The following is a 57,671-nucleotide window of genomic DNA, read 5'->3' on the forward strand; positions in this document are numbered from 1 at the left end:
GTTGGTTGCACGGCAACCACCACCAGTTTGGGTCATCATAACGCTGGTATTATCAAGGTCATATTCGCCGCTTTGAAGAGCTTCAATCAATTGACCGATAGAAATGATAGCAGGGTAGCAGGCATCATTATGGACGAATTTCAATCCGACATCAACGGCTTTTCTGTCCATTGCAGGTAAATTGACAACGTTGTAGCCAGCGTGTTTGAAGGCTTCTTCGATAAGACCATTTTGGTGAATTGGAGAAAGCATTGGCATAAGAAGCGTGTGTGTCTTTTTCATTTCTTTAGTAAAGACAGGTTCTTTGCGTTCTTCTTCCTCATCGAATTGGCTATCAAATTGTGGTGCTTGGTTGAAAATGTGGTCAAGATTAGCTTTTTTGAATTTTTTATCACGTTCTTCAACGGCGGCTTTGAGGGAACGGAGACGAATTCGGATAGCACCGAGGTTGCTACCTTCGTCAATTTTGAGCACGGTATATAGTTTGTTGTGACCACGCATGATTTCTTCGACTTGGTCAGTTGTTACCGCGTCAAGTCCGCAACCAAAGCTGTTTAGTTGAACAAGCTCAAGGTTTGGATTCTTAGAAACCACCTTGGCAGCCGCATAAAGGCGAGAATGGTAAACCCATTGGTTCACAACACGAAGTCCTGAAACTTCTTCAAGACCAGCTACCATATCTTCTGTCAAAACATGGAAGCCTTCTTGCGTGATGATATTAGCAATACCATGGTTGATTTCAGGGTCGAGGTGATATGGACGACCTGAAAGGACAATAGCCTTTTCACTTTTGAGAGCAAGAGTAGATAAGAGCTCATCAGATTTATCTTGCAAATCTTGTTTGAAATCAGCTAGCGCTTGATAACCATGTTCAACAGCATTTTGAATATCTTCAGCTGTAATATCTTTGTATTCGCTGAAAGCTTTAATCAATGATTTTACAACAGATTCGTGGTCAGCCAAGTTAACAAATGGATGGAAATACTTCACCTCACCATTACGGATAGGGTCCATATTTTTTTCAATAACTTCTGGGTAACTTTGAACGATTGGGCAGTTGTAGTGATTAGGCGCTTTGCTATTTTCGATTTGTTCGTAAATAACACTTGGGTAGAGAATAGCGTCAACTTTTCGGTCAATCAAACTTTGAATGTGTCCATGTACCATTTTGGCAGGATAACAAACGGTATCACTAGGAATAGTTTCAATCCCTTTTTCAAATAATTTTTTATCAGATTTTGGAGAAAGTTGAACACGGAAACCAAGGTCTGTTAAGATAGTGTGCCAAAGTGGGTAATTTTCATACATGTTAAGCACACGAGGAACACCGATAATGCCATGTACAGCATCTCGTCTAGCAAGTGCTTTGAATTTAAAGAGTTTTTTATATTTATAATCAACAAGATTTTCTTTTTGATTGCTGCGGTCAAATTTGATTTTAGTGACTTTTTCAGCTCCGCGTTCACAACGGTTACCAGTGACAAATTTTGAGCCATCGTTGAAAATCGTAACCGTCAATGCGCAGTTATTTTCACAAAGTCCGCAACGTGTGAATTCTTTTTGGGTTGTGAAATGATCTAGTTCGTCAAGCCCCATTAAGCTTGATTTGGCACGATTATGTTCAAGTAATGTTTCGGTCATGCTTCCCTCCTTTTACTAGACTGTTGCCATTTCAACGGCAGGTGCTTGAGCGGTTTCGTCTTCGTATTTTTCTTGGGCAATAATGGCGCAGCCGTAAGCTCCCATCAGACCAGCAATACTTGGACGAACAACTTCGCGTTCACTGACCAATTCAAAGGCACGGAGCACCGCTTCATTGTAGAAAGTACCGCCTTGAACAACAATTTTTTCACCTAAATCTTCAGGACGTTTGAGTTTAATAACCTTATAAAGCGCATTTTTGATAACAGAATAAGAAAGCCCTGCAGAAATATCAGCAACAGTAGCGCCTTCTTTTTGTACTTGTTTGACTTTTGAGTTCATGAACACTGTACATTTTGAACCGAGGTCAACAGGGTGTTCAGCTAGTAAAGCAACTTGTGCAAAGTCTTTAACGTCGTATTTAAGTGATTTGGCAAAGGTTTCGATGAAAGAACCACAACCAGATGAACAAGCTTCGTTCAATTGAATACTTGAGAGGGCGCCGTCTTGAACGCTCAGGGCTTTCATATCTTGCCCACCAATATCGAGAATGAAATCAACACCAGGGTTGAAGTAATTAGCAGCTTTGAAGTGAGCAACGGTTTCGACTTCACCATAGTCAACGTGCAGGGCTGCTCTAATCAAATTTTCACCATAACCTGTTACGCAAGAGCGTGCGATAAAGGCTGTGTCTGGTAATTGGCGATAAACTTCTTTAAGAATTTCGATAACATTTTCAAGTGGTTGTCCTTGGTTGTTGCCATAGTGTTGGAATAAAATAGCACCATCGGGGTCAGCCAAGACAACTTTTGAGGTTGTTGAACCTGCATCAATTCCTAGAAATACTGGACCAGAAGCTTTAGCAATATCTTTATAGTCAACGCTTGCTTCATTATGGCGAGCACGCCAAGCGTCTAATTCAGCTTGATCTTTGAAAAGAACATCTAGTGTATTTTTAGGAACTAGCGATTTTGAAGTATTATTTTCAAGGTTATGAATGATTTCTGATAGTGCTAATTGCGCTTGTTCTTCATCTAAGGCAGCTCCCATGGCAACGAAAAGTTGCGGATTTTCAGGGAAAATAACATTTTCTGGTTTAATATTGAGTGTTTCAATGAAACGTTGACGAAGTTCACTCATGAAGAATAGTGGTCCGCCAAGAAAGGCAATATTTCCAGAAATTTTACGCCCTGAAGCCAAACCAGCAATGGTTTGATTAATAACGGCTTGGAAAATAGAAGCTGCAATGTCCTCTTTGCGAGCCCCTTCATTAATCAATGGTTGGACGTCTGTCTTGGCAAATACCCCACAACGGCTAGCGATTGGGTAAATTGTTTCGTAACCTTTGGCTAATTCATTAACGCCGTTGGCATCTGTTTTCAAAAGTTCTGCCATTTGGTCAATGAAAGCACCTGTACCACCAGCACATGTTCCGTTCATGCGTTGTTCAAGGGTATCTCCAAAGAATGTCATCTTAGCATCTTCACCACCAAGTTCGATAACAACATCGGTTTGTGGAATGAATTTTTCAACGGTAGTGGTAGCAGCAATAACTTCCTGAACAAACGGAATTTTTGCCACATCTGCCAACCCCATTCCCCCTGAACCAGTGATAGCAATACTGACGGTTTGGTCGCCGATTTCTGAAATAGCTTCCTTTAAAACTTTAATTGTTGCCGTTTTAACATCTGAAAAGTGACGTTCATAACGTGTGAATAATAATTGATACTTATCGTCGAAGATGACAACTTTAACAGTTGTCGATCCGACATCTATACCTGCTTTATACATATATAAATACCAAAAGTGTTAGAAGGCGGTGGGAGTGAGATGAAAAACGAAATTCTTAGAAATTTTTCACTCTTATCCACGCAAATAGGTCTTTAACACTATTTTTTCCTTTCTTTGGTTTACCTGACACAGTGTTACCCTGTTAACAATCTGTTGCTTATTCAACAAACTGTTTGCTATAATAGTATTATAGAATGCTCTTTGTCAAATTCAATCGCTAATTTTTAAAGTTGTGTTGTTTAAACAACATATATTCGACAAAGTGTTGCTTATCTCGGAGGAATGAACCGATGAAATTTACGGATATTCGTTATTTAAGAACTGAAAAATTAATTTTTGATGCTTTTGCCAAACTGCTCAGCGAAAAACCTTACGAAAAAATTACAGTGCAAGATATTGCTGACGAAGCAATGATTAATCGTGCCACTTTTTATGCGCACTATGCGGATAAGGATGAACTCCAAAGTGGGATTCAACAGCAAGTTTTGGACCAAATGTCTGACATGATTGACGGTGCTCAAATCACAAATGGTGACCGTGTCAAAGTGAAACGAGCTGAAAAATTATTGACTGATTTTTACCATGGTTTGGAGAAAAATTCAGCCATTGCTAAAATTGTTCTGCGCAGCATTTCGCAAGAAGTCATGCAAGAAGAATTCAGTAGCCTTCTCCATGAAAAATATGATCACCTGCTTGCCAAACTGAACGTTACAGAATCTGGTGAGCAAGTTCCAACAGAGTTTATCGTCGCTTACTTAACCAGTATTTTTACAGGCACTTTGCTATGGTGGATAAAATCGGATTTTTCTATGCCGGCTAAAGAGCTAGCACGCTTGGTCCTAACCCTCATCAGCAATGGACACCTAACCGTTATGGGCGTTATTATTGATCGAGAAGATTGATCAAGACATTCAAAATAGTCATTCCAAAGCTGAGAAATCAGCTTTTTTAGTTTAATTTTGCTATAATGAGGCAAATAGAAAGAGGGAATCTATGAGTGATGAAGAGCTAATTTATGATGGTATTAATAATCAATTATATCCAATGGTGGAAGGAGTCTTCCTTTCTGAGCTAGATGTTCGTTTGCGTGGGATTATCAAGCAAGAACATCCTGAACTATCGGATAATGATTTTATCAGTCATAGAAATTTAACGCATTATAGGATGCTATTTTTGGATACAATGATTGATAAAGCCAATCGTAAGAATGAGTTTGTCCGAGAATCGGTTTATGATGTCGCTAATGGAAAGAATTACACGGCATTGGACGTGCAAGACCAGTTGGATAAGAAAACCACCTTTGGTCAACGAATTGCTGATGATGTGGCACGTTTTGGTGGTTCATGGACATTTATCATTTCATTTATTGTTTTTATGGTAATTTGGATGGCAATAAATGTCATTAAGCCTTTTGGAATTGCCTTTGATGAATATCCGTTTATTTTGCTAAATTTGGCATTATCGACAATTGCTGCAATCCAAGCTCCTTTGATTCTGATGAGTCAAAATCGTGCATCAGATTATGATCGTTTGCAAGCAAAAAATGATTACAATGTCAACAAAGTTTCAGAAGAAGGCATTCGGCTATTGCATACAAAACTTGACCACTTGGTGCAACAAGACCAATCAGATTTGTTAGAAATTCAAAAATTACAAACAGAGATGTTGGCATCAATTACTGACCAAGTTGTTGAATTGCAAAAGCAAAATAAAGACTTACTTGAGGAAATGAATGCATTAAAACAAACACAGAATTAAGGCAATTTTTTAGGAGAGGGTAGGTATGAAGAAAAGTATGATGATTACTTTACTGACTATATTAGCGTTGGTTCTCTTGTTCTGTGTGGTTTATGTTGTAAAAGTTGGAAGTGTGAAGAAGCAATTTACTTATTCAACAGAGGTCGTTAGCAATCCTTTAATGGTTTAATGGGATATGCGCCTGTGGCGACTGAAGAAACGGTGACAGATGATGTTACGCTTTTGTATGTTGATATTACTTGGAGAGAATTAGAATCGCAAGAAGGCGTTTATAATTGGGATGACATTGAATCTGAAAATCAATTTGATAGATGGCGTAGTGAGGGAAAACATCTTGTTTTATGTTTTATCTTAGATTATCCGAGTAACGAAAAGCATAAAGATATTCCAGACTGGCTTTACAATCGTCTAGATGATGCAGAGGATTGATACGATTCGGATTATGGGAAAGGTTTTTTACCTAACTATGAAAGTGAAGTATTGATTGCTGCTTATGAAAAGGCTGTTCAAGCAATGGGAGAACGTTGGGGTGATGATGAGTTTATCAGTTTTATCGAATTAGGAGGACTAGGGCACTGGGGCGAATGGCATGTTGATAGCACGGCAGGTATCCGTCAGCTGCCAGATAAATCAATTCGTGAACGGTATGTCACACCTTGGTTATCAGCTTTTCTAAATGCCAATCTACTTATGCGTCGACCGTTTACAGTAGCTAGTGAAAATGGTTTAGGGCTGTATAATGAGATGGCTGGAAATCAGAAAGCTACTCAAGACTGGCTAGAATGTATTGCCTCAGGCGGCGTTTATTCGGAGACAGGGACAAGCCTCATTGCTTATGCAGTTGTAATAAGAGCATACGCAGTGGTTTGGAGAAACTCTGTTGACTTTAGTCAACTTAGAGTTTCCCATGCATAATTGATTAGGTACTTTTTGACACTTGCTTTGCAAACTAGATTTCCAACCTCAAACAATTCTCAATTGTTTGAGCAATCAATCACAACTGATTGGCTTCTAATGCGCTGATAAATCAGCTTTTACAACCCTACTTGACATCAAGCTTCACTTGACTTTATTTACCACCTCGAAAGATTCCCCAAATCTTTCGAGCTATGCGGGAGTGAGTTATAAAGGTTTGGGGAACCTTTATAATCGGGAAATAAAACTTACGAAGTAAGTGTCAAAAACAGTCTAGGAATAGACCGTTTTAGGTCAGCAATAGGAAATTAAGACTTGCTGAGAAATCAAGTTTCTACGAAACTACTGATTCGCTTTTTAATTTTTAGGCTATGAATAAAGTCTCCACTGGGGACTTTATTTGTCTCATTCCCTAAATTTTGTGTGAAAAGTTTTTTCTAATCAATCTTTAAGCTGAATTTTGTTATAATAAAACTAGCAGATAAAAGGGGGACAATTATGTCTGACAAAAGTATTAACTTAGTTATTGTAACTGGGATGAGTGGAGCTGGTAAAACGGTGGCAATTCAATCATTTGAAGATTTGGGTTATTTCACGATTGATAATATGCCACCAGCTTTGGTACCAAAATTTATTGAGCTAATTGAACAATCTAGCGACAATAATCGTGTGGCACTCGTAGTCGACATGCGTAGTCGCCTCTTTTTTAATGAAATCAATTCTGTTCTTGATAAAATCGATGCCAATCCAAAAGTTGATTTTAAAATTTTATTCTTGGATGCGACAGATGGTGAATTGGTTGCTCGTTATAAAGAAACGCGTCGTAGTCATCCATTGGCAGCTGACGGACGTATTTTAGATGGTATCAAACTTGAGCGTGAATTGTTAGCACCGCTGAAAAATTTGAGCCAAAATGTGGTTGATACAACAGAACTCACACCACGTCAACTCCGTAAAACCATTTCAGAGCAATTTTCAAGTGAGGAAAATCAAGCATCCTTCCGTATCGAAGTAATGAGTTTTGGCTTTAAGTATGGCTTACCGCTAGATGCTGATTTGGTATTTGATGTGCGTTTCTTGCCAAATCCCTACTACAAACCAGAACTCCGTGACCAAACAGGACTCGAACAAGAAGTCTATGATTACGTCATGAATCATGAAGAATCTGAAGATTTCTATCAACATTTGACAGGCTTGATTAAACCAATTTTGCCAGGGTATCAAAAAGAAGGAAAATCTGTTTTGACGATTGCCATTGGTTGTACAGGTGGTCAACACCGTAGTGTCGCCTTTGCGCACCGTTTGGCAGAAGAATTGAAAGAAAATTGGGTTGTCAATGAAACCCACCGTGATAAAAATCGTCGCAAGGAGACTGTGAATCGTTCATGAGAAAACCTAAAATTACTGTTATCGGTGGAGGAACGGGAATTCCCGTTATTTTAAATAGCTTACGGCATGAAGAAGTTGACATCACAGCGATTGTGACGGTGGCTGATGATGGTGGTAGCTCTGGAACTTTGCGCTCCGTAACGCAGCTAACACCTCCAGGCGACCTTCGTAACGTCCTTGTGGCGATGAGTGATATGCCAAAATTCTACGAAAAAGTTTTTCAATATCGTTTCGCTGAAACTGATGGTGCTTTGGCAGGACATCCGCTTGGCAATTTGATTATTTCAGGTATTGCAGAAATGCAAGGTTCAACCTACAATGCCATGCAATTGTTAACAAAATTTTTCCATGTCACAGGAAAGATTTACCCAGCCAGTGAAAATCCATTGACTTTACATGCTGTTTTCAAAGACGGTCACGAAGTTATTGGTGAAAGTCATATTGCTGATTATAAAGGTATTATTGACCACGTTTATGTCACAAATACTTATAACAATGAAGAACCGACTGCTAGTCGAAAAGTTGTTGATGCGATTATGAATAGTGATATGATTGTTCTGGGACCTGGTTCGCTTTTTACCTCAATTCTGCCCAATCTTGTCATTCCAGAAATCAAGAAAGCCTTGCTTGAAACCCCCGCAGAAGTGGCTTACGTTTGTAACATCATGACCCAATATGGTGAGACTGAGCATTTTACTGACGCTGACCATGTTGAAGTGCTCAACCGCCACCTTGGTAAAGATGTGATTGACACCGTTTTGGTTAATATCCAAGAAGTGCCGCAAGATTACATGAATTCTAACGAATTTGATGAGTATTTGGTTCAAGTAGAACATGATTTTGCAGGACTTCGCAAGCAGGTGAAACGTGTGATTTCATCAGATTTCTTGCGTTTGGAAAATGGTGGAGCTTTTCACAATGGAGACTTTGTCGTTGAGGAATTAATGAATTTGGTGAGGATTAGGAAGCGATGAGTTTTACAGTAAAAGTGAAAGAAGAGCTGCTCAATTTATCGCGGTTTGATAAGAGCGAATTATCAGCAATCATTAAAATGTCTGGTAGCCTTGGCTTGACAGGAGACGGACTTACTTTGTCTATCATAACGGAAAATGCTAAAATCGCTCGTCATATTTATGAATTGATTGAAAATCTTTACCATGTTCAGCCAGAAATTAAATACCACCAAAAGACAAATCTGCGTAAAAATCGTGTTTACAATGTTTTTGTGGTAGAAAATGTCAGAGAAATCTTGAATGACTTGCAGTTAGCGGATTCTTTCTTTGGCATTGAAATGGGAATTAACCCAACTATTTTAGAAGATGATGATAAGGGACGCGCTTATTTGCGCGGCGCTTTTTTGGCGACTGGAACCATTCGTGATCCAGAATCTGGAAAATATCAGCTGGAAATTTTTTCGGTTTACCAAGACCACGCCGAAGATTTAACGAATTTGATGCGAAAATTTATTCTTGATGCCAAGGTCATTGAACATAAAAATGGTGCGGTAACTTATTTGCAAAAAGCAGAAGACATTATGGATTTTCTTTTGGTTATTGGTGCTATGGAATGTAAAGATGTTTTTGAAGAAATTAAGATTATGCGTGAGACGCGCAACGACGTCAATCGTGCTAATAATGCGGATACGGCAAACATTGCCAAAACAGTGACAGCTAGCATGAAAACAATCAATAATATCATTAAAATCATGGATACGGTTGGACTTGAAACTTTGCCAATTGAACTTCAACAAGTGGCTAAAATCCGTGTTGAAAATCCAGATTATTCCATTCAACAAATTGCTGATCATTTGGAAAGCACATTGACCAAGAGTGGTGTTAACCACAGATTACGTAAGATTAATAAAATAGCAGATGAATTATAGAAAGTAAAAGGAGAAGCGTATTATGGCATGTACAACAATATTAGTAGGTAAAAAAGCGTCTTATGATGGTTCAACCATTATTGCACGTACGGAAGATTCACAAAGTGGCGATTTTACGCCAAAACAATTTATCGTGGTGAAACCAGAAGACCAACCACGTCATTACAAATCAGTCTTGTCTTCATTTGAAATGGATTTACCAGATAATCCAATGCGCTACACGTCAGTGCCAGATGCCTTGCGTAAAGACGGTATCTGGGGCGAAGCTGGTATCAACGAAGCCAATGTTGCCATGAGCGAAACTGAAACCATTACGACTAATGCGCGTGTTCTAGGAGCTGACCCTTTAGTTGAATCTGGTATTGGTGAGGAAGATATGTTGACATTGGTACTTCCTTACGTTCGTACAGCACGTGAAGGGGTAGAACGTCTCGGTGCTATCCTTGAACAATATGGCACTTACGAATCAAACGGTGTTGCCTTTTCTGATGTTAATGAAATTTGGTGGTTGGAAACCATTGGTGGTCACCATTGGATTGCTCGTCGTGTCCCAGATGATTGTTACGTCACAAATCCTAATCAGCTCGGTATTGATCACTTTGAGTTCAACAACCCAAATGAGTACATGTATTCAAAAGATTTGCGTGATTTCATCGAAAGCAATAACTTGGATTTGACTTACTCAAATGAATGCTTTAACCCACGCTATGCTTTTGGTAGCCAACGTGATAAAGACCGTCACTACAATACACCACGTGCTTGGGCAATGCAACGTTTCTTAAACCCAGAAATTGAACAAGACCCACGTAGTTTCTTTATTCCATGGGCACAAAAACCTTACCGTAAAATTACGATCGAAGATGTTAAATACGTTTTGAGCAATCATTACCAAGACACAGAATTTGACCCGTACGGACCAGAAGGAAATGCAGTCACACAACGTGCCTTCCGCACAATTGGTATCAACCGCACTAGTCAAACAGCCATTCTTCAATTGCGCCCAGATCAACCGCACGATACCACAGGAATTCAATGGTTGGCATACGGTTCAATGCCATTTGGAACAATGGTGCCATTCTTTACTCAAATTTCAACGACACCAGCCTATTTTGACAATACTGGCGAAAATGTCTCAACAGACTCATTCTATTGGGTAAATCGTCTTATTGCAGCAATTGCTGACCCACATTTCCACCAACATGAAGGTGATATTGAAGATTATATCGAAAAAACAATGGCAGCAGGACATGCACGAATCAAACGTGTCGATGCCCTTTTAGCAAACGGAGAAAAGATTGACTTTGATGCCGAAAACCAAGCCATGAGTGACTTTGTCCAAGAAGAAACTCAAAAACTGTTAAACAAAATCCTCTTTGACGCAAGTAATCTCATGACAAACCGCTTCTCAGTCAGTGATTAATAGTATCATTCCCTCTTGAATCTTAAGCAAGAGGGATTTTTTGTTCAAAAGTATAGATTTAATAAAGATAGCGTGATAGAATGTGAAATGAAAAAACTGAAAAATTTCATTTTTCTTTCAATCGTGAAGATAAAATAAGATTCAGTAAAGGAGATTGACGATGAAGCATTTGGGAAAATTATTTAAAAAATACCGTGTATCACGAGGATTAACGTTGTGAGATGTCGCTAAAGCAGGAGTCTCAACATCACAATTATCACGTTTTGAGCAAGGAAAGACAGATTTAACGATAACAAGACTTGCTTTAGTTTTAGAGGAAATGAATGTGCCAATTGCTGAGTTTATGCACGTTGCGGGAGATTCTCAGCGTAATCATTGAGAGAGATTATTAGAAAGAATTCATTACTATCGTTCAGTGCAAGATGTTGCTGGTTTAGAATATTTGTTAGCAGCAGAGCGAGGTGACAATACAGCAAATGAGCTGTTTCAACACTTGAACACGATTTTAATCAGGATTTATCTTCATGATTTGTCAAAAGAAGAAGACGACTTAGCAGATGAGCTTGCTTACTTGAGTGAGTATCTGTTCAGTGTAGAAAATTGGGGTTGCTACGAATTATTGCTTTTCAAAAACGCCCTCGTTGCCTTTAATCACAGAACTTTTATACGCTTGTCAGAAGAATTAAACCAACGAACAGCAGTTTATCAGGACCTACCAGCAAATCGCCAATTGAGATTAGATATCTTGTTAAATAGCTACTTGATGTGTGTTGAACGGGATGAATTATCTGATGCCTTTATTTTGAAAAACAATTAACAGCGGCTTCATTGACTGAAACAGAACTCTATGAAAGACTAGTCTTTCATTATGGCAAATATTTTTATCAGTTTAAAAAATCGCAGAGCGAACAAGCCATTCTTGAAATGCAAAATCCCATTAAAGTGTTGACATTAGCATCTAGCGACCAACTTGCCCAAAAATACCAAAAGCATCTTGAGAGATTAATAGGGAAAGGTAAGGAGTAAAGCATGCCAGTAAATCGGTATCGAGCTTTGCTATTGATGAATGTTTTTAATGCGAGTTTGCCTTATTATTTCGTTAGTCTTTTGCTTTTAAGGCAACTTGGATTTTCTTATACGGTTATTGGGACATTATCCGTAGTAACAGAACTGTTTGGAACAGCTTTTGATTTGCCGCTAAGTATTTGTGCTCAAAAATTTGGTTATCAGCGATTATTAATATTATCGCACCTCTTTTTATTAGTTGCTTTAGGGGCGTTAATGAATGGAAAACTAGTTTTTGCTTTTCTAGCAGCCGTATTCATGGGCTTATCTGAATCATTATCTTCAGGAACATTAGTTTCCTTTAATTTTGATGTTTTAGCTAATGAACAAGAGTATGCTAAATTCCTTAAAAATTCAAATACGATAAAGTGTGTTTTTATTGCTTTGGTAACAATTATTTCGCCATTCTTACTAAAACAAAGTGTCTTATATCCATTAATATTATCCATTAGCTTTGTGATGATTAGCTTGATTTGTCTGTTGAAGCTGCCAAATAAAATCGTAAAATCAGATTCAAAGGAAGCTTCAGCATTATTGTCAGGAATTCGCTTAGCACCATGGCAGTTAATGATATTAGGGGTTAGTTTTACAACTCTTATTATGGTAAATAATTCTTATGCTAGCCTTTTATTGACAGACAAGGAAATTTCTTTAGATGTTTTAGGCATTATCCTGTTTTTGTTTAATTTAGGAATGGCATTAAGAAGCTATTTAAAAATTGAGTGGAAATATACTTTGGTTATCCCAATATTAGTCGTATTAATTTCCATGCAAACAGAAGTTCATCTGATAATCTTACTATTTTTATTGATTAGAATTTTAAATGCTAACTATAATAACCAATTGATGTTAAAAATGAATCAAACGATTAAGGAAAATCGTGCCGTAGCTTGGTCTTTGTATAATTTTGCCATGTCAATAAGTTTTATGTTAGCAGATTTTTTAGCAAGGCTTATTGCAGATCGATTTGGCTTATTAATGGTATATCGAGTTTTTGGACTATCTGCCACGTTTTATCTTATCTATTATTACTGGAAAGAGTGTAAGTAATCCTCGAACTCTCACCTCACATAAACATCCTATGAAACCATTGATTTCATAGGGTTTCTTTGTTTTTGCATGAAAAAAAATAATTTTTGTGAGAAAAAACCTTGCAAAAAACTTAAATTATGATATACTTAACCAGTAAACTATTAACTAGTTAAGAAAAGGAGTTGTCATGAAGAAGAAATTTCTTTTATTGATAAATTTAGTTGCATTTTTATTTGCTTGGCAAATCAGCCATATCAAGCAAGTTTCGGCAGATGACAAGATTGATGTTGTCACAACTTTCTATCCTGTTTATGAATTTACCAAAGCTGTTACGGGAGATACCGCAGATGTAACCATGTTGATCAAAGCAGGAACTGAACCACACGATTTTGAACCATCTACCAAAAATATTGCAATGATTTCAGACGCTGATGTTTTTGTCTATATGGACGATAGTATGGAAACATGGGTTGACAGTGTTGAAAAATCCATTGATTCAGACAGTTTAACAGTTGTTAAATCAACAGGAGATATGCTATTAATGGCAGGAACAGCTGATGAAGACGAAGAAGATAGTGATGACAATCATACTCACGAATATAACCCACATGTTTGGCTCTCACCAAAACGCGCTATCACATTAGTTGAAAATATCCGTGACGCTTTTGTTGCAAAATATCCTGATAAAGCTGATACTTTCAATAGCAACGCAGCTGCTTACATTAAAAAATTAAATGATTTAGATGCTGAATACACAGAAGCATTGTCAAATGCCAAACAAACAAGTTTTGTCACACAGCACGCTGCTTTTGGTTATTTAGCACTTGATTACGGTTTGACACAAATTCCAATCACTGGTGTGTCAGCTGAATCAGAACCATCAGCAAAACGTTTAGCAAGTTTAACAAAATATGTCAAAAAATACGACATTAAATACATTTACTTTGAAGAAAATGCGTCAAGTAAAGTTACTTCAACTTTAGCAGCTGAAGCAGGGGTCAAAACAGCGGTGTTAAATCCGATTGAAAGCTTAACAAGCAAACAAATCAAAGCTGGTGAAGATTATTTCTCAGTTATGGAAGAAAATTTGAAAGCTTTGCAATTGACAACAGATGTCGCTGGTAAGACTATCAAAACTGAAACAGACACAACCAAGACTGTTCAAAATGGTTACTTCAAAGATAAAGATGTTACCGACCGTTCATTGAGCGATTGGTCTGGTAAATGGCAATCAGTTTACCCATATCTTCTTGATGGCACATTGGATCAAGTTTGGGAATACAAAGCTAAAGCTTCAAAAGGTGAAAAAACAGCCGAAGAATATAAGGAATACTACACAACAGGTTACAAGACAGACGTTGAACAAACCAATATCAGCGGTAAAAAGAATACCATTACATTTATCAAAAACGGTGAGAAATACAAGTTTACTTATAAATATGTAGGTTACAAGATTTTGACTTATGAAAAAGGTAACCGTGGTGTCCGTTATTTGTTTGAAACAGATGATGAAAATGCTGGTGAATTCAAATACGTCCAATTTAGTGACCACAACATCACAACAACAGATGCTGAGCATTTCCACATTTTCTGGGGTGGTGAAAGCCATGACACGCTTCTTGAAGAAATGGATAACTGGCCAACTTATTATCCAACTAGCTTAACAGGTCAAGAAATCGCACAAGAAATTGTTGCCCACTAAAAACAACCTCATCAAAAATAGCTAAAAAATCTGAAACAAAACGTTTCAGATTTTTTGTTTGAAATATGATACCTGTTACCACTTTGTTGTTCTTCGTTAGTGAAAAAATATTTTATTTTAATAAAAAAATAAAGAAGTTTCAGTAAAATGCTAAGCGTTATGTAAGCAAAGGGAAGTAATTTGGGAAATATCAAAGAAGAGGTGCTGAATATGGTTAAAGCATTGGAGACTAGTTTTAAACGCATTGAGAAAAAGTATGTTTTGGATAAAGAAAAACTAGGAGCTATTTGAGATGATTTGAAAGAACACCTTGTAGAGGATGAATATCCGACATCAATAATTACTAATATTTATTTTGACACAACAGATTTCCAAGTCATTCAGGACTCGATTGCAAAGAAAAATGGTCGCGAAAAGATTTGTATGCGAACTTACGTCACAAATCCGACAGAAGATAGCCAAGCCTTTTTGGAATTAAAGAAAAAAGACGCCGAAGGTACCGGTCATAAATTCCGTTTGGTTTCGGAAATAGGCGCTATTAAACAATTTATTGAAAGTGGGAAATTGACACATGCCACAATCGAAGACCAACTTTTAATCGATGAATTGAATACACTTAAAGAACGATATGGTGACTTGAGTGCACGTATGTTGATTTATTATGAACGTTCTTCTTTTAAAGAAAAACATCATATTAAAGGGCAACCACCAAGGAAAATTCGTGTGACAGTTGACCAAAATGTTACTTATCGTGATTATGATGTAGAAAAATCAAGGGGAAATTACGGTAGTGAGCTATTCGGTGACGGAAAAGTCATCATAGAAATTAAAACCCCGCTTATTGTCAGTGATTATTTGCTTGGTGAATGGTAGTCTGAGAACAAGTGTTGCCGTAGCTGGAACATTTAGTTTGGTACGTTTTCGCTCAGCCGCAGGTGGTGCGCGTGAATTATTGGCACTCTTTTTAACAATGACTATCGTATTAAGTACAGGAATGGGGTACTTAACTTTAGCTATTTTGTCAACAATTGCTATCTTGGTGATTTGGCTTGGAAAAAACGACCTTCTTTAGTTCGGGACAAACGGTGAGACATTTGGTGATTGATTTGCCAAAAGACCGAAAAGATGAAAAGTTAATCCGCCACATCTTACACCAATTTTGTCGAGATATTGAATTGGTATCATTGAAGAGTGGTCATAGCGGTGAACATTTGACGTTAACCTATCAAATCGACCTAAATTCGGATGACGATGACGTTTTATTAACCGATGAATTGGTCAAACACATTGCTGATATTGACATATCAATGACCAAATTAGCTAAGAAAAAGAAAAACTTGTAATACAAGTTAACCAGAACGGCACTGCACCCATAAAGTGAGACAATAGAAAAACACTCCTAGAATTCTGGTAAACTAGAACTCAGGAGTGTTTTATTATGGTGAAAAAAGCTTATTCTTTAGAAACCAAACTTGCCTCTATCGAGATGAAGAAAGCAGGCAAGTCCACAAAGGTTATCATGGAAACCTTAGGAGTAAAAAATAAAAGTCAAGTTTATACTTGGTGGAAATGGTACCAAAATGATGAACTCTATCGCTTTTACCAGCCGGTTGGGAAACAGTATAGCTACGGAAAAGAGAGGAAGGAATTATCTGAACTGGGTCAATTGAAATTACAGGTGAAACTTCTAAAAAAGTATCGCAGCTTGACGAGAAACCAGACAAAGTAGCCATCATCAAGCTGGTTAAAGTCTATAAACAAGATTATCCCATTCAACAGATTTTTCAGTGCTTCAATGCCCCTAAATCTACCTATTACCGTTGGTTAAAAAGTCTAGACAATGGAGAAAGTAAATTTGACAAGGTTACAATAGGATAGAAGAGCTCTGTCTGAAATCTCAATTTATCTATGGCTATCGTACGATTACTCGCTTGTTGTTCAAAGAATACGGACTGGTTGTCAATGCCAAGAAAGTGTATCGAATCATGAAAGAGAATGAATGGTTGTGTCGTACTAAGCCTAAGAAATTCCCAAATCTTGGCAAACCTTACTATGTTATCGATAACAAGATGGACAGGGACTTCCAATCAAGCAAACCGCTTCATAAGCTGGTAACGGATATTACTTACTTATACTTTGGAAATTGTAAGCTCTACCTTTCCTCTATCATGAATTTGTTCAATCGTGAAATTATCGCTTATTCTATTTCTGATGTGCAAAATACAGATTTTGTATTAGATACACTGAATCAACTAGAACTCCCCAGAGAAGCTATTCTTCATAGCGACCAAGGTTCTGTCTACACTTCAAAGGCCTCACCCGCTCCATGTCCCGTAAAGGAAGACCTGCAGATAATGCCTGCATTGAATGGTTTCACTCCGTTCTAAAGTCTGAAACCTTTTATATCCATAACTGGAGAAACCTCAATAGAGATAGTATAACAGATATTGTCAAAAACTATATCACATTTTATAATGAAACTAGAATTCAACGGAACTTAAAAGATATGTCTCCTGTTGAATACAGGAAACATGTCTTACAATAGTGTTTTTCTTTTGTCCTACTAACGGGGGCAGTGCCAACTTCGGTTCTGGTTTTTTGATGAACAATTAAACAAGCTTGTAAGTTCTTGCAGATTGAATTATCAGTGTGACAATAGACGATTTTTGAGTGCGTTGTCAGCTTCTGAAAACTTTGTTATAATGAATTAAGATAGCACTTACAATTAAGGAGACACCGTGAAAGAAAAGCGTATTACAAAGTTCTTTTTAACCTGCGCAACTGTAGTTACTTGTATTACCTTGGGTGTTAACCTTTGTTTTCAACATTCTACAAAAGCGGTTGTCGCAGAATCTTCGGAAACATCAGATATAGCAACAGTTGATTTTATTGCAAGCATTGGCGAAACAGCACGACAAATTGGGCAAGATCGTAATCTCTACGCTTCTGTGATGATTGCACAATCTGTCTTAGAATCAAGTAGTGGGCAGTCTGCGCTCAGCCAGTCTCCTTATTATAATTTCTTTGGTATCAAGGGAAGTTACAATGGCAATTCTGTGACCATGCTAACTTGGGAAGATGACGGAAATGGCAATACTTACGAAGTTGACCAAGCATTCAGGTCATATGATAGTTTAAGCGATTCGTTGAATGATTACGCTAATTTGCTTAGCTGGGATTTGTATTCTGGAACGTGGAAATCTAACACTACATCTTATCAAGATGCCACGGCAGCCTTGACTGGTTTGTATGCCACAGACACATCTTACGCTGATAAATTAAATGCTTTAATTGAGCAATATGGTTTGACAGCCTACGATGAACCAGCAAGCACAGAGGAAGAAACAAGTAGCGAGGACAATTCAGACCATGTCTGGAATGAATACCGTGGTTCTTACACAACAGCAGCCATCCTAGCAGAAGACGAAGCATGGTTTAGCTTCATTGGTCAATAAAATAGAAAAGAGGAATTTTCTCCTCTTTTTTTACATTATTTTGAAAATAAAAAAAGAGCACATTGTTAAATCAAGTGCAACAAGATCTTGAATAGGCTAGTATTCCATTGTTAGGTTGTTTGGACTAGCGCAAACAGAAATTTTGCAGTTTTGTAATGATGAAGTCGTCTAGGCTTCTCATTGATAGCTTCAATATAATGTACGAGTTCCTTTTCGGTTAATGAGTTGAAAGATTGTCCTTTATTGTCCTTTAGGGAGAATCTCTCTCAAAAGACCGTTAAAATTCTCGTTTGTTCCTCTTTCATGAGAGGAATAAGGATGGGCGAAGGAAATATCAACCTCTTCTAAATCCGATAAGAGACTGAATTCAGAGCCGTTATCTGATGTGATAGAAGTAATCGGGTGTTCAGCCAAGAGTTTTTACAACTTCATTGATGGTTTCTGCTTGCTTATTCGGTAGCTTACACGCCAAGGCAAATCGTGTTTGACGTTCGACCAAGGTCGTGATAACAGCCTCTCCTTGTGCCCAAACTCAGAACGGTTATTAATCGTTTCTGGACGCTCTTCAATAGATTTTCCAAGTGGCTTCTTATTGACTGTTGTTTGATATTTAGGCCGCTTTCTGATACTCACCATCTTCGGTAAATCTATTGGCTTGATAAAAATAAAACCAGCTGCGATATAGCGATATAATGTCTTCGTTGAAGGAATGGTTTCTGTTGGCTGTTCCTCTTTGTATTCGTGAACAAACGTATCTACACTATGTCGACGAACATTGGATTTAACAGTCTTATCTAGTTTTTCAAAGAAAGTCGGAGAGCACTGCTCCAATTTCAGGTAGGTACTCTTTTTCCGATTTTCTTCATAGGTACGTTGACCACTGTCAGCGAAATAGGTTTGATAATAAATTTGTTTTCCATTTTTATTTTGGACTTGTATTACTGTGCCAAGCTTAATCTCACGGGTAATTGTCGAACGATTTCGCCCTAATAGACGGGCAATCTCAGCAGGCTTTTTCCCCATCTTCAAATAGGCACTAATTTCACCTCGCTCAGAGGGTGATAAGTGAGAATAACGAGACTTTTTGGTAGAATGAGTTTGGGACATGTTCATCGCCTTTCTATACTAAGTTGGGGAATTCTAGTATATCAGACGAACATGTCTTTTTTTGTTGCACTTTATTTTACAACGCGGCAAAATAAAAAAAGCCATTTCGATTGCTCGAAAATGACTTTCCTGTAAAATGCGGTTTCTTATTTGAGACCGTATTTTTTGTTGAAGCGATCCACACGACCGTCTACTTGTGTGAATTTTTGGCGTCCAGTGTAGAATGGGTGAGAATCTGATGAGATTTCCACACGTACAAGTGGATAAGTAGCGCCTTCAAATTCCACAGTTTCGTTAGAAGATTTTGTAGAACCGCTAAGGAATTTGTAACCAGTAGTTGTGTCCATGAACACTACTGGACGGTATTCTGGATGGATGTTTTGTTTCATTGTTAAAAGATTTCCTTTCTGCCATGGTACTTTTTTGACGCACCATAGTTATTTTAACTTCTATAGTTTATCAAATAATGCGATATTTGACAAGACTTTTAAGCAAATTAATTGAATTAAAATCAAGTTGTCATTAAGTCAAGCCTATCAAGGGATAGCTTAGTCTTTTGGTGTTAGTAAGTCTTTGATTTCTTGGTAAATTTTGTCGTTTTCTTCAAGGCTATAAGAATTCGCTCCGCTGGCTAATGGGTGTCCGCCACCGCCGTGGCGTTTAGCGATTTCATTGATAACCTGTGATTTACTACGGAGACGCACACGGTAATGTTTATCATCTTGTTCGACAAAAATTGCCCATGATTGGATACAATCGATTTTTCCAGGCGTTCCAACGATGGCAGATATTTCAGCATCAGTTACGTTGAATTTTTTCATGGTATCCTGTGTCAATACCACACGAGCAGCGCCATTTTCATCAACTTCAAGATTGTCAAAAACGTAGCCTTGAAGTTTAGCAATTTTAAATGAAAACGAGTCCATTTGACGAGCTAGTGTTGAAAAATCAAAATCATATTCGCGTAGCTTGCTCGCAATTGAGAGCGTTTTGCTTGTTGTTGCAGGATAAAGGAAACGTCCAGTATCACCGACGATACCACAATAAAGCAGGCGAGCTGCCTCATTTGACAAAGCTAGATTAGTTGAAAGGGCAAAATCGGTGATGATTTCGCTAGCGCTAGAAGCAGTTGTATCAACATAAAGCAAATCACCGTAAGCATCGTCATTAGGGTGATGGTCGATTTTAATCAGAAAGTCACCTTTCGTATAGCGGTCATCGTCAACACGTGGCGTGTTTGCAGTATCGGTAACAATAACTAAAGAGCCTTGGTAATCATCATCAGAGACAGTATCCATTTTTGTCAACCAAGTAAGAGTTGGCTCGTCTTTCCCAGTCGCCAAGACTTTTTTTTCTGGAAAATTATGTCTGATAATATCACGAAGCCCGACTTGACTACCGAGAGCGTCAGGGTCGGGACGTTGATGACGGTGGATAATAATGGTATCGTAAGCTTTTATTTTTTCTAAAATTTCTTCAAAAGTGTTGTTCATCGTTTATTCTCCAATATCATATCAATATGCGGAATACCGTTCTCTAGGTATTCATCAGAAATCGTCTTGAATGCAAAAGAAGTGTAAGATGTTTGTAAGTAAGCATGAATTCCAGTATCTTCCATAAAAACAAAGAAAATGAATTAAAACTTTTATATCGCTTACCATGACATTTTTCTGATTTTCATTATACCACAGAAAAAAGAGAATTTATTTTATAATGTTTATTTGATAGATACTTTTATTAATTTCTATACGACAACGCTCAAAAATGCCTCTAAATCAGTTTTTTAGTAGGTGTTGCAAATAAGCAAAATCAAAAGAAATATCAGAAAAGAAAGCGCGCACAAAAACGTGTAAGTATTGAAATAAAAATAGGAATATGCTATAATCATGTCTTGTAAGGGTTATCATATGATAATTCGAAAAAATACAAATAAAAAGGAGAACCATAACATGGCTTCAAAAGATTTTCACATTATTGCAGAAACAGGCATTCACGCACGTCCAGCTACTTTGCTTGTTCAAACAGCTAGCAAATTTGCTTCAGACATCACTCTTGAGTACAAAGGTAAAGCTGTAAATCTTAAATCTATCATGGGTGTTATGAGCCTTGGTGTTGGTCAAGGTGCTGACGTTACTATCTCTGCTGAAGGTGCAGACGCAGACGACGCACTTGCAGCAATCGAAGAAACAATGACTAAAGAAGGATTGGCTTAATAAAATGACAGAAATGCTTAAAGGAATTGCCGCATCTGATGGTGTTGCTGTTGCTAAAGCGTATCTACTCGTTCAACCGGATTTGTCATTTGAAACTGTTACAGTTGAAGATACAAGTGCAGAAGAAGCTCGCCTAGATGCCGCATTAAAAGCATCACAAGACGAGCTTTCTGTTATTCGTGAGAAAGCAGTAGAAACACTAGGTGAAGAAGCAGCTGCCGTGTTTGATGCACACTTGATGGTTCTTTCTGACCCAGAAATGATCAGCCAAATCAAAGAAACTATCCGTGCAAAACAAACGAATGCAGAAGCAGGTCTTAAAGAAGTGACTGATATGTTTATCACTATCTTTGAAGGAATGGAAGATAACCCATACATGCAAGAACGTGCAGCGGATATCCGTGACGTTTCAAAACGTGTATTGGCACACCTTATCGGTGTTAAACTTCCAAATCCTGCAACTATTGATGAAGAATCAATTGTTATTGCACACGACTTGACACCATCTGATACTGCTCAATTAAACAAACAATTTGTAAAAGCCTTTGTTACTGACATTGGTGGACGTACAAGTCACTCAGCTATCATGGCACGTACTCTTGAAATCCCGGCTGTTCTTGGAACAAACAATATCACAAGTCGTGTTAAAGATGGTGACATCGTAGCAGTAAATGGTATCACAGGTGACGTGATTATCAACCCAACAGAAGAAGAAATTGCTGAATTTAAAGCAGCTGGTGAAGCATACGCTAAACAAAAAGCTGAATGGGCTCTTCTTAAAGACGCTGAAACAGTAACAGCTGATGGTAAACACTTCGAATTGGCAGCTAACATCGGAACACCTAAAGACGTTGAAGGTGTTAATGCTAATGGTGCAGAAGCAGTTGGTCTTTATCGTACTGAATTCTTGTATATGGATTCACAAGATTTCCCAACTGAAGATGAACAATATGAAGCATACAAGGCTGTTCTTGAAGGCATGAGTGGTAAACCAGTTGTGGTTCGTACTATGGATATCGGTGGGGATAAAGACCTTCCATACTTTGACCTTCCAAAAGAAATGAACCCATTCCTTGGATTCCGTGCACTTCGTATTTCTATCTCAGAAACAGGAAATGCAATGTTCCGCACACAAATTCGTGCACTTCTTCGTGCATCTGTTCACGGACAACTTCGTATTATGTTCCCAATGGTTGCACTTCTTAAAGAATTCCGTGCTGCTAAAGCAATCTTTGATGAAGAAAAAGCTAACCTTAAAGCTGAAGGTGTTGCAGTGGCAGATGATATCCAAGTAGGTATCATGATTGAAATCCCAGCAGCAGCTATGCTTGCTGACCAATTTGCAAAAGAAGTTGACTTCTTCTCAATTGGTACAAACGACCTTATTCAATACACTATGGCCGCTGACCGTATGAACGAACAAGTTTCATACCTTTACCAACCATATAACCCATCTATCCTTCGTTTGATTAATAATGTTATCAAAGCAGCACACGCTGAAGGTAAATGGGCTGGTATGTGTGGTGAAATGGCTGGTGACCAGAAAGCTGTTCCGCTTCTTGTAGGAATGGGACTTGATGAGTTCTCTATGTCAGCTACATCAATTCTTCGTACACGTAGCCTTATGAAGAAACTTGATACATCTAAAATGCAAGAATATGCAAATCGCGCTCTTACAGAATGCTCAACGATGGAAGAAGTTCTTGAGCTTAGCAAAGAATACGTTGATTTCGATTAATTGTGTTTAATATTATCAGAAAGAGTTTGGACTATTTTCTCCGAACTCTTTCTTAATTTTACGGATAGATATGTAGTGGTTTTCCTGTCACTTTAGTTTAGCTAATAGCTGAAAAATCAGCTTTTGTCGGGACTACTGATTTTTAAAGGCTTATGAATAGAATATTCACTGGAGAATTTATGTTTAAAACAAAATCCTTGACTTGGAGTGTACTCTAAATTGTACAATACAGATGAAATTCGTATTTTACCACGAAAAACTTTATTCAATAAATTTATTAATATGAAAATTTGATATTGCAAAGTTTTTGTCTTAATTTTCTGAATTTTTTTCGTGTTAAAATATTGAAAAAAGTAGAAAAAGTGATAAAATGGAATTATACATTTAAAAGGAGATATAGCTTGACTAAACAATATAAAAACTATGTCAATGGAGAGTGGAAACTTTCTAAAGAAGAAATTAAAATTTATGCTCCTGCCACAGGTGAAGAACTCGGTTCTGTACCTGCAATGAGCCATGAAGAAGTTGATTACGTTTATGCTTCTGCAAAAGCCGCTCAAAAAGAATGGCGTGCGCTTTCATACGTAGAACGTGCAGCTTACCTTCATAAAGCAGCGGATATTTTAGTGCGTGATGCTGAAAAAATCGGTGCTGTACTTTCAAAAGAAATTGCTAAAGGTTACAAATCAGCAGTAGGTGAAGTTATCCGTACAGCTGAAATCATTAATTATGCTGCTGAAGAAGGTATCCGTCTTGAAGGTGAAGTCCTTGAAGGTGGAAGCTTTGAAGCAGCAAGCAAGAAGAAAATCGCTATTGTTCGTCGCGAACCAGTAGGATTGGTACTTGCTATCTCACCATTTAACTATCCAATTAACCTTGCAGGTTCTAAGATTGCTCCTGCCCTTATTTCAGGGAATGTTGTTGCCCTTAAACCACCTACGCAAGGTTCTATTTCAGGTCTTCTTTTGGCTGAAGCTTTCGCTGAAGCTGGACTTCCAGCTGGTGTATTCAACACAATTACAGGACGTGGTTCAGTAATCGGTGACTACATCGCTGAACACAAAGCTGTTAACTACATCAACTTCACAGGTTCTACACCAGTAGGTGAACACATCGGTAAATTGGCTGGTATGCGTCCAATTATGCTTGAACTTGGTGGTAAAGACTCAGCTATCGTTCTTGAAGATGCTGACCTTGACTTGGCTGCTAAAAACATCGTTGCTGGTGCTTACGGTTACTCAGGTCAACGTTGTACAGCCGTTAAACGTGTCCTTGTTATGGATAGCGTTGCAGATAAATTGGTTGCCAAAGTTTCAGAACTTGTTAAAGATTTGACTGTTGGTATGCCTGAAGATGATGCTGATATTACTCCGCTTATCGATACAAAAGCTGCTGACTATGTTGAAGGTCTTATCAAAGACGCTCAAGACAAAGGTGCTAAAGAAGTTATTTCATTCAAACGTGAAGGTAACCTTATTAGTCCAGTATTGTTTGACAATGTAACAACTGATATGCGTTTGGCTTGGGAAGAACCATTTGGTCCAGTCCTTCCAGTTATCCGTGTTAATTCAGTAGAAGAAGCTGTCGAAATTTCAAATAAATCTGAATACGGTCTTCAAGCAGCAGTATTTACAAATAACTTCCCATTAGCATTCAAGATTGCTGAACAACTTGAAGTGGGTACTGTTCACATCAACAACAAAACACAACGTGGTACAGATAACTTCCCATTCCTTGGTGCTAAGAAATCTGGTGCTGGAATACAAGGTTTGAAATACTCTATTGAAGCAATGACTACTGTTAAATCTACAGTATTTGATATTGCAAAATAATTCTTGATGAAGGTTAGAACGGTCCTGTTCTGACTTTTTTTGGCTCTATAATTTCTGTAGTGGGTAAATCCCCCACAGAGATTATGGAGCTTTTTCAGTGTATCAAAAAAGCCCCATAAGACTTATAATGAAAAGCGACTAAACCATCATTAGGAACACCTTATGGAACAACTTAAGAATACCACAGAACTCATCGGATTAAAAGATAAAAATATTAAAATCAAGACGGTTTTTAAGGCTGATACCCACATCACGATTGAGGCTAGCCTAGACTATCAGCCTCCACTCTGCCCTCACTGCAAAAGTCAGATGAGCAAGTATGACTTTCAACGAGCCTCTACCATCCCAATCCTTGACGTCCAAGGCATACCAACGGCTCTCAAACTCAAGAAGCGACGCTTTCAATGTAAGGGCTGTCGTCGTGTGACGGTTTCTGAGACTAGCTTAGTCAAGAAACATTGCCAAATCTCAAAGCCTGTCCGCCAGAAAATCACACAATACCATACCGAAAAGTTAACTAATACTGCCATCGCTAAGAGACTCCACCTTTCAGTATCTCTTGTCCAACGTCAGCTGGAAGCTTTCACCTTCAAGGAAGACTTTACTCGTCTTCCTGAGGTTCTATCAGTAGATGAATTTTCTCGAAACAAGGGATAACTAGCTTTCATTGCTCAAGATTTTGAAACCAGAAAAATTGTCACTCTCCTTGAAAACAACCGACAAACCACCATCAAAAACTACTTTTATCGCTATCCTAGAGCTGTTCGTGAGGCGGTTAAAGTCGTTGCTGTGGACATGTCTGGGTCTTATATTCCAATCCTGAAACAGCTATTTCCTAAAGCCAAAATCGTGCTCGACCGCTTCCATATTGTCCAACACCTTGGCAGAGCTATGATGAGCACTCGAATTACCATCATGAAGAGCTTTGATAAAAAGTCTCTCCCTTATCGAGCTATGAAAAATCACTGGAAAATACTCCAGAAAGACAGTCGCAAACTTTCTGATAAACGCTTTTATTTACGAACCTTTAGCCAAACCTTGACTCCAAAAGAAATTGTTAAGAAAATTCTAGATTTATCGGACGAATTCCGTTATTACTATGAGCTGTATCAACTCTTATTATTCCATTTTCAAGAGAAGAATACCGACCATTTTATGGCGCTGATTGACGACAACCTTCCCTTTGTCAATCCTGTATTTACCACTGTCTTTAAGACCTTCAAGAAATACAAATCCTACATTGCAAACGCCCTGGAGCTCCCTTATTCTAACGCTAAGCTAGAAGCCACTAACAAACTCATCAAGGACATTAAGCGTCAAGCTTTCGGCTTTCGAAACTTCAAAAACTTTAAAACTAAAATTCTCATCGCTTTGAACATCAAAATAGAGAGAACCAATCTGATTCTCTCTAGATGTTAGTGATAAGTCACCCACTACAGTTGACAATGAGCCCTTTTTTTAGTTTAAAAATATGGTTACAAATTGTGTTCTTCATGAAAATTTTTATAAATTTTTTCTTTTTTGCAATGGTTTTACACTTTTGATTATAAAAGCGTATTTAATTACGATAAAATAAGGGTAACCATACAATAGGAGGTAGAAAACGGTAACACGTAATCAATTTTCAACTTTAGAAATGCGTAAAGCAAGTCCATATTTTTCTGCATTAAAAACTATTGTCGAAACAGCATTTTATGAGAATCAGGTCTTTTCAATTAAGACTTTAGAAGAGGCTTATCAATTGGCATCGAATGCTGCTGGTACAGTGATTTTGGACATGCCTATCATTCATACGAAGGAACTTGGCTTGCCGTCCTATGCTCGAGTTTTATTGACAAATTCGGGAGCTGTGGTTGGTAGAACAGCTAAGGCACGTCGTATTTATGGCTTGGATTCAGATGAAGATGAGCGCTTGTTATCCATTGTGCGAAGTGCGGTTTATCAAGCCCATAGTCGCAAATTCTATAAAGCAGATGCTATTGTTGGTTTGGATGAAGAGTTTATGGTGCGTGCACATTTGATGGTGCCTGAGGAAGAAATCAACAATCTCTATTCATGGTTGCTTAATTTTCAGATTTTAGATGAAGAATTTAAAAATCGTTTAAAAGTTTCTAAACGGTAAGATGAAGATGATATTTTTGTCTTTTTTGATCCTAAATGGTCTCATCCAGATTATCCAGATGGTTTAGCTTATTTTGACACGAATCACAATTGTGTGTCTATTTTAGGTATGAATTATTTTGGAGAATTGAAAAAAGCGACATTAATGTTGGCTTGGGGAACAGCTGCGCGCAATGGCTATGTTTCTTGCCACGGTGGTTTGAAAATTTACCAAGGAAAAGAGGAAAAAATGATTATGTTGCCTCTTTCTTTGGCTTGTCTGGTTCATGAAAATCAACGTTGATTCATGTTAAGCATAATGGAAAATACGATATCAAAGTGTTACATGACGATGCCTTTATTATTTCCGAAAAAGATGGCTCATCCATTGCGCTAGAACCGTCTTATTTTGATAAGACCAACGATTATCCAACGGGACACCCAGAGCAAGACTTTTTCGTGACTGTTCAAAATTGTGGTGTGACGTTAGATGATAATGGTCGTAAAAAATTGATGACCGAGGATATTCGTAATGGGAACGGACGTACCGTAAAATCACGTTTTGCAACGCCAAATCGTGTTGACCATATCGAGGAGCCAATTAATGCTATTTTTTGGATTATGAAAGACGATTCATTGCCACCTTTAATCAAAACAATCCTAAACTAGCTCTGTCTGTTGAAGCTATCTCACGTTTGGAACGAGTGATTAACAATCTAAAATAAGGTCATATTCTTACAAAACTATTTATTCGGTGAAAAAGACTCCTAGCGGGTACTTTTTTTGATGCCTTTTTAATAAAAATACAATTTTAACTAATAATTATAAATAAGGTAATCCCTAGTATTTATAACATTATTTGTCAATAAATCTGACTATAAATATTTTTTATATATATACCTATAATTATAAAACATGGTAAGAATAAAAGAATTTTCAGAAAAAATATTGTTCTTTAAAAAACTTGTGTTTTAATGTTTTTTATATTGACGAGCCGTCAATATAAAATAACCATTTTGGGAGGTTTATTATGAATAAGAAAAAGAGATTCTCTTTTAGGAAGTACAAGGTCGGACTGGTTTCAGTCCTCGTAGGAGCTGTCTTTTTTGCAGTAGGTACAGGTCGTGTTTCGGCTGATGAGTTGTCAAAAGCAGCGGGAGTAAGTCAAACAGACCCTGCTTCTAATATTGAGCAAGTGGTGCAGGCAACAGAAAGTTCAAGCACAGCTGATTTTGCTCAAGCGGCATCAGTAGAATCGACGACTGAAGCAAGTAGTGTTGAAAGCACAGTGCAACAGCAGATGAAGTGGCATTAGCTTCTAAAACGCAGAAGACAGTATCAGAAGAACTTTCTAGCCCAGCTGCTACATCAGAAGCGACTGCTGTTGGTAATGTGGCTAATGCGCAAAATAGTGGTGTTTCGAGTGAAGTTGCTGAAGAAATAGCACAAGATGTTGAAACATCTGCAGCAAGTGTTTCTAGTGAAGTGGTTACTGAAGTGACAGAAAAAGCTCTAGACGGTCAAGAAATTATCGAGGACACTGATGTTCTAAAAGAAGAATCTCTCATTCCTGAAGAGATTATCAAACCAGAAACACCACCGAAAGTGGGACCGCAGGTTAGTGAAAACGAGAAAGGAGGAGAGGTAGCTGCCCTAGGGGTCGTAACCGTTCATAAAGAAGTTAAAGCTTCAACTCCTGCTAAACCTTTGGCAAGTTCAAAAGCGACCGACGAGCTCCCTCAAACGTCAAACGTTATACAAAATTATCTTCTTGCTCTCGACTTTGCTTTAGTGACACTAACAGCAGGTATCTGGAAACGAAGAAAAGTCCTAAAGACTAATAAATTTAAGTTTAGTCATCCCTTCCTCTAACAAAAAGCACATCTGAAAGAGAAAATTCTTAATCGGGTGTGCTTTTTGAGTGTATTGAACGCTTATTTTTTCAAATGAAGTTCTTGATTTTTAAGATAAACTTCTGAGACTTGAGCGTATTTTTTTAGTTTTTTCAATTCTTCTTTGTGCGTAATGAAAGTAATAACAACGCCAGCTTTTCCCATACGTCCAGTTCTTCCTGTACGATGAGTATAGACTTCTTTATCACGAGCAAGGTCAAAATTGATAACGTATTCGAGATTTTCAATATCAATCCCACGGGCAACTAAATCAGTTGCCAACAGTAGTGAAATGTCATGATTTTTGAATTTTTCAAGAATGACTTTACGGAATTTGACATTAATATCAGACGCCAAAGAAACAGCAGAAACACGATTAAATTGGAGACGTTCTTCAGCAGCTCCTAAATCTGAAAGACTGTTGAAAAAGACCAAACCACGAAATTCTGGAATATTTGAAAATTTGCGGAGTAATTCAAGGCGGTCACGTTTATCGACGGTAATGTAATAATGAGCGATTTGTTCCAGCTTTTGGTCAGACAAATCAATCGTCAACGTATTTTCAGCGAGTGCGTCAGCATCAACTTTATTGGTTGCACTCATGTAAACCATTTGGTGGTCACGTGGAACACGGTTGATGATATTTTCAACAAAATGATATTGAGAGTCACCTAGCAATTCATCAAATTCATCCAAAACGATTGTGTCAACGTTCATCATTTTGATTTTTTTGAGCTTGACTAACTCGAAAACACGCCCAGGTGTTCCGATAAGAATTTCTGGACCTTTTTTCAAACGTTCGATTTGACGTTTTTGACTAGAACCAGAAATGAATAGCTGTGCTGTAAGATTTAGAGGCTCAGCCCATGTTTTAGTTACCTCAAAAATTTGCCCTGCTAGTTCGGTATTTGGTGCTAAAATCAATAATTGTTGTGATTTTTTTGGTGTCACGTTTAAAAGTGTTGAGAAAAGATAAGCTAGTGTCTTACCTGTACCAGTTGGGCTGACACCAAGGACATTATCACCTTGTGAAATAGGCTCGAAAATTTGTTTTTGAATAGCTGTTAGCTCGCTAAATTTCAGACTAGCTAACTGCTCTTGCCAGACTTGTGGAAATTGTGAAATCATAATTTTCCTTTTCTATGTTTGTAATCTTCACCTATTATAACATAGAAAGAGAATCTTTTTTATTTCGTGAATAAGTAAGAGTTTTCAGTATTTAAAAAATGGTAAAAATGTAGTAGAATAGATAAGAAATATTTTTGATTTGGAGTAATAAATGCGTAAAAAACCTATTATTATTGGTGTGACTGGTGGCTCTGGTGGTGGAAAAACCAGTGTTTCAAAGGCTATTTTGGCGAATTTTAAAGACCAAAAGATTGCGATGATTCAACATGATTCTTACTATAAAGACCAAAGTCATCTGACGTTTGAAGAACGCGTGTCAACAAATTATGACCACCCACTTGCTTTTGATACGGATTTGATGATTGAACACATCAATGAACTCATTGCAGGGCGTTCTGTTGACATTCCAATTTATGATTACACACAACATACGCGTAGCGAAAAAACATATCGCCAAGAACCACAAGATGTTTTTATTGTCGAAGGAATCTTGGTTCTTGAAGATAAGCGCCTCCGTGATTTAATGGATATTAAATTATTTGTTGATACCGATGACGATATCCGTATTATTCGCCGTATCAAACGTGATATGGAAGAACGTGGACGTAGCCTTGACAGCGTTATTGACCAATACACATCAGTTGTTAAGCCAATGTACCACCAATTCATCGAATCAACAAAACGTTATGCAGACATTATCATCCCAGAAGGATCATCAAACGTTGTCGCTATCGATCTTATCAACACTAAAATCGCAACTATTTTAGAATGATTTGTAGTGAATAGAAAAAGACACTGAGCTAAGTTTGGTGTCTTTTTCTAACAAATCAACAGAAAAAAGTCTCTTTTTCAGCTAAGTTATCAACTATTTTGTAAAAATCTCAGAAATTATTCAGAAAATTTATTTTATTTTGATTATTCTGTTGACTTTTATTCTAGAAAAGAGTATTATGTAAAAAACGAAAAACATCGAAGGGAATTAAGTCAATGACATTCGCAAATATGACAGTCTTGCTATTGCGTAATGAGGGCTAGTGCATGAAAGCATTAGTCCTGTTTGGCTTACCAAGCGGGATAAAAACATCTCGCTTGTCCGTGAGATGTTTTTATTTTTATCTTAATGCTTTTGTTAATATTAGAAAGAGGTTACTATGCGTAAAGTTGGATTCCTTGATACCACTCTTCGTGATGGTGAACAAACGCCAGGCGTTAATTTTTCAATCAAAGAAAAAGTAGCAATTGCCAAACAGCTTGAAAAATGGGGTATTGCTTCAATTGAAGCTGGTTTTCCAGCAGCTAGTCCTGATTCATTTGAAGCGGTTCGTCAAATTTCAGCAGTAATGACAACAACTGCGGTGTCAGGTTTAGCACGTTCTGTGAAATCAGATATTGATGCTTGTTATGAAGCATTGAAAGATGCTAAATACCCACAATGTCACGTGTTCATTGCAACAAGTCCTATTCATCGTGAATATAAATTGAAAAAAACAAAAGAAGAAATTCTTGATATTATCAAAGAACATGTGACTTATGCACGCAGTAAATTTGATGTGGTCGAATTTTCTCCAGAAGATGCAACCCGTACAGAACTTGATTATCTTCTCCAAGTTGTTCAGACAGCGGTTGATGCTGGCGCAACTTACATCAATATTCCTGATACGGTTGGTTTTACAACGCCAGAGGAATATGGTAACATCTTCAAATATTTGATTGAAAATACAAAATCAGACCGCGAGATTATCTTCAGTCCACATTGTCATGATGACCTTGGAATGGCGACAGCCAACACTTTGGCAGCTATCAAAAATGGTGCTGGACGCGTTGAAGGGACAGTCAATGGTATTGGTGAACGTGCTGGAAATGTGGCACTTGAAGAGATTGCAGTAGCTCTTAATATCCGTAAAGATTATTATCAAGCGACATCTGATATTGTCCTTAACGAAACGGTCAATACGTCTGAATTGATTTCACGCTTCTCAGGAATTTCAATTCCTAAGAACAAAGCTGTGGTTGGTGGAAATGCCTTCTCACACGAATCTGGTATTCACCAAGATGGTGTGCTTAAAAATCCACTCACTTATGAAATTATCACGCCAGAGCTTGTCGGTGTCAAACACAACTCGCTTCCGCTTGGTAAACTTTCAGGTCGTCATGCTTTCATTGAAAAATTGAAAGAACTCGAACTTGCTTTCGAAGAATCAGAAATTGCAACGCTATTTGGTAAATTTAAAAAATTGGCTGATAAGAAACATGAAATTACAGACGCTGATATCAGAGCTTTGGTTGCTGGAACAGAAATTGAAAATCCAGAAGGCTTCCACTTTGGCGATTTGAAATTAACATCAAATGCTGATGATACGGTGACAGCTGAAGTGTTTATGGTAAACGCTGACGGTGAAGAAGTTGAAGTTATTGCAAATGGAAAAGGTTCTGTTGAAGCTATCTATAACGCTGTCGATAAATTTTTCAATCAAACTGTCCGCCTTCTCAGCTACACAATGGATGCTGTAACAGACGGTATTGATTCACAAGCGCGTGTGTCAGTTTCAATTGAAAATGGTGATACAGGAACAATTTTCAACGCATCTGGTATTGATTTTGACGTGCTTAAAGCAGGTGCTATTGCTTATGTCAATGCGAATGCTTTTGTTCAAAAAGAAAATGCTGGTGAAATTGGCAAAGCCGTTTCATTCCGTGATGTGCCAACTAATTAACAAGAAAGGAATTTATAGAGAAGCGACGATGTTGCTTGCGGTATCTCATTATGACGAAAAAAATTGTTACACTTGCTGGTGATGGTATTGGTCCAGAAATTATGGCAGCGGGCTTAGAAGTCCTTGAAGCTGTGGCTTCAAAAATTAATTTTGATTATGACATTGGTGCAAAACCTTTTGGTGGCGCAGGAATTGATGCCAGTGGTCATCCACTACCAAAAGAAACTTTGGATGCGGCAAAATCAGCCGATGCGATTTTATTAGCTGCCATTGGTGGTCCAAAGTATGATAACACTACTGTTCGTCCAGAACAAGGCTTGCTTGCCATTCGTAAGGAATTAAATTTGTTCGCAAATATCAGACCTGTTCGTATCTTTGATGCTTTGAAACACTTATCGCCTTTGAAACCTGAAGGGATTGAAGGAGTTGACTTTGTTGTTGTCCGTGAGTTAACAGGAGGTATCTATTTTGGTGAACATCAGTTACAAGATGAATCAGCACGTGATATCAATGACTATTCAGCGCAGGAAATCCGCCGTATTATTCGCAAGGCATTTGAATTGGCACGACTTCGCGGCAAAAAAGTGACAAGCATTGATAAACAAAATGTCTTGGCAACTTCAAAATTATGGCGTAAAGTTGCTGAAGAAGTAGCCTTAGATTTTCCAGATGTCACGTTGGAACATCAATTGGTGGATAGCGCAGCCATGATTATGATTACAAATCCATCACGCTTTGACGTTGTGGTTACGGAAAATCTTTTTGGTGATATTTTGTCTGATGAATCAAGCGTGCTTCCAGGCACACTTGGTGTTATGCCATCAGCTAGCCATTCAGAAAATGGACCAAGCCTTTATGAGCCGATTCACGGTTCAGCTCCAGATATTGCTGGACAAGGCATTGCCAATCCTGTCAGCATGATTTTATCTGTTGCCATGATGTTGCGTGAAAGTTTCGGTGAAGTAGCTGGCGCAGACCTCATTGAAAATGCGGTTGATAAGACATTTAATCAAGGCATTTTAACACGTGATTTAGGCGGTAAAGCTTCAACAGCTGAAATGACCGCAGCTATTATTGCAAATCTATGACTTTAAAAGAATTAGCACTTCTCATTTTCGTTTTGTGGAATGTTTTGACCTTTCTGACTTATGGTATGGATAAAAAGAAAGCAGAGCATGGACATTGGCGAATTCCAGAGAAAACATTGCTTTTAGAAAGTATCTTATTTGGTGGAATCGGTTCTTTTCTTGGTGGAAAAATCTTTCATCATAAAACTTTGAAATGGTACTTTAAAGCTTGTTGGTATTTGGGAATGGTGATTGATATTGCAGTTTTATACTGGTATATCGTCATTTGGAAATAGTAGCTAACTAGAAAATGAAATAGTGAGAAGAATTTGGAGGATGAAATGAGCGGAAAATCGATTTTTGATAAGCTTTGGGAACGCCATGTGATTACTGGTGAAGAAGGCAAACCACAGCTTATGTATGTTGACCAGCATTATATTCATGAAGTAACAAGTCCGCAGGCATTCCAAGGACTTAGAGATGCAGGTCGTAAAGTACGTCGCCCAGATTTAACATTTGGAACGACTGACCACAATGTTCCAACGGTAGATATTTTAAATATTCGCGACTTGGTGTCAAAAAATCAAATTGATACCCTTGCTCGAAATGTTAAAGACTTTGGTATTGATGCGGCAACACATGGAACAGAACGCCAAGGGATTGTTCATATGGTAGGTCCAGAAACAGGACGTAGTCAACCTGGTAAATTTGTTGTCTGCGGAGACAGCCATACGGCAACTCACGGTGCTTTTGGGGCAATTGCCTTTGGTATTGGAACATCTGAAGTGGAGCACGTTTTTGCAACACAGTGCATTTGGCAAGTAAAACCGAAGAAAATGAAAGTTGAATTTGTCGGTAAACCACAAAAAGGTGTTTATTCAAAAGACTTTATCCTTACTTTGATTGCTCAATATGGTGTTGATGCTGGTGTAGGCTATGCAGTTGAGTATTGTGGTGAAGCCATTGATGCTCTCTCAATGGACGAACGCATGACCATTGCAAACATGTCGATTGAATTTGGAGCAAAAATGGGCTTGATGAATCCAGACCAAAAGACCTTTGATTACGTTAAAGGTCGTGAAGCGGCGCCTAAAGGTGATAAATTCGAGCAAGCGGTCGAAGATTGGAAAACATTGGTTTCTGACCCTGATGCCGAATATGATAAAGTTATTACCATTGATGTTTCAGAATTGGCACCAATGGTGACTTGGGGAACAAACCCTGAAATGGGTGTTGAATTTGGCAAGCCATTCCCAGAAATCAAAGACATGAATGATGAACGTGCTTATCATTATATGGACATTAAGCCTGGTGATAAAGCTGAAGATATTGATTTGGGTTATGTTTTCATTGGTTCTTGTACCAATGCGCGTTTATCAGACCTTGAATTAGCAGCTAAGATTGTTAAAGGCAAACATATTTCACCAAATCTGACAGCTATTGTTGTTCCTGGTTCTCGTCCTGTTAAGAAAGAAGCAGAGCGACTAGGGCTTGATAAAATTTTCACGGATGCTGGTTTTGAATGGCGTGAGCCTGGTTGTTCAATGTGTCTTGGAATGAACCCAGACCATGTGCCAGAAGGCGTTCATTGTGCCTCAACAAGTAATCGTAACTTTGAAGGGCGCCAAGGTTTTGGAGCACGTACACACCTTTGTAGTCCAGCTATGGCGGCAGCGGCAGCAATTGCTGGTAAATTCATCGATGTTCGCCAACTGTCAGAAGTTCAGTAAAGGAGAGAGATAATGGAAAAATTTACTGTTTACACAGGGAAATCTGTCCCTTTGATGAATGATAATATTGATACTGACCAGCTCATTCCAAAACAGTTCTTGAAGGCTGTTGATAAAAAAGGTTTTGGTAAAAATTTGCTGTTTGAGTGGCGCTATCTCAATGATAATTACGATGAAAATCCAGATTTTATCTTTAACAAACCTAAATATCGTGATGCAACGATTTTGATCTCAGGGGATAACTTTGGTTCAGGGTCATCACGTGAACACGCTGCTTGGGCCTTGGAAGATTATGGTTTTCGTTGTGTGATTGCAGGCTCATTTTCTGATATTCACTACAATAATGAATTGAAAAATGGGATGCTTCCAATTGTTCAACCTTTGGAAGTCCGTCAGAAGTTAGCTGCACTACCAGCTGGCGAAGAAATTACGATTGATTTACCAAACCAAGTCATCAAGTCATCTGCGGGAGAATTTCCGTTTGAGATTGATAGCGAGTGGAAGCGTAAACTTGTTCTTGGACTTGATGACATTGGTATCACGCTTCAATATGAAAATTTGATAGCAGCCTACGAAAAAAATCGTCCAAGTTATTGGCAATAATTTAAAGAGTAGTAGGCAAAATAACAGTTGTAGTTCATTTAATAAAATATAGAAAAAGTCTGAAATATGATTATTTCAGACTTTTTGTGGTGTTTGTTTATTCTAAGCAAAATATGACGGCAGGCTAATTTTTTGATATAATAAACCTTATGGAAAACACAAAGAAAATAGAGAATTATCAAATCATGTTAGCACAGGCGAAAGCGCTATTTGCTAACGAAAAAAATCTGCTATCAAATCTTTCAAATGCTAGCGCTCTCTTAAAGATGACTTTGCCAAATTCTGTTTTTACAGGTTTTTATTTATTTGATGGTCAGGAATTGCTTTTGGGTCCTTTTCAAGGCGGGGTATCGTGCGTTCACATTGCACTTGGAAAAGGTGTTTGTGGTGAAGCAGCAGCTAGTCAAGAAACGATAATCGTGGCAGATGTGACAAAACATGCTAATTATATTTCTTGTGATTCAGCAGCCATGAGTGAAATCGTTGTTCCTATGGTTAAAAATAACCAATTGGTGGGTGTTCTGGATTTGGACTCACGTTTAACAGATGATTATGATGCGATTGACCAAGAGTATCTTGAAAAATTTGTTACCGTACTTTTGGAAAAATCATATTGGAATTTGGATATGTTTGGAGTTGAAAAATAATGTATCAAGCACTTTATCGAAAATATCGTAGCCAAACTTTTGATGAAATGGTTGGGCAAACGGTCATTTCAACAACTTTAAAACAAGCAGTTTCTTCAGGAAAAATTAGCCATGCTTATCTATTTTCTGGTCCTCGTGGAACAGGGAAAACAAGTGCTGCTAAAATTTTTGCTAAGGCGATGAACTGCCCTAATCAAGTCAATGGCGAGCCATGTAATCATTGCGATATTTGTCGTGATATTACAAATGGTAGCCTTGAAGATGTCATTGAAATCGACGCTGCATCAAATAATGGTGTTGATGAAATTCGTGAAATTCGTGATAAATCAACCTACGCACCAAGTCGTGCAACTTATAAAGTTTACATCATTGATGAAGTGCATATGTTATCGACAGGTGCTTTTAATGCGCTTTTGAAAACGTTGGAAGAACCAACAGAAAATGTTGTTTTTATTTTAGCAACAACAGAATTGCATAAAATTCCAGCAACGATTTTATCACGTGTGCAACGATTTGAATTTAAAGCGATTAAATTAGTGGCTATTCGTGAACATTTAGCTAATATTCTTGACAAAGAAGAAATTAGCTATGAAGAAGATGCCTTGACCTTGATTGCGCGTTGTGCTGAGGGTGGAATGCGTGATGCGCTTTCGATTCTTGACCAAGCGCTTAGTTTAACACCCGATAATCATGTGTCGCTTGCTATCGCAGAAGAAATCACAGGTAGCATTTCAATGACAGCCTTAGATGATTTTGTGGCAAATGTTTTGGCAAATCAAACCAGTCAAGCTTTGGCAAATTTGGAAACTATTTTTGATAGCGGAAAGAGCATGAGTCGCTTTGCGACGGATTTGTTAAATTACTTACGTGATTTATTGGTCGTTCAAACTGGTGGTGAAAATACACATACGAGCCAAACATTCCAAGAGAATTTAGCGACTATTGAACAAAATCGTATTTTTACAATGATTGATTTGGTGACGAAAGCTTTGCCTGAGATCAAAAATGGTGTTCAACCTAAAATCTATGCTGAAATGTTAACAATTCAATTATCAGAAGCAGGAAAAGAAATTTCAACAGCACAAGTTCCAGACGGATTGTCAGATGAATTAGCAAAGCTCAAGAGTGAAATCAAAGACTTGAAAGAAGAACTTTCTAAGATTGATAGCTCAGCTCTTTCTCAAAAAACGGTAAGTCGCAAAAAATCAGTTACTGGCTTTAAGTTTAAAGTGGACCGCGTGAAGATTTTGACCATCATGGAAGAAACGATTGTTGATAGTCAGAAATCAAGGGAATATCTAGAAGCTCTTAAAGGAGCGTGGAATGAGATTTTGGATAGTATTTCTGCTCAAGACCGCGCGCTTTTGCTAGGTTCGGAGCCGGTTCTTGCCAATAGTGAAAATGCTATTTTAGCTTTTGATGCAGCTTTTAATGCGGAACAAGCCATGAAACGAACTGACCTTAACGATATGTTTGGCAACATCATGAGTAAGGCAGCAGGTTTTTCACCAAATATTTTGGCTGTTCCACGTAAAGACTTCAACAGTATCCGAACAGAATTTGCTAAAAATTTGAAAAAACAACGCAAAGAGCCAGCACAGGAAGAAGTGCAAGAAGAAAATTTTATTCCAGAAGGCTTTGATTTCCTAGCAGATAAAATTAATAAGATTGAGGATTAAAAAAGAACTTCAAATGAACTGCACCCCAAAAGTTAGACAACAAATCTAACTTTTGGGGTGTTTTTCTATGAAATTAAGTTATGAAGATAAAATTGAAATCTATCGCTTACGACAATCTGGTTGGACATGGTCTAAAATCAGTCAAACATTTAATATTAGTAAGTATAACCTTCAATACATGGTCCGTCTTATTGATATACACGGATTGGAAAGCGTTTGTAAAAGGAAAAATAGGTATTATTCTCCTGAACTAAAGCAAGAAATCATAAAAGAAGTTCTGATGAAAGGTAGGTCTCAGCTAGAGGTTTCTCTAGATTATGGATTACCAAATAAGGGAATGCTTCCTAATTGGATAGCGCAATACAAGAAAAACGGGTATACTATTCTTGAGAAATCAAGAGGGAGACCTGTAAAAATGGGACGCAAACCAAAGAAAAAACTTGAAGAAATGACTGAATTAGAGCGTCTTCAATATGAAAATGAGTACCTTAGAGCGGAGAATGCCGTACTAAAAAAGTTGAGAGAACTCCGATTGAGGGACGAAGCAAGGCTCAAAGAGCAACAGAAATCATTCAAGGACTAATCAATGTATTTGATTTAAGAATCCTACTTAATATTTTGAAGTTGTCTCGATCAACCTACTATTATCAGGTTAAACGTCTAACCCAGGTAGATAAAAACAAAGAATTAAAAGAAGCTATTCAAAATATTTATTCTGAGAACAAAGGGAGATATGGTTACCGTAGAATTCACCTCGAACTTAAAAATCGAGGCTATAAAGTTAACCATAAGAAAGTTCAACGTCTGATGACAGAACTTGGTTTGAAAGCTAGAATCCGTGCGAAACGTCGCTATAACTCTTATAAAGGTGAGGTCGGCAAGAAAGCTGATAATCTCATTAAGCGTCAATTTAAAGCTGCCCAACCACTTAAGAAGTGTTATACCGATGTAACAGAGTTTTCAATTCCTGCTAGTGATCAAAAATTGTATCTATCACCAGTTCTTGATGGCTTTAACAGTGAGATTATTGCATACAATTTATCTACCTCGCCAAACTTACAACAACTTAAAACAATGCTTTCCGAGGCTTTTCCTGAACAAACTTATCAGGACACTATTTTACATAGTGACCAAGGATGGCAATATCAACACACTTACTACCATCATTTTCTTGAGGAGCATGGAATGAGACCGTCCATGTCGCGTAAAGGAAATAGCTTAGACAACGGCATGATGGAATCTTTCTTTGGAACATTGAAGACAGAAATGTTTTATGGGTTTGAGAAGGAATTTACTTCTCTCGAAACATTGAAAACAGCTATTTCAGAATATATCAACTACTACAACACTAAACGAATCAAACTTACATTAAAAGGACTAAGTCCTGTGCAATACAGAACTCAATCCTTAACTTAAATATTTAGTCTAACATTTGGGGGTCACTTCAAAACGAAGTTCTTTTTTAATGTAGATAAACTTACTTTTTACTTAAACTAAGTTGCAAACAATTGTTGTTTCTCTGTTCGATTTTAGGATTATTTGCGAACGAAGTGAGCAACAAATAATACTTACCACTGTGATGAAAGTGGCTAAGGTATTGATAAAATCAGCCACACGAAAGTTTTGAGACTTCCTTGGATGGTTTGAGGTCTGAGCCTAGAAATAAAAAAGCGAGGAACCTAAGGGAAGTATCAAAAAAACTTTTTCTAAACAACAGATTCTGTGGAATCTGTCAAAATAATGAAGGTATGTTATAATAGAAACATGACTAAAAGCCGTTTTATATTTGTGGCGCTGATGTGCGCTTTTGAAACATACTTTTTTAATGAATGTTTATTTGAAGGTGATTATTTATTTGCTTTCTTTTGGGGAATATTGCTTTTTCGCGACCTCAAGCGTACCTATAAGGTCGACAAATTCATTCACACGTTGACATCAACTACCAAGAAGAAAGACTGATTTCACCACTACGTAATAATTTTTCTTGACCATTGTCAAGTTTAACAAGAAGATGTCCATGGTCTGTAATTTCTTCAGCTACACCTGAAAAGAGAATATCATTTTCGATAAAGGTCACTTGTTTGTTTAAAACAAGTGATTTTTCTTTATAAACTTTTACCAAATCTTTTTGAGGAATTGTGAAGAAAAGATTCCAAATTTCAGTAATTAATTGATTACGTGTGATAGTTGGCTGTTCGCTAAAAAGGGTTCCAGCTTTTTGTGCAATATCGTCTGGAAAATCTGTGATATGAAAATTAAGTCCGACACCAATAATCACATCAGTAATTAAGCCAGTTTCAACAGATGAAATCGCTTCGGTTAAAATACCTGCGATTTTTTTACCCTTTAGGTAGATATCGTTGACCCATTTTATTTCGGCTTCAATACCTGTCAAACGAGAAATAGCCTTGACAATGCTAGATGCAACCATGAGTGTATAGGGTTTAACTTGTTCGAAAGGAACGTTTGGTTTTAGGTGAAGAGACATATAGATTCCGCCTTGTTTTGAGGCGAAAAAACGTCTGCCAAAGCGTCCCTTAGCCATTTCTTGACTTGGAGCTAGGTAAAGGTGCGGCTGCTTGTCAGTATCGATATTATTTTTAGCATCTAACTGAGTTGATTCACTTTTTTCATTCAAAGTGACCGCGATATTAAGATTGGTTGCAATTTGTTCAGGGAGTAGTAGGTCACCTGAGATAATTTTATAACCCCGTTTTTTAACCGAATGAATTTGAACACTCTTGTCTTCCAAGGTTTTAATCGCTTTCCAAATAGCTGTGCGAGATAGCTCAAATTCTTGCGCCAATTTTTCCCCGCTAACATAATCGTCTTGTGTCTTGAGATAATCATAAAGTTTTTCGTAGGTTTTCATATCTTTAGTATAATATATTTTTGGCAAATATTCTTAACAAAGCTTCAATATTGTTAAATTTATAAAGGTATTGTACATGAAGTGACAAAGATGTCATCAAGATGAAACTAATATCACCTTTATAAAGATAGGTAAAAGTTATAACTTGATAATAAATTTGTTATAGGCATTTACGGTAAAACATGGTACAATAAGTAAGTTAATGAGTCCCGATAAGACAATCTGGTGGTCTAATAACGTGTTAATCTTCGTTAGCTCATCTTGATATACTTCGGTATTATCTGCGATTTCGCTACCTTGATTAACCCGCCATTAACCGCGCCATCTTTTTTAGAAGATGTAGGTTGGTACTTTGTAACTCTCTTTGTTTTATGGTGAGTGAACTCACTCATAAAACAACGGAAAATCCTATGGAATTTTTCCTAAGAGACTTACTAGGCAAAAAGCATCATTATTATCGAATGCTGCTTTTTACCGTCATAACTCGAACGGTAAGTTGATTCTGGAAGAAAACCATGGAATTTTTAACAAGTGCTTTTTATGGTAACGTATTAAGCAATTTTTGAAATTTTTAAGGGGGGACATTTTTATGTCAGAACGTAAACTTTTCACGTCTGAATCAGTTTCTGAGGGGCATCCAGATAAGATTGCAGACCAAATTTCAGATGCTATTTTAGATGCTGTGTTGGAACAAGATCCTGATGCGCACGTTGCGGCAGAAACAGCCGTATACACTGGATCAGTTCATATTTTTGGTGAAATTTCAACGACAGCTTATGTTGATATTAATCGTATTGTTCGCGATACCATCGCCGAAATTGGTTATACTAATGCTGAATATGGCTTCGCTGCTGAATCGGTTGGGGTTCACCCGTCATTGGTTGAACAATCACCTGATATTGCACAAGGGGTTAACGAAGCGCTTGAGGTTCGTGGAAATGCAGACCAAGACCCGCTTGATTTGATTGGTGCAGGTGACCAAGGGCTAATGTTTGGTTTTGCCATTGATGAAACACCTGAATTAATGCCATTACCAATTTCACTTTCACATAAATTGGTGAAGAAATTGGCTGATTTGCGTAAATCTGGTGAGATTTCCTATCTTCGTCCAGATGCTAAATCACAAGTAACTGTTGAATATGATGAAAATGACAAGCCAGTTCGTGTGGACACTGTTGTTGTCTCTACACAGCATGACCCAGAAGCGACAAATGACCAAATTCGTCAAGATGTAATTGAAAAAGTTATCAAAGCGGTTATTCCAGAAAAATATCTTGATGATAAGACAAAATTCTTCATCAACCCAACTGGTCGTTTCGTAATCGGTGGTCCTCAAGGTGACTCTGGTTTGACTGGTCGTAAGATTATTGTTGATACTTATGGTGGCTATGCGCGTCATGGTGGCGGTGCTTTCTCTGGTAAAGATGCGACAAAAGTGGACCGTTCAGCCTCATATGCTGCGCGTTATATTGCTAAAAATATTGTTGCTGCTGGTTTTGCCACTAAAGCAGAAGTGCAATTGGCGTATGCTATTGGTGTAGCGCAACCTGTCTCGGTTCGTGTGGATACATTTGGTACTAATACCGTTGCTGAAAGCAAATTGGAAGCTGCTGTTCGTGAAGTTTTTGACCTTCGCTCGGCAGGAATTATTCAAATGCTTGATTTGAAACGTCCAATTTACCGTCAAACGGCTGCATATGGACATATGGGACGTACAGATATTGACCTCCCATGGGAAAAACTTGATAAAGTAGACGCTTTGAAAAAAGCAGTAAAATAAAAAATATAAATCGTTGTACCTTTGGTGCGGCGATTTTTAATTTTATTAACTTTTGGGATTAACTTAACTATACATGATGTTTTGATAAATTAGAAAATTTGACAAATACAAATAATATGTCATGACTTCTGTAGTGTTGAAACAATAAGAATATCATAAAACTTTACAAATCGTAAAAATATTACTTAAGAACTGATTTGTCAATTTGAATAATATGTGTTAGAATAAAAAGGTTGAATTCTAGCAGAAAGTTTTGGATGTATGCGTAAAATTGTGATTAATGGTGGCAAACCTTTAAAGGGAGAGGTTGCTATTTCAGGTGCAAAGAATAGTGTAGTGGCTTTGATTCCTGCGACTATTCTTGCAGAGGATATTGTTATATTAGATGGTGTTCCTGCTATTTCCGATGTTGATAGTTTAATTGAAATCATGGAAATCATGGGCGCTAAAGTAAAAAGAAAAGAGGATACTCTTGAAATTGATCCACGTGGCATAAAAAATCAGCCAATGCCTTATGGTAAGATTAATAGTTTACGTGCATCATATTACTTCTATGGTAGTTTATTAAGTCGTTTTGGTGAGGCTACAGTAGGTCTACCAGGTGGTTGTGACCTTGGCCCTCGTCCTATTGATTTACACCTTAAAGCTTTTGAAGCTATGGGGGCTACGATTTCGTATGAAGATGAAGCAATGCGCTTGGCGACAAACGGTGAATCTATTCATGGTGCACATATCTATATGGATACGGTCAGTGTTGGCGCGACGATTAATACGATGCTTGCAGCAACTAAGGCAAATGGTCGTACGATTATTGAGAATGCTGCGCGTGAGCCAGAAATCATTGACGTAGCTACTTTGTTAAACAATATGGGAGCTCACATTCGTGGTGCTGGTACAGATGTGATTACAATTGAAGGTGTTGATTACCTTCATGGCACACGTCACCAAATCATTCCTGACCGTATTGAAGCTGGTACTTATATTGCCATGGCAGCAGCAATGGGTGAAGGGGTTCGTATTACCAATGTCCTTTATGAACACTTAGAGAGTTACATTGCAAAACTCGAAGAAATGGGCGTTCGTATGACGGTTGAAGAGGATTCTATCTTTGTTGAAAAACAATCAGTATTGAAAGCTGTGTCAGTGAAAACGTCACCATATCCAGGTTTTGCGACTGATTTGCAACAACCAATCACACCGTTGTTGTTGACAGCTGAAGGACGTGGTACTATCCTAGATATCATTTATGAAAAACGTACTAATCACGTTGCTGAATTGGTACGAATGGGTGCTGATATTTCTATTGTTGGTGGTCGTATTGCTTACCAAGGACCTAATAAATTAACAGGAGCTCCTGTTAAAGCGTCTGATTTGCGTGCAGGTGCAGCGCTTGTTATTGCAGGTCTAATGGCAGAAGGTCAAACAGAAATTACCAACGTTGAATTTATTTTGCGCGGTTATTCAAATATCATTGAAAAATTAACAGACCTAGGTGCTGATATTAAATTAATTGAAGATTAAGAGGAAGCCTAAGGGCTTCTTTCTTTGTCGCGCGTGGTCAGATAGCAAGAGACAAAATTAGAACCTCTTGTGATATAATAGAACTATGGATATTTGGACACGTTTGGGACGTTATGCGTTTTTTGAGACAGAGCGCATGTATTTACGCCCTTTTGCTTATAAGGATAGTCAGGACTTTTTTGAGATTTGTAGCAATCCTGATAATCTTCGGTTTATTTTTCCAAGTCGAGCTAGTCACCATGAAAGTGATTATCTAATGGTTCATTATTTCATGAAAGAGCCACTTGGGGTTTGGGCAATTGAAGATAAAAAATCTCATAAAATGATTGGCTGTATTCGATTTGAGAAGATAGATTTGAATCGTTTATCTGCAGAAATTGGTTATTTTTTAAATCAACAGTTTTGGGGACAAGGCTTGATGACAGAATGCTTGAAAACCTTATGTTTTTTAAGCTTTCAGGAATTTGGCTTTAAAGAATTACATGTTATTGTCCATGAAGAAAATTTGGCTAGTCAACGTGTTGCGCAAAAATCAGGTTTCAAATTGAAACAACGCTTCAAAGGAAGTGACCGTTATACACGCAAAATGCGAGATTACGTTGATCATCAAATCAGTAAAGGTGATTATCGTTATGAGTAAACATCAGAAAATTTTAGAGTATTTGGAGAATCTTCCAGTTGGAAAGCGCGTGAGTGTGCGAAGCATTTCAAATCACTTAAAAGTGAGTGATGGTACGGCTTATCGTGCGATTAAGGAAGCCGAAAACCGTGGCATTGTTGAAACAAGACCGCGTAGTGGTACGGTTCGTATCGAAAAAAAGCCAGCTGTTCGCATTGAGCGTTTTACCTATTCAGAAATTGCTCGCATTAGTGACTCTGAGGTTCTGGCAGGTAAGGCTGGGCTTAGTCGTGAATTTAGCAAGTTTTCAATTGGTGCGATGACTCAAGAAAATATTTTACGTTACCTTGTCAAAGGTGGACTTTTGATTGTCGGCGACCGTGAAAATATTCAACTGTTGGCGCTTGAAAAACACAATGCCATTCTAGTAACGGGGGGATTGTCTGTTTCTGATGAGGTGATTCGTATCGCTGACGAGCTCGGAATCCCTGTCATGGTCACGCACTATGACACTTTTACCGTGGCGACGATGATTAACCATGCCCTTTCAAATATTCGGATTAAAACGGACTTGACGACTGTTGAGCAAGTCTGTCAGACTAAGGAAGACTATGGCTTTTTGAAGGAAGGCGATACGATTCGTGAATTTAATGCGATGATTAAACAAACGGCAAATGTGCGTTTTCCTGTTGTAAATAGTAAAAATATGGTTATCGGCGTTGTTAGTATGTTAGACATTGTTGGCAAGGAAAATCACATTGATATCAAGAGTATCATGTCGCGTAATCTGATTGTAGCAAAACCGCAAGCCAGTCTTGCTAACATCAGCCAGAAAATGATTTTTGAAGATTTGGATATGCTTCCTGTTGTAGCAGAGGATTTGACCTTGCTAGGGGTTATTACACGCCGTCAGGCGGTTAAAAATCTGCCAAATCTACAACATTCTAACCTTTATACATACAGTGATCAGATTTTATCAAATTTGCAATACGAAGATGGTGTTTACAAATTTGTGGTTGAACCTGTGATGATTGACAATACTGGAAATTTTGCCCAAGGTGTCTTAACAGAATTTATCAAAGATATCAGTGTTCGTGTTTTGACCAAAAAACATCAAAAAAATATCATCATTGAACAACTGATGCTTTATTTTGTACAAGCAGTTCAGATTGATGATTGTTTGCTGATTTGCCCACGTGTCATTACTGAAAAACGTCGTAGTTCGGTGATTGACTTTGAAATTCTTTTAGAAGATCAAATTGTTGCTAAAGCCTTGGTAACAACGAAAATTAATTAAAGAATGGTTAATTTAAATGACAAAATCATTCCATTTTTGACAGTTTGGTGACTATAAGTGTATAATTAGTGTTATTGATGCATTTTTAGAGATTACTAATAGGAGTATATTATTGATATGATTACATTAAAATCAGCTCGTGAAATTGAAGCAATGGACCGCGCTGGAGATTTTCTAGCTTCAGTTCACATTGGTTTACGTGAATTGATTAAACCAGGTCTTGATATGTGGGAAGTCGAAGAATACGTTCGTCGTCGCTGTAAAGAAGCAAACGTTCTTCCGCTCCAAATCGGGGTTGATGGTTCTATCATGGACTATCCTTATGCCACATGTTGCGGACTTAATGACGAAGTGGCACACGCTTTTCCTCGCCATTACATTTTAAAAGAAGGGGATTTGCTTAAAGTTGATATGGTTTTGAGCGAACCACTTGATAAATCAGTTGTTGACGTTTCAAAATTAAACTTTGACAATGTCGCACAAGTTAAAAAATACACTGAATCATACTCTGGTGGATTGGCAGACTCATGTTGGGCATATGCTGTTGGTGAGGTGTCTGACGAAGTCAAAAATCTGATGGATGTTACCAAAGAATGCCTTTATATCGGAATTGAAAAAGCTGTTGTTGGTAACCGTATCGGTGATATCGGCGCAGCTATTCAAGAATACGCTGAAAGCCGTGGATATAGTGTTGTTCGTGATTTAGTAGGACACGGTGTTGGTCCAACAATGCACGAAGAACCAATGGTACCACACTATGGTAAAGCAGGTCGTGGTCTCCGTTTGCGTGAAGGTATGGTGTTGACTATCGAGCCGATGATTAATACAGGAACTTGGGAAATCGATACAGACATGAAAACTGGGTGGGCTCATAAGACACTTGACGGCAGTTTGTCATGCCAATACGAGCATCAATTTGTTATCACCAAAGACGGACCTGTTATTTTAACAAGTCAAGGAGAAGAAAGAACTTACTAGGATGAATCGTAAGCAGCTTATAGACAAATTAGTGTCTAGATTAGAGTGGCAACCGCTACAGGTTTATTTAAAACATTACCGAAGTGCAGAGATTGATCTATCAGCGATTGCTGTCGCTTATTATTTATTGCTGACAGCATTCCCATTGATTGTGATTGCGGCAAATATCTTTCCTTATCTTAACATTGATATTTCAGTGTTATTGTCTTTCATGGAAAAAAATTTACCAACCAATCTTTACCCGTCTGTTTCGGCAATTACGACAGATATTTTTTTAAAACCTTCTGGTAGTATTTTGGGAGTTGCGACTTTAACGGCTTTCTGGACAATGTCTAAATCGCTGACCTCTCTACAAAAAGCCATTGATAAAGCTTACGGTGTTTCACAACACAGAGATTTTGTGATTGGACGTTTGATTGGAGTTTTGGCAAGCTTACTCATTCTTTTCTTATTGACGTTCGTGTTAATCCTCTCTACTTTTTCAAAGGTTGTTTTGCAAATTATTAGTGCTCACTATGATTTGAGTGATACGGTTGCAACGGTTGTCTTGAATTTGTCTCAACCGGTGACTGTTTTGACGATTGTATTTGGGTTGATGTTATTGTATTTTATTCTACCAAATGTCAAAATCAGACGTTTTCGTTATATTTTACCAGGAACAATTTTCACCTCTTTCGTCATTGTGTTCTTGAATAATTTGTTTAGCAATTATATTTTGAGAACCTTTGAACGCATGGTTGACATTAAAACATTTGGTTCGGTTGTGATTTTTGTTTTAATGTTATGGTTTATTTTCCTAGCACACATTTTGATTTTAGGGGCTATCTTTAATGCAACTTATCAAGAATTACGTCAAGGAAAAATGGAAAGCAGACGTGGTGACATTCTTTCCATTCTAACACACCGCAAACAAGATAAAGATAAAAAATAACACCTGTGGGGTGTTATTTTTTATCTTTAAAAATTAATAATTTACTAAGCACATAGTTTAAAACAATGATAAGGACTTGTGAGAAAACAGTCTCAATCATGTTGACTAATGAAATATTATCATTGACAAATTGTCCGATAATGTGAGGGAATTTTGTGACTAAAAGATAAGCTAAAATCAAGTCTAGGGCAAGTGTTGATAGACGCGCGACAAAAAATTTAACAAAACGGTTAAACCAGTCTGTTCGAACTTGATTAAAGACGAAGTAGTCGTTTGTAAAGAAGGCAAACACGATAGCAATGACGTTAGCGATAACTGCGGAAGTCGTTGCCGATTGCGTTAGGGGAAAGATGACTAAGCGTGTTCCCGTGTAAACGAGTGTGGCAAGGACACCGAAAAATAAGTATTTAAAAACTTCACTAGATAATAACTTTTTCATAGAACTACTATACCAAATTTTAACAATTTGTGCTATACTTTTAAGCGTTGTGCAAACAACCCTTGACGCTTAGTTCCCTTTCGTCAAGCATATTAGAGACGTGAAGAGTTGTCGCTCTTTAACGTTAAAGGAGAAAAATTTTTTATGAAACATTTTACTATTCGTGATTTTGCGCAAGTAGCGCTTGTTGCTGCACTTTATATTGTGTTGACAGTCACACCGCCTTTAAACGCCATTTCGTATGGTGCTTATCAGTTCCGTATTTCGGAAATGTTAGTATTTATGGCATTTTACAATCGTAAGTATATTGTTGGGCTGACGCTTGGTTGTATGATTGCCAATTTGTACAGCTTTGGTTTGATTGATGTCTTTGTTGGTGGTAGCCAAACGTTTGTTTTTCTAACATTAGGTGTTATTTTATTTGACCGTTATAAGGAGCAATATTTATTTAACGGCTTATTTAACAAAGCATTCTTTTACTTTTCATTATTGTTTTCCGCTTCAATGTTTACTATTGCGCTAGAATTATATTATGTTGGTGGCTCACCATTTTTGATGACTTGGTTTACATCAGCAGTAGGCGAACTTGCTTCGCTATTGATTGGTGCTATTATCATGGACAAACTTGGAAAACGTATTGATTTAACTGTATGATAGATTAAAAACTTCCTTTTTAGGGAGTTTTTTATTTAGTGAAATTCTTAAAAAATAGTTAGCTTTTTTAGAGAGCATTTTTTACCAGATATGTTAAAATAGTAATATGAAAAAACGTATTCAAGAATTGGTTGATGAGCTCAACCAGTACCGAAAAGAGTATTACACAGAGGACCAACCAACGGTCTCAGATAGCGAATATGACAAGCTTTATCGCGAGTTAGTCGAGCTTGAAAAAGCTCATCCAGAGTTGATTTTGCCAAATAGTCCAACGCAAGAAGTGGGTGGACTTGTTTTAGATGGTTTTGAAAAATATCAGCATGAAACACCGCTTTATAGCCTGCAAGATGCTTTTTCACGTGAGGAATTAGAGGATTTTGACCGTCGTGTGAAAGCTGAATTTCCCAATGCCTCTTATATAGCAGAGCTGAAAATTGATGGTTTGTCAATTTCACTAGTTTATGTTGATGGTGTGTTGCAAGTCGGTGCCACTCGTGGTGACGGCTTAGTTGGTGAAAATATCACTGAAAATGTCAAACGTATCAAGGACATTCCTCATAAATTGGCACAGCCACTTAACATTACAGTTCGTGGTGAAGCTTATTTGCCAAAGGCGTCATTTGATAAAATCAATGAGGAACGTCGTGATAGTGGTCAGACAGAATTTGCGAATCCGAGAAATGCGGCTGCAGGGACATTACGTCAGTTAAATACAGTAGTTGTTGCTAAGCGAAATTTGGCAACATTTCTTTATCAAGAAGTGGCATCAACTAGCATGACAACGCAAAATGATGTTTTGGAGGAATTGTCTCGCTACGGTTTTTCGGTTAATCCGCGACGTATCACGACATCTTCGATGGCAGACATCTGGAAATTTATTCAAGAAGTAGCCGCTGAGCGTGATAGTTTACCATACGATATTGACGGTATTGTTATTAAGGTCAATAGTCTTGCTATGCAAGAAGAACTTGGCTTTACGGTCAAGGCGCCTCGTTGGGCAATTGCTTATAAATTCCCGGCTGAGGAAAAAGAAGCAGAAATTCTTTCGGTTGATTGGACTGTTGGACGTACTGGGGTGGTGACACCAACCGCTAATCTTAGCCCTGTTCAGTTAGCAGGAACAACGGTTAGCCGTGCGACTTTGCATAATGTGGATTACATTGCTGAAAAAGATATTCGCATTGGCGATACGGTTATCGTCTATAAGGCGGGAGATATTATTCCAGCGGTGCTGAATGTTGTTGATAGCAAACGTGATAAGCAAGTACCAATGCCGATTCCTGAAAGCTGTCCGTCTTGTGGCAGTGAACTGATTCATTATGAAGATGAGGTGGCTTTACGTTGTATTAATCCGCTTTGTCCAAGTCAAATTCAAGAGCGTTTAACGCATTTTGCTAGCCGCGATGCCATGAATATCACAGGTTTAGGACCTTCTATTGTTAAGAAACTTTTCAAAGCAGAATTGGTTCATGATGTCGCAGACATTTACCAATTAACGGTGGAAGATTTGCTAAGCTTGGATGGCTTTAAGGAAAAATCTGCTGAAAAACTTTACAATGCCATTCAGCTTTCTAAGGAAAATTCAGCTGATAAATTGCTTTTTGGACTGGGAATTCGTCATGTCGGTGCCAAGGCTAGTCGTCAATTGTTGGAAGTCTTTGAAACAATTGATCAGTTGGTTGCTGCGGATGCTGACAGCATTGCTAGCATTGACGGTTTGGGAACAGTTATTGCTAACTCATTGCGCAGCTATTTTGCCAAAAAAGAAGCGACAGAGCTCTTGCATGAATTGAAAAATGCAGGTGTCAACTTTACTTACCTAGGTAAAAAAGTTTCAAAAGATGCTCAATTAGCAGGTTTAACAGTTGTTTTGACTGGAAAATTGGAACGTTTAACGCGAAACGAAGCAAAAGAAAAATTGCAAAATTTAGGAGCAAAGGTGACCAACAGCGTGTCCAAAAAGACGGACATTGTTGTCGCAGGTACAGATGCAGGTTCAAAATTGACCAAGGCCCAAGCTTTAGGAATTGATGTTCGCGATGAAGCTTGGCTAGAAAGTTTATAAACAAGTTGAGGTATTTTTATGACTAAGAAACAAAAACGTGCACGTTTAATCTACAATCCGACTTCAGGTCAGGAAATCATGAAGAAAAACGTGGCAGATGTGCTAGATGTTTTAGAAGGTTTTGGTTATGAAACATCAGCTTTTCAGACAAAACCAGAGCCAAATTCTGCTCGTGATGAGGCTAAACGTGCCGCAGAAGCTGGATTTGATTTGGTGATTGCTGCTGGCGGTGACGGTACAATCCACGAAGTCGTCAACGGGATTGCTCCGCTTTCTAATCGACCTCAAATGGCTATTATTCCGACAGGAACGACCAATGATTTCGCGCGCGCTCTGAAGATTCCACGTGGTAATCCAGTTGAAGCTGCTAAGATTATTGGTAAAAATCAAACCATTCAAATGGATATTGGACAAGCGCGTGAAGATACGTATTTCATCAATATTGCTGCCGCAGGCTCATTCACAGAATTAACATATAGTGTGCCAAGCCAATTAAAGACAATGTTTGGGTATTTGGCTTATTTGGCAAAAGGTGTTGAATTGCTACCAGGAATTCGTACGGTTCCTGTTCGTATTAAACACGAAAAAGGCTCTTTTGAAGGCGACGTTTCAATGATTTTCGCTGCCATTACCAATTCAGTCGGTGGTTTTGAACAAATTGCGCCAGATGCTAAGCTAGACGACGGAAAATTCACCTTGATTTTGGTTAAGACAGCTAACTTGATTGAAATTTTACGTTTGATTCGTTTGGTATTAGACGGTGGAAAACATATTGGTGATAAACGTATCGAGTATATCAAGACTGATTTCTTAGAAATCGAACCGTTATCTGATAAGAAGATGATGATTAATTTGGACGGTGAGTACGGTGGTGACGCACCAATTAAGCTCCGTAATCTCAAAAATCACATCACATTTTTTGCTAATACAGATGAAATTTCAGATGATGCGCTCGTTTGGAATCAAGAAGATTTAGATTTGGAAGCTATTGCCCAAAAATTCACACAGGAAGTTGATGAGCTCAATTCAGAAGAATAGAAATTGAGGGCGACCCTATGAAAAATACAGTTATCGTTCATTATCATAGCCAGCATGGCAATTATTTTGACTATAGTTTGTGGAAATGGATTGACTTTCATGAAGGAACAGACAGTCAATTCTCAGGATTTGATAGTTTTGGCTTAGTAGGAAATCTAACGATAGATAGTCCATTCTTTTTGGAGCACATTTATGTGATTGTCAAAAAATCATAATTGGTCTATCAAGACAAGAGATTTTAGAATTCAGCGCAATAGTGGCATTCCTAAGACAGAAGCATGGATTGTAGAGGGGGATGATACGCTTTATTATTCACATCAAGCAGCAATCACTAGCCATTATTACAGTCATCGTGATAGCCATGCCTTTGATATGGCAATGAACTATCAGTATTTTGATTATCAATGGGGATTTCAAGGGTGGCTTGGTTATCAGTACCAAAAAGAAAAAACTGAGTTTCATCTCTGGGGACCAACGGCAGCGAAGGTTGATTTGATTTTCTATCAAACAACTGACGATAAATCAAGCATTGATTATATCGTCCCAATGGAACGTGGTGACATTATCAATCTGGATAATCACCTTTATAATACACACGGTGTTTGGTTTGCGACCATTGAGCATGATTTGGATTATCAGGCATATGCTTACCGTGTTTATTATCGTGATAAGATATTTCAGGATACACGTGACCCGTATTCTATTGCCACTATGACAAACGGTAGACGTTCTGTTATTTTAGCTCAAGAACACCGAAATCCAAAAGGATTTTCTGTCAAACAGGGTAAGGAAGCTTACTGGCGACTAGATAATCCTAACCAAGCAGTGATTACTGAATTACATATTCGTGATTTTTCAAAATCATTAACTTCAGGAGTTGCTGAATTATATCGTGGTAAATTTTTAGGTGCGTGTCAATCTGGCACGCATAATTGGCTCTTTGTCAACTGTAGTGGGTAGATGAAAAGCTAACACCTAGAGAGGACGAACTTCGCTCTCTCTTTCTTTATGTTCAAAGCAATCAAAATCCGTTTTTTAAAGTTTTCAAAGTTCCTGAAACCAAAGGCATTTCTCTTAATGACTTTGATGAGATTATTGGTAGCTTCCAGTTTGGCGTTGGAATAAGGCAATTCCATGGCGTTTAAAACCTTGTCCTTATCCTTTAAAAATGTCTTAAATACCGTCTGGAAAATAGGATTAACAGTGGCTATTTCCTGTTCGATGAGGTCAAAGAAATGATCTGAGTTTTTCTCTTGGAAATGATATAAGAGAAGCTGATAGAGTTCATAGTGCTGTCGTAGTTCATCTGAGTAGGATAGGAGTTTTTCTAGGATTTCCTTGTTAGTCAAATGCATTCGAAACATAGGACGATAAAATCGTTTATCGCTGAGTTTACGGCTATCTTGTTGTATCAATTTCCAGTAACGTTTCAAGGCTCGGTATTCCTGGGATTTTCTGTCGAATTGATTCATAATTTGAATACGGACACGGTTCATAGCACGACTAAGGTGTTGCACGATATGAAAGCGATCGAGTACAATTTTTGCATTCGGAAAAAGCTGTTTAGCAAGTTGATAATAGGGACTAAACATATCCATGGTAATCACTTTGACCCGATTTCTAACCTTTCTAGGATAGCGTAGAAAGTGGTTTCGGATGGTTGCTTGGGTTCTTCCGTCGAGAATGGCGATGACATTTAGGGAGTCGAAATCTTGAGCGATGAAGCTCATTTTCCCCTTCTTGAAGGCATACTCGTCCCAGCTCATCACCTCGGGTAGGGTATTCCAATCCGTTTCAAACTTGAACTCATTGAGCTTTCTCATAACTGACGATGTTGAGATAGATAGCCTGTGTGCAATCTGTTGCATTGCTTGATTTTCGATGAGTAATTGAGCGATCTTCTGGTTAACAGCGACAGAGATTTGGTGGTTTTTCTTGACAAGAGGAGTTTCAGCTACCGCCATTTTTCCGCAATCTTTACACTTGAAACGACGCTTTCGAAGACGGATAAGCAAAGGGTAGCCAGCAGTTTCTAGGTAGGGGATTTTAGAAGTTTTCTGGTAGTCGTACTTAGCCATTTGTCCCTTGCATTTTGGGCATTTAGGGGCTGTGTAGTCCAAGTGACCGTGGAGTTCTAAGTGAGTCCCCATATTATATTCATCAGTGATAGTGATATTTTTGTCTTTAATTCTGAGAAAATTTGTGATAAGATTTAGTTGTTCCATATGAACCCTTTCTAATATGAGTTTAGTCGCTTTTCATTATAGGTCATATGGGACTTTTTTTCTACACTAAAAAAGGCTCCATAATCTCTACAGTGGATTTACCCACTACAGAAATTATAGAGCCGCATAATTCATATGGTGATGAGACAGGTTTTGATTATTTGAAAAAATTAGGCATTAGCCATGTTCAATTACAGCCGATTTTTGACCATCATCAGACCTTCGATGCCGACGGAAATTATGCCTATAACTGGGGATATGACCCTGAAAATTTCAACGTCCCTGAAGCTAGCTTTTCAACGGTACCGCATAAACCAGAAAATAGGATTTTGGAATTAAAACAATTAATTCAAGCTTACCATTTTGCAAAATTAGTCATCAAAGTGATTAATGAATTAGCTAATTTAATTAATAACGATATTAGCTTAAATGGCAAACTTAAAGTTGTTTTTCTTGAAAATTATAATGTCAGTCTTGCGGAATTAATTATCCCAGCAGCCAATGTATCTGAACAAATTTCACTAGCTTCCAAAGAAGCATCTGGAGCCTCTAACATGAAGTTTATGATGACAGGTGCTATTACCTTGGCAACACTGGACGGAGCTAATATTGAAATTAAAGATGAAGTTGGCAGCGATAATATTGTCATCTTTGGTATGGATAAAGATGATGTCTATCGTCATTATGAACGCCATGATTACTATTCACGTAGTATTTATGAAAATAATACGATTATTCGATGTGTTGTTGACAGCTTTATCAATGGTACCATTCCAAATATTCAAGGTGAAGGAACAGAAATTTATGAATCTCTGATTATGTACAATGATGAGTATTTCTTGCTTGAAGATTTTACAGCCTATGTAGAAGCCCAAGAAAAGATTGACCAGCTCTACCGCAATCAAGATCAATGGATGCGCATGAGCTTTATCAATATTGCAAATTCTGACAAGTTCATCTCAGATGATACCATTACTCAATACGCTAAAGAAATATGGCAATTGAAAAACTAAAAATGAGGTTATTACCTACTTGATTTAGTAAAAATATAAAAACGTTTCCATAGAGTTTTCACAAAGAAGTTCTTTTTAGGACATTGTTTGTATAGAAAAACTCCCATAAAATGTTATTTATAATAGGAAGAAAAAATAGGAAGAAAACCTAATAAAGAAGCGATTTTGGTCGTTTCTTTATTTTTATTTTAAAAAACTAAACAAAGGTTAAGAATGAAATAGAAAAACTTTTCCAAAATTTGCGATTTCATTGACAATTTCCTAAAATAGGACTAAAATAACAAAGTAAAAAATTTTAAAAGGAGAATTCTTATGTTGAATTTAGCTATTTTAGCACTTGGTATTGCTGTTATGGGAGTGAGTATCGGTGAAGGTATTCTAGTTTCCAATATTGCAAAATCATCAGCTCGTCAACCTGAAATGTACAACAAACTCCAAACACTTATGTTTTTGGGTATTGCCTTTATTGAAGGTACGTTCTTTGTTCTTCTAGCATGTACATTCTTTGTTACTACAAAATGATATTGCTGAAGATTTTCTAAAAGAAAGGGGGGAATCAGTTGGAAACTGTCAGTAATCCAACAGTTCAATTTTTTGGCATAACTTTTGATTTAACCATTCTTGCCATGTCTCTTTTAACTGTACTGATTGCCTTTGGAATTACCTTTTGGGCGAGTCGCCATATGACAATAAAACCAAAAGGGAAACAGACATTTATTGAGTTTCTGTACGAGTTTGTGAGAAATACCATCCGTCCAAACTTGGGTGAGTACACAAACAATTATAGCTTACTCATGTTTACCTTTTTCTTTTTTCTTTTGGTTGCTAATAACCTTGGTTTGATGCTTAAGTTGCAGTCAGAAGAATATAACTTTTGGACGTCACCAACATCTAACTTCATGGTTGATTTCACATTATCATTGATTGTTGCTATTGTTGTTCACGTTGAAGGTATTCGTAAAAGAGGTTTAGCTACCTATTTGAAACACTATGTCTCACCATATCCTGTTATGCTTCCAATGAATATTTTGGATCAATTTACCAGTTTGATTTCATTGGCTTTGCGTCTCTATGGAAATATTTACGCTGGTGAAATTGTCATGTCCCTGATTATAAGTCTAGCTCACTCGAGTATCGTAGGGGCTTCTGTAGGCTTTGTTTTAAATCTCGCTTGGACAGCCTTTTCAATATTTATTGGATGTATTCAAGCTTATGTATTTACTATTCTTTCATCGAAATACATTGGTGAAAAAGTCGTTGAAGAAGAGGAATAGAAAGGGGATAGAAATAAATGTCTACACTTATAAATGCAACTAGTTTAGGTAACCTTATTATCACAACTGGATCAGTTCTTTTATTATATATCCTGATTCGCATCTTTGCATGGGACCAAATTACAGGAATTTTCAAAGCTCGTGAAGAAAAAATCTCTAACGATATTGATGGTGCAGAAGCTGCTCGTGAAAAAGCAGAAGCATTAGCTGCTAAACGCCAAGAAGAGTTAGCTGCCGCTCGTACAGAGGCAATACAAATTATTGATAATGCCAAAGAAACAGGTAAAAATCAAGAGGCTAAAATCGTTGCAGAAGCACTTGAAGAAGCAAGTCGCTTGAAAGCTAAAGCTATTCAAGATATTGAACAAAGTAAAGCAGAAGCTCTTTCAAGTGTTAAAAGAGATGTTGCTGATTTGACTGTTCTTTTAGCAGAAAAAATCATGACAACTAACCTTGACAAAAAAG

50 protein-coding genes, 8 pseudogenes and 1 riboswitch (2 of these 59 cut by a window edge) are annotated in these 57,671 nt (G+C 37.7%); of the genes and pseudogenes, 49 read left to right on the top strand and 9 right to left on the bottom strand.

Annotated elements, in window-relative coordinates; all coding sequences use genetic code 11:
• Positions 1 to 1,641, bottom strand: the 5' portion of a protein-coding gene (locus SMA_RS11905) for an acyl-CoA dehydratase activase-related protein (protein ID WP_014294241.1). Its footprint begins 957 nt before the window's first position; the window shows 1,641 of its 2,598 coding nt (coding positions 1-1,641); its start codon is at positions 1,639 to 1,641; its stop codon lies off the left edge, out of view.
• Between the two features lie 15 nt (positions 1,642 to 1,656).
• Positions 1,657 to 3,432, bottom strand: a complete 1,776-nt coding sequence (locus tag SMA_RS11910; RefSeq protein WP_014294242.1) for an acyl-CoA dehydratase activase — start codon at positions 3,430 to 3,432, stop codon at positions 1,657 to 1,659.
• A gap of 290 nt (positions 3,433 to 3,722) precedes the next feature.
• Between SMA_RS11910 and SMA_RS03495 the strand changes: the two genes are divergently transcribed.
• From SMA_RS03495 to SMA_RS03565, 17 genes and pseudogenes are all read left to right on the top strand, one after another.
• Positions 3,723 to 4,334, top strand: a complete 612-nt coding sequence (locus tag SMA_RS03495; protein WP_014294243.1) for a TetR/AcrR family transcriptional regulator — start codon at positions 3,723 to 3,725, stop codon at positions 4,332 to 4,334.
• A 91-nt stretch (positions 4,335 to 4,425) separates the two neighbouring features.
• On the top strand, positions 4,426 to 5,190 hold the full coding sequence (locus tag SMA_RS03500) for a DUF1003 domain-containing protein (protein WP_014294244.1): 765 nt from the start codon (positions 4,426 to 4,428) through the stop codon (positions 5,188 to 5,190).
• A 183-nt stretch (positions 5,191 to 5,373) separates the two neighbouring features.
• Complete coding sequence (locus SMA_RS11915) at positions 5,374 to 5,619, top strand: hypothetical protein (RefSeq protein ID WP_318248495.1); 246 nt, start codon at positions 5,374 to 5,376, stop codon at positions 5,617 to 5,619.
• Positions 5,620 to 5,670: 51 nt separating this feature from the next.
• Complete coding sequence (locus tag SMA_RS11920; protein WP_318248496.1) at positions 5,671 to 6,105, top strand: hypothetical protein; 435 nt, start codon at positions 5,671 to 5,673, stop codon at positions 6,103 to 6,105.
• 498 nt (positions 6,106 to 6,603) lie between these two features.
• Positions 6,604 to 7,494, top strand: coding sequence for an RNase adapter RapZ (gene rapZ, locus SMA_RS03510; protein WP_014294246.1), 891 nt, complete (start codon positions 6,604 to 6,606; stop codon positions 7,492 to 7,494).
• Positions 7,491 to 8,468: a YvcK family protein gene (locus SMA_RS03515; RefSeq protein ID WP_014294247.1), complete on the top strand. Its 978-nt coding sequence runs from the start codon at positions 7,491 to 7,493 to the stop codon at positions 8,466 to 8,468. Before rapZ ends, SMA_RS03515 begins: the two co-directional genes overlap by 4 nt.
• Positions 8,465 to 9,376 (top strand): DNA-binding protein WhiA, encoded by a 912-nt coding sequence (whiA, locus tag SMA_RS03520; RefSeq protein WP_014294248.1) that lies wholly within the window; start codon positions 8,465 to 8,467, stop codon positions 9,374 to 9,376. The genes SMA_RS03515 and whiA overlap by 4 nt, the downstream gene beginning before the upstream one ends.
• A gap of 22 nt (positions 9,377 to 9,398) precedes the next feature.
• Positions 9,399 to 10,796 (top strand): C69 family dipeptidase, encoded by a 1,398-nt coding sequence (locus SMA_RS03525; RefSeq protein ID WP_014294249.1) that lies wholly within the window; start codon positions 9,399 to 9,401, stop codon positions 10,794 to 10,796.
• Between the two features lie 280 nt (positions 10,797 to 11,076).
• A pseudogene (locus SMA_RS11925) lies at positions 11,077 to 11,175 on the top strand (helix-turn-helix domain-containing protein); the annotation flags it as partial.
• Positions 11,176 to 11,211: 36 nt separating this feature from the next.
• A pseudogene (locus tag SMA_RS11930) lies at positions 11,212 to 11,744 on the top strand (Rgg family transcriptional regulator); the annotation flags it as partial.
• A gap of 81 nt (positions 11,745 to 11,825) precedes the next feature.
• On the top strand, positions 11,826 to 12,911 hold the full coding sequence (locus SMA_RS03535) for a hypothetical protein (RefSeq protein ID WP_014294252.1): 1,086 nt from the start codon (positions 11,826 to 11,828) through the stop codon (positions 12,909 to 12,911).
• 169 nt (positions 12,912 to 13,080) lie between these two features.
• Positions 13,081 to 14,595: a zinc ABC transporter substrate-binding protein AdcA gene (locus SMA_RS03540; protein ID WP_014294253.1), complete on the top strand. Its 1,515-nt coding sequence runs from the start codon at positions 13,081 to 13,083 to the stop codon at positions 14,593 to 14,595.
• A gap of 297 nt (positions 14,596 to 14,892) precedes the next feature.
• Entirely contained in the window at positions 14,893 to 15,468 is a 576-nt protein-coding gene (locus tag SMA_RS03545; RefSeq protein ID WP_051673265.1) for a VTC domain-containing protein, read from the top strand.
• Positions 15,437 to 15,667, top strand: a complete 231-nt coding sequence (locus SMA_RS11940) for a DUF4956 domain-containing protein (RefSeq protein ID WP_230937525.1) — start codon at positions 15,437 to 15,439, stop codon at positions 15,665 to 15,667. The genes SMA_RS03545 and SMA_RS11940 overlap by 32 nt, the downstream gene beginning before the upstream one ends.
• Positions 15,645 to 15,938: a hypothetical protein gene (locus SMA_RS11945; protein ID WP_081498571.1), complete on the top strand. Its 294-nt coding sequence runs from the start codon at positions 15,645 to 15,647 to the stop codon at positions 15,936 to 15,938. Before SMA_RS11940 ends, SMA_RS11945 begins: the two co-directional genes overlap by 23 nt.
• Positions 15,939 to 16,030: 92 nt before the next feature.
• Positions 16,031 to 17,140 (top strand): annotated as a pseudogene (locus SMA_RS10835) (IS3 family transposase).
• A 193-nt stretch (positions 17,141 to 17,333) separates the two neighbouring features.
• Positions 17,334 to 18,050 carry a glucosaminidase domain-containing protein gene (locus SMA_RS03565; protein WP_014294257.1) on the top strand — a complete coding sequence of 239 codons (717 nt, stop codon included), beginning with the start codon at positions 17,334 to 17,336 and terminating at the stop codon, positions 18,048 to 18,050.
• Positions 18,051 to 18,160: 110 nt separating this feature from the next.
• Here SMA_RS03565 and SMA_RS03570 read toward each other — a convergent pair.
• The 3 genes and pseudogenes from SMA_RS03570 to SMA_RS03580 all read right to left on the bottom strand — a co-directional run bounded on the left by SMA_RS03570 (position 18,161) and on the right by SMA_RS03580 (position 20,650).
• Positions 18,161 to 19,157: pseudogene (locus SMA_RS03570) on the bottom strand (IS30 family transposase).
• A 146-nt stretch (positions 19,158 to 19,303) separates the two neighbouring features.
• Positions 19,304 to 19,546: a type B 50S ribosomal protein L31 gene (locus SMA_RS03575; protein ID WP_014294260.1), complete on the bottom strand. Its 243-nt coding sequence runs from the start codon at positions 19,544 to 19,546 to the stop codon at positions 19,304 to 19,306.
• Positions 19,547 to 19,705: 159 nt separating this feature from the next.
• Positions 19,706 to 20,650, bottom strand: coding sequence for a DHH family phosphoesterase (locus SMA_RS03580; protein WP_014294261.1), 945 nt, complete (start codon positions 20,648 to 20,650; stop codon positions 19,706 to 19,708).
• Positions 20,651 to 21,106: 456 nt separating this feature from the next.
• Here SMA_RS03580 and SMA_RS03585 point away from each other — a divergent pair, with 456 nt between their 5' ends.
• The 7 genes and pseudogenes from SMA_RS03585 (at position 21,107) to SMA_RS11960 (ending at position 28,912) form a co-directional block, all read left to right on the top strand.
• Entirely contained in the window at positions 21,107 to 21,370 is a 264-nt protein-coding gene (locus tag SMA_RS03585) for a phosphocarrier protein HPr (RefSeq protein ID WP_014294263.1), read from the top strand.
• 4 nt (positions 21,371 to 21,374) lie between these two features.
• Positions 21,375 to 23,108 (top strand): phosphoenolpyruvate--protein phosphotransferase, encoded by a 1,734-nt coding sequence (ptsP, locus tag SMA_RS03590; protein WP_014294264.1) that lies wholly within the window; start codon positions 21,375 to 21,377, stop codon positions 23,106 to 23,108.
• Between the two features lie 401 nt (positions 23,109 to 23,509).
• Complete coding sequence (locus SMA_RS03595; protein WP_014294265.1) at positions 23,510 to 24,940, top strand: NADP-dependent glyceraldehyde-3-phosphate dehydrogenase; 1,431 nt, start codon at positions 23,510 to 23,512, stop codon at positions 24,938 to 24,940.
• A gap of 162 nt (positions 24,941 to 25,102) precedes the next feature.
• Positions 25,103 to 26,359, top strand: a pseudogene (locus tag SMA_RS03600) (ISL3 family transposase).
• A gap of 217 nt (positions 26,360 to 26,576) precedes the next feature.
• Positions 26,577 to 27,694, top strand: a pseudogene (locus tag SMA_RS03605) (phosphoenolpyruvate carboxykinase (ATP)); the annotation flags it as partial.
• Positions 27,695 to 28,070: 376 nt separating this feature from the next.
• Positions 28,071 to 28,355: a YSIRK-type signal peptide-containing protein gene (locus SMA_RS11955; RefSeq protein WP_014294270.1), complete on the top strand. Its 285-nt coding sequence runs from the start codon at positions 28,071 to 28,073 to the stop codon at positions 28,353 to 28,355.
• Positions 28,346 to 28,912, top strand: a complete 567-nt coding sequence (locus SMA_RS11960) for a hypothetical protein (RefSeq protein WP_014294271.1) — start codon at positions 28,346 to 28,348, stop codon at positions 28,910 to 28,912. The genes SMA_RS11955 and SMA_RS11960 overlap by 10 nt, the downstream gene beginning before the upstream one ends.
• A 62-nt stretch (positions 28,913 to 28,974) precedes the next feature.
• Here the strand turns inward: SMA_RS11960 and SMA_RS03620 are convergent, their stop codons facing one another.
• The gene (locus tag SMA_RS03620) at positions 28,975 to 30,060 is read right to left on the bottom strand and encodes a DEAD/DEAH box helicase (RefSeq protein WP_014294272.1); all 1,086 of its coding nucleotides are present in this window, start codon (positions 30,058 to 30,060) and stop codon (positions 28,975 to 28,977) included.
• A 151-nt stretch (positions 30,061 to 30,211) separates the two neighbouring features.
• Here SMA_RS03620 and udk point away from each other — a divergent pair, with 151 nt between their 5' ends.
• From udk to SMA_RS10855, 10 genes are all read left to right on the top strand, one after another.
• Positions 30,212 to 30,832, top strand: coding sequence for a uridine kinase (gene udk, locus SMA_RS03625; RefSeq protein WP_014294273.1), 621 nt, complete (start codon positions 30,212 to 30,214; stop codon positions 30,830 to 30,832).
• Between the two features lie 379 nt (positions 30,833 to 31,211).
• Positions 31,212 to 32,774: a 2-isopropylmalate synthase gene (locus tag SMA_RS03630; RefSeq protein ID WP_014294274.1), complete on the top strand. Its 1,563-nt coding sequence runs from the start codon at positions 31,212 to 31,214 to the stop codon at positions 32,772 to 32,774.
• A 50-nt stretch (positions 32,775 to 32,824) separates the two neighbouring features.
• Complete coding sequence (gene leuB, locus SMA_RS03635; protein WP_014294275.1) at positions 32,825 to 33,862, top strand: 3-isopropylmalate dehydrogenase; 1,038 nt, start codon at positions 32,825 to 32,827, stop codon at positions 33,860 to 33,862.
• A complete protein-coding gene (locus SMA_RS03640) occupies positions 33,859 to 34,137 on the top strand; it encodes a DUF1294 domain-containing protein (protein ID WP_014294276.1) in 279 nt (92 codons plus the stop codon). Before leuB ends, SMA_RS03640 begins: the two co-directional genes overlap by 4 nt.
• A gap of 45 nt (positions 34,138 to 34,182) precedes the next feature.
• The gene (leuC, locus tag SMA_RS03645) at positions 34,183 to 35,571 is read left to right on the top strand and encodes a 3-isopropylmalate dehydratase large subunit (protein WP_014294277.1); all 1,389 of its coding nucleotides are present in this window, start codon (positions 34,183 to 34,185) and stop codon (positions 35,569 to 35,571) included.
• Positions 35,572 to 35,583: 12 nt separating this feature from the next.
• Positions 35,584 to 36,174, top strand: coding sequence for a 3-isopropylmalate dehydratase small subunit (gene leuD / locus SMA_RS03650; protein WP_014294278.1), 591 nt, complete (start codon positions 35,584 to 35,586; stop codon positions 36,172 to 36,174).
• A gap of 149 nt (positions 36,175 to 36,323) precedes the next feature.
• Positions 36,324 to 36,821, top strand: a complete 498-nt coding sequence (msrC, locus tag SMA_RS03655) for a free L-methionine (R)-S-oxide reductase MsrC (protein ID WP_014294279.1) — start codon at positions 36,324 to 36,326, stop codon at positions 36,819 to 36,821.
• The gene (gene dnaX / locus SMA_RS03660) at positions 36,821 to 38,500 is read left to right on the top strand and encodes a DNA polymerase III subunit gamma/tau (protein ID WP_014294280.1); all 1,680 of its coding nucleotides are present in this window, start codon (positions 36,821 to 36,823) and stop codon (positions 38,498 to 38,500) included. The genes msrC and dnaX overlap by 1 nt, the downstream gene beginning before the upstream one ends.
• 67 nt (positions 38,501 to 38,567) lie before the next feature.
• Positions 38,568 to 39,916, top strand: a protein-coding gene (locus tag SMA_RS10850; RefSeq protein ID WP_115266054.1) for an IS3 family transposase whose coding sequence is annotated in 2 segments (ribosomal slippage) — positions 38,568 to 39,009 and positions 39,009 to 39,916 — 1,350 coding nt in all. Because the reading frame shifts where the segments join, the coding sequence is not laid out codon by codon here.
• A 348-nt stretch (positions 39,917 to 40,264) separates the two neighbouring features.
• Positions 40,265 to 40,459: a DUF3272 family protein gene (locus SMA_RS10855; RefSeq protein WP_014294283.1), complete on the top strand. Its 195-nt coding sequence runs from the start codon at positions 40,265 to 40,267 to the stop codon at positions 40,457 to 40,459.
• Here the strand turns inward: SMA_RS10855 and birA are convergent.
• Positions 40,440 to 41,372 (bottom strand): bifunctional biotin--[acetyl-CoA-carboxylase] ligase/biotin operon repressor BirA, encoded by a 933-nt coding sequence (gene birA / locus SMA_RS03675; protein ID WP_044563010.1) that lies wholly within the window; start codon positions 41,370 to 41,372, stop codon positions 40,440 to 40,442. The two genes, SMA_RS10855 and birA, sit on opposite strands and share 20 nt — an antisense overlap.
• Before the next feature lie 589 nt (positions 41,373 to 41,961).
• Between birA and metK the strand changes: the two genes are divergently transcribed.
• The 6 genes from metK (at position 41,962) to SMA_RS03705 (ending at position 48,498) form a co-directional block, all read left to right on the top strand.
• The gene (metK, locus tag SMA_RS03680) at positions 41,962 to 43,152 is read left to right on the top strand and encodes a methionine adenosyltransferase (RefSeq protein WP_014294285.1); all 1,191 of its coding nucleotides are present in this window, start codon (positions 41,962 to 41,964) and stop codon (positions 43,150 to 43,152) included.
• Between the two features lie 261 nt (positions 43,153 to 43,413).
• Entirely contained in the window at positions 43,414 to 44,673 is a 1,260-nt protein-coding gene (gene murA, locus SMA_RS03685; protein ID WP_014294286.1) for a UDP-N-acetylglucosamine 1-carboxyvinyltransferase, read from the top strand.
• Between the two features lie 85 nt (positions 44,674 to 44,758).
• On the top strand, positions 44,759 to 45,313 hold the full coding sequence (locus SMA_RS03690) for a GNAT family N-acetyltransferase (RefSeq protein ID WP_014294287.1): 555 nt from the start codon (positions 44,759 to 44,761) through the stop codon (positions 45,311 to 45,313).
• Positions 45,306 to 46,589: a CBS-HotDog domain-containing transcription factor SpxR gene (spxR, locus tag SMA_RS03695; protein ID WP_014294288.1), complete on the top strand. Its 1,284-nt coding sequence runs from the start codon at positions 45,306 to 45,308 to the stop codon at positions 46,587 to 46,589. Before SMA_RS03690 ends, spxR begins: the two co-directional genes overlap by 8 nt.
• Before the next feature lie 117 nt (positions 46,590 to 46,706).
• A complete protein-coding gene (locus SMA_RS03700) occupies positions 46,707 to 47,567 on the top strand; it encodes a methionyl aminopeptidase (protein ID WP_014294289.1) in 861 nt (286 codons plus the stop codon).
• 1 nt (position 47,568) lies between these two features.
• Positions 47,569 to 48,498, top strand: coding sequence for a YihY/virulence factor BrkB family protein (locus SMA_RS03705; protein ID WP_014294290.1), 930 nt, complete (start codon positions 47,569 to 47,571; stop codon positions 48,496 to 48,498).
• A 13-nt stretch (positions 48,499 to 48,511) separates the two neighbouring features.
• On the opposite strand, the gene SMA_RS03710 is transcribed toward SMA_RS03705, so the two are convergent.
• Complete coding sequence (locus SMA_RS03710; RefSeq protein ID WP_014294291.1) at positions 48,512 to 48,937, bottom strand: GtrA family protein; 426 nt, start codon at positions 48,935 to 48,937, stop codon at positions 48,512 to 48,514.
• 28 nt (positions 48,938 to 48,965) lie between these two features.
• Positions 48,966 to 49,078, top strand: a riboswitch (PreQ1 riboswitch).
• A gap of 3 nt (positions 49,079 to 49,081) precedes the next feature.
• On the opposite strand from SMA_RS03710, the gene SMA_RS03715 reads away from it, so the two are divergent.
• The 4 genes and pseudogenes from SMA_RS03715 to SMA_RS03730 form a co-directional block, all read left to right on the top strand.
• The gene (locus SMA_RS03715) at positions 49,082 to 49,591 is read left to right on the top strand and encodes a QueT transporter family protein (protein ID WP_014294292.1); all 510 of its coding nucleotides are present in this window, start codon (positions 49,082 to 49,084) and stop codon (positions 49,589 to 49,591) included.
• A gap of 106 nt (positions 49,592 to 49,697) precedes the next feature.
• Entirely contained in the window at positions 49,698 to 51,656 is a 1,959-nt protein-coding gene (gene ligA / locus SMA_RS03720) for an NAD-dependent DNA ligase LigA (RefSeq protein ID WP_014294293.1), read from the top strand.
• 18 nt (positions 51,657 to 51,674) lie between these two features.
• Complete coding sequence (locus SMA_RS03725; protein WP_014294294.1) at positions 51,675 to 52,694, top strand: diacylglycerol kinase family lipid kinase; 1,020 nt, start codon at positions 51,675 to 51,677, stop codon at positions 52,692 to 52,694.
• Between the two features lie 17 nt (positions 52,695 to 52,711).
• Positions 52,712 to 53,627: pseudogene (locus tag SMA_RS03730) on the top strand (pullulanase-associated domain-containing protein); the annotation flags it as partial.
• A 35-nt stretch (positions 53,628 to 53,662) separates the two neighbouring features.
• Here SMA_RS03730 and SMA_RS03735 read toward each other — a convergent pair.
• Positions 53,663 to 54,919 (bottom strand): ISL3 family transposase, encoded by a 1,257-nt coding sequence (locus SMA_RS03735; protein ID WP_014294295.1) that lies wholly within the window; start codon positions 54,917 to 54,919, stop codon positions 53,663 to 53,665.
• Positions 54,920 to 55,047: 128 nt separating this feature from the next.
• Here SMA_RS03735 and SMA_RS11660 point away from each other — a divergent pair.
• The 5 genes and pseudogenes from SMA_RS11660 to atpF form a co-directional block, all read left to right on the top strand.
• Positions 55,048 to 55,287, top strand: a pseudogene (locus tag SMA_RS11660) (type I pullulanase); the annotation flags it as partial.
• A complete protein-coding gene (locus tag SMA_RS03740) occupies positions 55,267 to 55,932 on the top strand; it encodes a glycogen/starch/alpha-glucan phosphorylase (RefSeq protein WP_081498602.1) in 666 nt (221 codons plus the stop codon). The pseudogene SMA_RS11660 and the gene SMA_RS03740, both read left to right, overlap by 21 nt.
• Positions 55,933 to 56,244: 312 nt before the next feature.
• Positions 56,245 to 56,454: a F0F1 ATP synthase subunit C gene (locus tag SMA_RS03745; RefSeq protein ID WP_014294296.1), complete on the top strand. Its 210-nt coding sequence runs from the start codon at positions 56,245 to 56,247 to the stop codon at positions 56,452 to 56,454.
• A gap of 38 nt (positions 56,455 to 56,492) precedes the next feature.
• Positions 56,493 to 57,206, top strand: coding sequence for a F0F1 ATP synthase subunit A (gene atpB / locus SMA_RS03750; RefSeq protein ID WP_014294297.1), 714 nt, complete (start codon positions 56,493 to 56,495; stop codon positions 57,204 to 57,206).
• Positions 57,207 to 57,223: 17 nt separating this feature from the next.
• Positions 57,224 to 57,671, top strand: partial view of a F0F1 ATP synthase subunit B gene (atpF, locus tag SMA_RS03755; protein WP_014294298.1) — the 5' portion only. It continues 50 nt past the right edge of the window; only the first 448 of its 498 coding nucleotides appear in the window; it begins with the start codon at positions 57,224 to 57,226; its stop codon lies beyond the right edge, outside the window.

The sequence above is a fragment of the Streptococcus macedonicus ACA-DC 198 genome (assembly GCA_000283635.1).
GTDB classification, from domain to species: domain Bacteria; phylum Bacillota; class Bacilli; order Lactobacillales; family Streptococcaceae; genus Streptococcus; species Streptococcus macedonicus.

Excerpts from the sequence above, each read along its gene's own strand:
- whiA (WP_014294248.1), top strand. The coding sequence starts at position 8,465 with ATGAGTTTTACAGTAAAAGTGAAAGAAGAGCTGCTCAATTTATCGCGG.
- SMA_RS03705 (WP_014294290.1), top strand. The coding sequence starts at position 47,569 with ATGAATCGTAAGCAGCTTATAGACAAATTAGTGTCTAGATTAGAGTGG.
- leuC (WP_014294277.1), top strand. The coding sequence starts at position 34,183 with ATGAGCGGAAAATCGATTTTTGATAAGCTTTGGGAACGCCATGTGATT.
- SMA_RS03690 (WP_014294287.1), top strand. The coding sequence starts at position 44,759 with ATGGATATTTGGACACGTTTGGGACGTTATGCGTTTTTTGAGACAGAG.
- SMA_RS03630 (WP_014294274.1), top strand. The coding sequence starts at position 31,212 with ATGCGTAAAGTTGGATTCCTTGATACCACTCTTCGTGATGGTGAACAA.
- SMA_RS03500 (WP_014294244.1), top strand. The coding sequence starts at position 4,426 with ATGAGTGATGAAGAGCTAATTTATGATGGTATTAATAATCAATTATAT.
- SMA_RS03535 (WP_014294252.1), top strand. The coding sequence starts at position 11,826 with ATGCCAGTAAATCGGTATCGAGCTTTGCTATTGATGAATGTTTTTAAT.
- SMA_RS03640 (WP_014294276.1), top strand. The coding sequence starts at position 33,859 with ATGACTTTAAAAGAATTAGCACTTCTCATTTTCGTTTTGTGGAATGTT.
- SMA_RS03540 (WP_014294253.1), top strand. The coding sequence starts at position 13,081 with ATGAAGAAGAAATTTCTTTTATTGATAAATTTAGTTGCATTTTTATTT.
- SMA_RS03580 (WP_014294261.1), bottom strand. The coding sequence starts at position 20,650 with ATGAACAACACTTTTGAAGAAATTTTAGAAAAAATAAAAGCTTACGAT.
- udk (WP_014294273.1), top strand. The coding sequence starts at position 30,212 with ATGCGTAAAAAACCTATTATTATTGGTGTGACTGGTGGCTCTGGTGGT.
- msrC (WP_014294279.1), top strand. The coding sequence starts at position 36,324 with ATGGAAAACACAAAGAAAATAGAGAATTATCAAATCATGTTAGCACAG.
- SMA_RS03525 (WP_014294249.1), top strand. The coding sequence starts at position 9,399 with ATGGCATGTACAACAATATTAGTAGGTAAAAAAGCGTCTTATGATGGT.
- SMA_RS11955 (WP_014294270.1), top strand. The coding sequence starts at position 28,071 with ATGAATAAGAAAAAGAGATTCTCTTTTAGGAAGTACAAGGTCGGACTG.
- SMA_RS03725 (WP_014294294.1), top strand. The coding sequence starts at position 51,675 with ATGACTAAGAAACAAAAACGTGCACGTTTAATCTACAATCCGACTTCA.
- murA (WP_014294286.1), top strand. The coding sequence starts at position 43,414 with ATGCGTAAAATTGTGATTAATGGTGGCAAACCTTTAAAGGGAGAGGTT.
- ptsP (WP_014294264.1), top strand. The coding sequence starts at position 21,375 with ATGACAGAAATGCTTAAAGGAATTGCCGCATCTGATGGTGTTGCTGTT.
- spxR (WP_014294288.1), top strand. The coding sequence starts at position 45,306 with ATGAGTAAACATCAGAAAATTTTAGAGTATTTGGAGAATCTTCCAGTT.
- SMA_RS03585 (WP_014294263.1), top strand. The coding sequence starts at position 21,107 with ATGGCTTCAAAAGATTTTCACATTATTGCAGAAACAGGCATTCACGCA.
- metK (WP_014294285.1), top strand. The coding sequence starts at position 41,962 with ATGTCAGAACGTAAACTTTTCACGTCTGAATCAGTTTCTGAGGGGCAT.
- leuD (WP_014294278.1), top strand. The coding sequence starts at position 35,584 with ATGGAAAAATTTACTGTTTACACAGGGAAATCTGTCCCTTTGATGAAT.
- leuB (WP_014294275.1), top strand. The coding sequence starts at position 32,825 with ATGACGAAAAAAATTGTTACACTTGCTGGTGATGGTATTGGTCCAGAA.
- SMA_RS03715 (WP_014294292.1), top strand. The coding sequence starts at position 49,082 with ATGAAACATTTTACTATTCGTGATTTTGCGCAAGTAGCGCTTGTTGCT.
- SMA_RS03700 (WP_014294289.1), top strand. The coding sequence starts at position 46,707 with ATGATTACATTAAAATCAGCTCGTGAAATTGAAGCAATGGACCGCGCT.
- SMA_RS03735 (WP_014294295.1), bottom strand. The coding sequence starts at position 54,919 with ATGGAACAACTAAATCTTATCACAAATTTTCTCAGAATTAAAGACAAA.
- SMA_RS03575 (WP_014294260.1), bottom strand. The coding sequence starts at position 19,546 with ATGAAACAAAACATCCATCCAGAATACCGTCCAGTAGTGTTCATGGAC.
- SMA_RS03515 (WP_014294247.1), top strand. The coding sequence starts at position 7,491 with ATGAGAAAACCTAAAATTACTGTTATCGGTGGAGGAACGGGAATTCCC.
- SMA_RS03710 (WP_014294291.1), bottom strand. The coding sequence starts at position 48,937 with ATGAAAAAGTTATTATCTAGTGAAGTTTTTAAATACTTATTTTTCGGT.
- dnaX (WP_014294280.1), top strand. The coding sequence starts at position 36,821 with ATGTATCAAGCACTTTATCGAAAATATCGTAGCCAAACTTTTGATGAA.
- ligA (WP_014294293.1), top strand. The coding sequence starts at position 49,698 with ATGAAAAAACGTATTCAAGAATTGGTTGATGAGCTCAACCAGTACCGA.
- SMA_RS03745 (WP_014294296.1), top strand. The coding sequence starts at position 56,245 with ATGTTGAATTTAGCTATTTTAGCACTTGGTATTGCTGTTATGGGAGTG.
- rapZ (WP_014294246.1), top strand. The coding sequence starts at position 6,604 with ATGTCTGACAAAAGTATTAACTTAGTTATTGTAACTGGGATGAGTGGA.
- SMA_RS03495 (WP_014294243.1), top strand. The coding sequence starts at position 3,723 with ATGAAATTTACGGATATTCGTTATTTAAGAACTGAAAAATTAATTTTT.
- SMA_RS10855 (WP_014294283.1), top strand. The coding sequence starts at position 40,265 with ATGACTAAAAGCCGTTTTATATTTGTGGCGCTGATGTGCGCTTTTGAA.
- SMA_RS11910 (WP_014294242.1), bottom strand. The coding sequence starts at position 3,432 with ATGTATAAAGCAGGTATAGATGTCGGATCGACAACTGTTAAAGTTGTC.
- birA (WP_044563010.1), bottom strand. The coding sequence starts at position 41,372 with ATGAAAACCTACGAAAAACTTTATGATTATCTCAAGACACAAGACGAT.
- SMA_RS03620 (WP_014294272.1), bottom strand. The coding sequence starts at position 30,060 with ATGATTTCACAATTTCCACAAGTCTGGCAAGAGCAGTTAGCTAGTCTG.